The organism is Pseudomonas sp. TE12234 (assembly GCF_054061835.1).
In genome coordinates this window covers 1-57,671 of sequence record NZ_JBSSEP010000022.1, presented here as the reverse complement: position 1 = coordinate 57,671, position 57,671 = coordinate 1, and the positions used below count along the sequence as shown (strand labels likewise).

46 protein-coding genes and 1 pseudogene (1 of these 47 running past the window's edge) are annotated in these 57,671 nt (G+C 62.9%); 38 read left to right on the top strand and 9 right to left on the bottom strand.

The features are described from left to right. The 9 genes from ACVWYU_RS26510 to ACVWYU_RS26470 all read left to right on the top strand — a co-directional run. Nucleotides 1-2,760, top strand: the 3' portion of a protein-coding gene (locus ACVWYU_RS26510) for a LuxR C-terminal-related transcriptional regulator (RefSeq protein WP_457374085.1). Its footprint begins 57 nt before the window's first position; only the last 2,760 of its 2,817 coding nucleotides appear in the window; its start codon lies off the left edge, out of view; the stop codon is at nucleotides 2,758-2,760. Nucleotides 2,761-3,054: 294 nt separating this feature from the next. After that, complete coding sequence (locus tag ACVWYU_RS26505) at nucleotides 3,055-4,155, top strand: acyl-CoA dehydrogenase family protein (protein ID WP_245706732.1); 1,101 nt, start codon at nucleotides 3,055-3,057, stop codon at nucleotides 4,153-4,155. A gap of 28 nt (nucleotides 4,156-4,183) precedes the next feature. Next, nucleotides 4,184-5,368: a lipid-transfer protein gene (locus ACVWYU_RS26500; protein ID WP_457374084.1), complete on the top strand. Its 1,185-nt coding sequence runs from the start codon at nucleotides 4,184-4,186 to the stop codon at nucleotides 5,366-5,368. A gap of 29 nt (nucleotides 5,369-5,397) precedes the next feature. Beyond that, a complete protein-coding gene (locus ACVWYU_RS26495) occupies nucleotides 5,398-5,838 on the top strand; it encodes a MaoC family dehydratase N-terminal domain-containing protein (protein ID WP_090320288.1) in 441 nt (146 codons plus the stop codon). Nucleotides 5,839-5,852: 14 nt separating this feature from the next. Further along, nucleotides 5,853-6,269, top strand: coding sequence for a MaoC family dehydratase (locus ACVWYU_RS26490; RefSeq protein ID WP_090320285.1), 417 nt, complete (start codon nucleotides 5,853-5,855; stop codon nucleotides 6,267-6,269). Nucleotides 6,270-6,299: 30 nt separating this feature from the next. Then, entirely contained in the window at nucleotides 6,300-7,124 is an 825-nt protein-coding gene (locus ACVWYU_RS26485; protein WP_090320282.1) for an SDR family NAD(P)-dependent oxidoreductase, read from the top strand. Nucleotides 7,125-7,248: 124 nt separating this feature from the next. Continuing rightward, the gene (locus ACVWYU_RS26480) at nucleotides 7,249-7,896 is read left to right on the top strand and encodes a TetR/AcrR family transcriptional regulator (protein WP_247254950.1); all 648 of its coding nucleotides are present in this window, start codon (nucleotides 7,249-7,251) and stop codon (nucleotides 7,894-7,896) included. Continuing rightward, a complete protein-coding gene (locus tag ACVWYU_RS26475) occupies nucleotides 7,893-8,525 on the top strand; it encodes an SDR family NAD(P)-dependent oxidoreductase (RefSeq protein WP_457374083.1) in 633 nt (210 codons plus the stop codon). Before ACVWYU_RS26480 ends, ACVWYU_RS26475 begins: the two co-directional genes overlap by 4 nt. Before the next feature lie 250 nt (nucleotides 8,526-8,775). Next, complete coding sequence (locus tag ACVWYU_RS26470; protein ID WP_090320275.1) at nucleotides 8,776-10,362, top strand: arylsulfatase; 1,587 nt, start codon at nucleotides 8,776-8,778, stop codon at nucleotides 10,360-10,362. 197 nt (nucleotides 10,363-10,559) lie between these two features. Here the strand turns inward: ACVWYU_RS26470 and ACVWYU_RS26465 are convergent, their stop codons facing one another. After that, the gene (locus ACVWYU_RS26465) at nucleotides 10,560-11,516 is read right to left on the bottom strand and encodes a threonine dehydratase (RefSeq protein WP_457374082.1); all 957 of its coding nucleotides are present in this window, start codon (nucleotides 11,514-11,516) and stop codon (nucleotides 10,560-10,562) included. A 96-nt stretch (nucleotides 11,517-11,612) separates the two neighbouring features. Here ACVWYU_RS26465 and ACVWYU_RS26460 point away from each other — a divergent pair, with 96 nt between their 5' ends. Continuing rightward, the gene (locus tag ACVWYU_RS26460) at nucleotides 11,613-12,419 is read left to right on the top strand and encodes a helix-turn-helix transcriptional regulator (RefSeq protein WP_457374113.1); all 807 of its coding nucleotides are present in this window, start codon (nucleotides 11,613-11,615) and stop codon (nucleotides 12,417-12,419) included. Between the two features lie 102 nt (nucleotides 12,420-12,521). On the opposite strand, the gene ACVWYU_RS26455 is transcribed toward ACVWYU_RS26460, so the two are convergent. From ACVWYU_RS26455 to ACVWYU_RS26430, 6 genes are all read right to left on the bottom strand, one after another. Beyond that, nucleotides 12,522-13,844: a purine-cytosine permease family protein gene (locus ACVWYU_RS26455; protein ID WP_457374081.1), complete on the bottom strand. Its 1,323-nt coding sequence runs from the start codon at nucleotides 13,842-13,844 to the stop codon at nucleotides 12,522-12,524. Nucleotides 13,845-13,955: 111 nt separating this feature from the next. Beyond that, nucleotides 13,956-14,930, bottom strand: coding sequence for a 5-oxoprolinase subunit C family protein (locus ACVWYU_RS26450; RefSeq protein ID WP_090320266.1), 975 nt, complete (start codon nucleotides 14,928-14,930; stop codon nucleotides 13,956-13,958). Continuing rightward, nucleotides 14,927-15,799 carry a 5-oxoprolinase subunit B family protein gene (locus tag ACVWYU_RS26445; protein ID WP_390956454.1) on the bottom strand — a complete coding sequence of 291 codons (873 nt, stop codon included), beginning with the start codon at nucleotides 15,797-15,799 and terminating at the stop codon, nucleotides 14,927-14,929. The genes ACVWYU_RS26450 and ACVWYU_RS26445 overlap by 4 nt, the downstream gene beginning before the upstream one ends. Continuing rightward, entirely contained in the window at nucleotides 15,796-17,169 is a 1,374-nt protein-coding gene (locus ACVWYU_RS26440; RefSeq protein WP_457374080.1) for an acetyl-CoA carboxylase biotin carboxylase subunit, read from the bottom strand. Before ACVWYU_RS26440 ends, ACVWYU_RS26445 begins: the two co-directional genes overlap by 4 nt. A gap of 11 nt (nucleotides 17,170-17,180) precedes the next feature. Further along, on the bottom strand, nucleotides 17,181-17,426 hold the full coding sequence (locus ACVWYU_RS26435; RefSeq protein WP_090320258.1) for an acetyl-CoA carboxylase: 246 nt from the start codon (nucleotides 17,424-17,426) through the stop codon (nucleotides 17,181-17,183). Between the two features lie 94 nt (nucleotides 17,427-17,520). Continuing rightward, a complete protein-coding gene (locus ACVWYU_RS26430; protein ID WP_090320255.1) occupies nucleotides 17,521-18,279 on the bottom strand; it encodes a 5-oxoprolinase subunit PxpA in 759 nt (252 codons plus the stop codon). 143 nt (nucleotides 18,280-18,422) lie between these two features. Here ACVWYU_RS26430 and ACVWYU_RS26425 point away from each other — a divergent pair, with 143 nt between their 5' ends. The 3 genes from ACVWYU_RS26425 (at nucleotide 18,423) to ACVWYU_RS26415 (ending at nucleotide 21,629) form a co-directional block, all read left to right on the top strand. After that, a complete protein-coding gene (locus ACVWYU_RS26425) occupies nucleotides 18,423-19,340 on the top strand; it encodes a LysR family transcriptional regulator (protein ID WP_090320252.1) in 918 nt (305 codons plus the stop codon). Nucleotides 19,341-19,454: 114 nt separating this feature from the next. Continuing rightward, nucleotides 19,455-20,033 (top strand): hypothetical protein, encoded by a 579-nt coding sequence (locus ACVWYU_RS26420; RefSeq protein WP_457374112.1) that lies wholly within the window; start codon nucleotides 19,455-19,457, stop codon nucleotides 20,031-20,033. 189 nt (nucleotides 20,034-20,222) lie between these two features. Then, entirely contained in the window at nucleotides 20,223-21,629 is a 1,407-nt protein-coding gene (locus ACVWYU_RS26415) for an aldehyde dehydrogenase family protein (RefSeq protein WP_090320246.1), read from the top strand. A 6-nt stretch (nucleotides 21,630-21,635) separates the two neighbouring features. Here ACVWYU_RS26415 and ACVWYU_RS26410 read toward each other — a convergent pair whose 3' ends face one another. After that, nucleotides 21,636-22,550, bottom strand: coding sequence for a LysR family transcriptional regulator (locus ACVWYU_RS26410; protein WP_457374079.1), 915 nt, complete (start codon nucleotides 22,548-22,550; stop codon nucleotides 21,636-21,638). Nucleotides 22,551-22,648: 98 nt separating this feature from the next. Here ACVWYU_RS26410 and ACVWYU_RS26405 point away from each other — a divergent pair, with 98 nt between their 5' ends. The 3 genes from ACVWYU_RS26405 (at nucleotide 22,649) to ACVWYU_RS26395 (ending at nucleotide 25,712) form a co-directional block, all read left to right on the top strand. Next, on the top strand, nucleotides 22,649-23,632 hold the full coding sequence (locus ACVWYU_RS26405; RefSeq protein ID WP_457374078.1) for an aldo/keto reductase: 984 nt from the start codon (nucleotides 22,649-22,651) through the stop codon (nucleotides 23,630-23,632). 68 nt (nucleotides 23,633-23,700) lie between these two features. Beyond that, on the top strand, nucleotides 23,701-24,972 hold the full coding sequence (locus ACVWYU_RS26400; RefSeq protein WP_457374077.1) for a multidrug effflux MFS transporter: 1,272 nt from the start codon (nucleotides 23,701-23,703) through the stop codon (nucleotides 24,970-24,972). Then, nucleotides 24,969-25,712, top strand: a complete 744-nt coding sequence (locus ACVWYU_RS26395) for an SDR family oxidoreductase (RefSeq protein ID WP_247256768.1) — start codon at nucleotides 24,969-24,971, stop codon at nucleotides 25,710-25,712. Before ACVWYU_RS26400 ends, ACVWYU_RS26395 begins: the two co-directional genes overlap by 4 nt. A gap of 46 nt (nucleotides 25,713-25,758) precedes the next feature. Here the strand turns inward: ACVWYU_RS26395 and ACVWYU_RS26390 are convergent. Next, nucleotides 25,759-25,881 (bottom strand): annotated as a pseudogene (locus ACVWYU_RS26390) (integrase core domain-containing protein); the annotation flags it as partial. 321 nt (nucleotides 25,882-26,202) lie between these two features. On the opposite strand from ACVWYU_RS26390, the gene ACVWYU_RS26385 reads away from it, so the two are divergent. From ACVWYU_RS26385 to ACVWYU_RS26280, 22 genes are all read left to right on the top strand, one after another. Then, nucleotides 26,203-26,985, top strand: coding sequence for an efflux RND transporter periplasmic adaptor subunit (locus tag ACVWYU_RS26385; RefSeq protein ID WP_247256767.1), 783 nt, complete (start codon nucleotides 26,203-26,205; stop codon nucleotides 26,983-26,985). Next, entirely contained in the window at nucleotides 26,982-28,301 is a 1,320-nt protein-coding gene (locus ACVWYU_RS26380; protein ID WP_247256766.1) for an efflux RND transporter periplasmic adaptor subunit, read from the top strand. Before ACVWYU_RS26385 ends, ACVWYU_RS26380 begins: the two co-directional genes overlap by 4 nt. Beyond that, complete coding sequence (locus ACVWYU_RS26375) at nucleotides 28,302-30,398, top strand: biotin/lipoyl-binding protein (RefSeq protein ID WP_457374076.1); 2,097 nt, start codon at nucleotides 28,302-28,304, stop codon at nucleotides 30,396-30,398. A 220-nt stretch (nucleotides 30,399-30,618) separates the two neighbouring features. Beyond that, entirely contained in the window at nucleotides 30,619-31,476 is an 858-nt protein-coding gene (locus tag ACVWYU_RS26370) for a sulfotransferase family protein (protein ID WP_390956463.1), read from the top strand. Nucleotides 31,477-31,530: 54 nt separating this feature from the next. Next, a complete protein-coding gene (locus ACVWYU_RS26365) occupies nucleotides 31,531-38,820 on the top strand; it encodes an Ig-like domain-containing protein (protein ID WP_457374075.1) in 7,290 nt (2,429 codons plus the stop codon). A 42-nt stretch (nucleotides 38,821-38,862) separates the two neighbouring features. Continuing rightward, nucleotides 38,863-40,377, top strand: a complete 1,515-nt coding sequence (locus ACVWYU_RS26360; RefSeq protein WP_390956465.1) for a TolC family protein — start codon at nucleotides 38,863-38,865, stop codon at nucleotides 40,375-40,377. Further along, nucleotides 40,361-40,972, top strand: coding sequence for an adenylyl-sulfate kinase (cysC, locus tag ACVWYU_RS26355; protein WP_457374074.1), 612 nt, complete (start codon nucleotides 40,361-40,363; stop codon nucleotides 40,970-40,972). Before ACVWYU_RS26360 ends, cysC begins: the two co-directional genes overlap by 17 nt. A 283-nt stretch (nucleotides 40,973-41,255) precedes the next feature. Then, nucleotides 41,256-41,927, top strand: coding sequence for a GntR family transcriptional regulator (locus tag ACVWYU_RS26350; RefSeq protein ID WP_247258289.1), 672 nt, complete (start codon nucleotides 41,256-41,258; stop codon nucleotides 41,925-41,927). A gap of 114 nt (nucleotides 41,928-42,041) precedes the next feature. Further along, on the top strand, nucleotides 42,042-42,974 hold the full coding sequence (locus ACVWYU_RS26345) for a 4-hydroxyproline epimerase (protein WP_457374073.1): 933 nt from the start codon (nucleotides 42,042-42,044) through the stop codon (nucleotides 42,972-42,974). Further along, on the top strand, nucleotides 42,971-44,086 hold the full coding sequence (locus tag ACVWYU_RS26340) for an NAD(P)/FAD-dependent oxidoreductase (protein WP_457374072.1): 1,116 nt from the start codon (nucleotides 42,971-42,973) through the stop codon (nucleotides 44,084-44,086). The genes ACVWYU_RS26345 and ACVWYU_RS26340 overlap by 4 nt, the downstream gene beginning before the upstream one ends. Continuing rightward, nucleotides 44,079-44,315 carry a (2Fe-2S)-binding protein gene (locus ACVWYU_RS26335; RefSeq protein ID WP_130207127.1) on the top strand — a complete coding sequence of 79 codons (237 nt, stop codon included), beginning with the start codon at nucleotides 44,079-44,081 and terminating at the stop codon, nucleotides 44,313-44,315. The genes ACVWYU_RS26340 and ACVWYU_RS26335 overlap by 8 nt, the downstream gene beginning before the upstream one ends. Further along, nucleotides 44,312-45,568 carry an FAD-dependent oxidoreductase gene (locus tag ACVWYU_RS26330; RefSeq protein ID WP_457374071.1) on the top strand — a complete coding sequence of 419 codons (1,257 nt, stop codon included), beginning with the start codon at nucleotides 44,312-44,314 and terminating at the stop codon, nucleotides 45,566-45,568. The genes ACVWYU_RS26335 and ACVWYU_RS26330 overlap by 4 nt, the downstream gene beginning before the upstream one ends. Before the next feature lie 71 nt (nucleotides 45,569-45,639). Then, nucleotides 45,640-46,389 (top strand): helix-turn-helix domain-containing protein, encoded by a 750-nt coding sequence (locus ACVWYU_RS26325; protein ID WP_457374070.1) that lies wholly within the window; start codon nucleotides 45,640-45,642, stop codon nucleotides 46,387-46,389. A gap of 693 nt (nucleotides 46,390-47,082) precedes the next feature. Next, nucleotides 47,083-47,901: an ABC transporter substrate-binding protein gene (locus ACVWYU_RS26320; protein WP_090320221.1), complete on the top strand. Its 819-nt coding sequence runs from the start codon at nucleotides 47,083-47,085 to the stop codon at nucleotides 47,899-47,901. A 10-nt stretch (nucleotides 47,902-47,911) separates the two neighbouring features. Further along, nucleotides 47,912-49,690 carry a cis-3-hydroxy-L-proline dehydratase gene (gene lhpI / locus ACVWYU_RS26315; protein ID WP_457374069.1) on the top strand — a complete coding sequence of 593 codons (1,779 nt, stop codon included), beginning with the start codon at nucleotides 47,912-47,914 and terminating at the stop codon, nucleotides 49,688-49,690. Then, complete coding sequence (locus ACVWYU_RS26310) at nucleotides 49,683-50,348, top strand: amino acid ABC transporter permease (protein WP_247257317.1); 666 nt, start codon at nucleotides 49,683-49,685, stop codon at nucleotides 50,346-50,348. The genes lhpI and ACVWYU_RS26310 overlap by 8 nt, the downstream gene beginning before the upstream one ends. 10 nt (nucleotides 50,349-50,358) lie before the next feature. Then, the gene (locus tag ACVWYU_RS26305) at nucleotides 50,359-51,009 is read left to right on the top strand and encodes an amino acid ABC transporter permease (protein ID WP_047530192.1); all 651 of its coding nucleotides are present in this window, start codon (nucleotides 50,359-50,361) and stop codon (nucleotides 51,007-51,009) included. After that, complete coding sequence (locus ACVWYU_RS26300) at nucleotides 51,002-51,724, top strand: amino acid ABC transporter ATP-binding protein (protein ID WP_248915141.1); 723 nt, start codon at nucleotides 51,002-51,004, stop codon at nucleotides 51,722-51,724. Before ACVWYU_RS26305 ends, ACVWYU_RS26300 begins: the two co-directional genes overlap by 8 nt. Before the next feature lie 63 nt (nucleotides 51,725-51,787). After that, on the top strand, nucleotides 51,788-52,816 hold the full coding sequence (locus tag ACVWYU_RS26295; protein WP_457374068.1) for a trans-3-hydroxy-L-proline dehydratase: 1,029 nt from the start codon (nucleotides 51,788-51,790) through the stop codon (nucleotides 52,814-52,816). 257 nt (nucleotides 52,817-53,073) lie between these two features. After that, on the top strand, nucleotides 53,074-53,991 hold the full coding sequence (locus ACVWYU_RS26290) for a dihydrodipicolinate synthase family protein (protein ID WP_034150208.1): 918 nt from the start codon (nucleotides 53,074-53,076) through the stop codon (nucleotides 53,989-53,991). 73 nt (nucleotides 53,992-54,064) lie between these two features. Further along, a complete protein-coding gene (gene abaF, locus ACVWYU_RS26285; RefSeq protein WP_457374067.1) occupies nucleotides 54,065-55,459 on the top strand; it encodes a fosfomycin efflux MFS transporter AbaF in 1,395 nt (464 codons plus the stop codon). A 65-nt stretch (nucleotides 55,460-55,524) separates the two neighbouring features. Beyond that, nucleotides 55,525-57,105 carry an aldehyde dehydrogenase (NADP(+)) gene (locus ACVWYU_RS26280; protein WP_457374066.1) on the top strand — a complete coding sequence of 527 codons (1,581 nt, stop codon included), beginning with the start codon at nucleotides 55,525-55,527 and terminating at the stop codon, nucleotides 57,103-57,105. The last annotated feature ends 566 nt before the right edge of the window (nucleotides 57,106-57,671 follow it).

Genomic DNA, 57,671 nt, shown 5'->3' with positions numbered 1-57,671 from the left:
CCGACCCAGTCGCCGATCGTCAGTACCAAACTGATCCCGCCACGCAGTGCCGGGCGTCTGATTTCCCGCGAACTGCTCCAGGAACAAATGCTCAAGGCGCGTCGCCAGCGCTGCATCGTGCTCAAGGGGCCTGCGGGATGCGGCAAGACTTCGACGCTGATTGCCTGGCGCCAGGCGCTGCTGCCGCTGGGCTTCGACGTGGCCTGGCTGACGCTGTCTGCCGATGACAACGAACTGACCCGCTTCCTGGATTACTTGCTGGCCAGCCTCGGCCAGGTCGACCCGGATCTGGTACACGAAGCCACCCAGCTGGAAGGTCGTGGTATCGACAGCGAGGCGGTAGAACGCACCGTCATCACCCTGGTGCGCAGTATTGCCAGCCGTGGCCGCGAACTGGTGCTGGTCCTCGATGACCTGCACCACCTGACCGACGTCGGGATTCATCAGGCCCTGCAATGGCTGATCGACTACGCACCGGCCAATCTGCACCTGGCACTGGTGTCACGCAGCGCCGTGCCTTTGTCCCTGGCGCGGCTGCGCAGCCAGGAACTGGTGCTGGAACTGAATCTGCGCGACTTGCGCTTCACCCCCGGCGAGTCCGAACGCTTTCTCAAGGCTCAACTGGGCGACATCAGCGCACGCGATGCCAAGCTGATGCATGAACTGACCGATGGCTGGGTGGCCGGACTGCAATTGCTGGCCGTCAGCCGCAAGAAAAATCGACCGCTCGTTGCCGCAACCGACCAGACACAGGTGCGGGACGATCAGGCGTTCGCGAAGTTTTTCGAAATCGAAGTGCTGTCCCATCTGTCGCCGACGGACCTGGACTTGATGCTGCTCATGGCCGTCTGCAACCGCTTCTGCGCCTCGCTATGCGCCGCCCTCAGCGGCAATCCGGACGCGGTCCGCGACGCCAATGCCCTGCTGGCACGCCTGGAACGGGACAACCTGTTCCTGATCCCGGTGGACAGCGCCCAGCGCGAAACCTGGTACCGCCTGCATCCTCTGCTGCGCGAGACATTGCTCAAATACTTCGATTCGCGCAGCAAGGCCGAACAACAGGCGGTGCACGCGCGGGCCTGGGCCTGGTTCCGGGACCACCAGCATCTGGATGAAGCGGTGCACCATGCCGTGATGGCGGGCGACCCGGATGCCGCTGCCGACCTGGTGCAGCAAAACGCCGAGACGCTGTATGCCCACGGCGACTTGCGCATGTTGATCGAGTTGGTCCGGCTGCTGCCGGTCGAGCAAGTGCAGGCGCGGGTCAAGCTGCGCATCCTCAAGGCCAGGATGCAGCTCTATGCCCGGGATTTCGCGGCTTGCGCCAACAGCCTCGATCAACTGTTCCAGGACGTCCCTGAAAGCGACGTCCATGATCGCTTCATGATTGCGATACTGCGTGCCTCTCTGGCGCTGCAGCGTGACGACACCGACGCGGCGATGACGGTGCTGCCGCAATTGCTCAATCCGCCGCCGGACAGCAACAGTGTGGCCATCGGTTCATGCGCCAACATCCTTTCGTGGCTCTACATGCACCGGGGCGAATACGAAAAGGCGCGCCAGATACAACTCGACCGCCCCCTGCTGCTGATCAATGGCGAACCCCTTGTGGGGACCACCGCCGGCAGTCTGCAGGGGCGCTGCATGATTGGCTTGAGCCACGCCCTCGAAGGCCAGATGAAGCAGGCGGAACGGGTCTATCGGGATGTGATGCATGAAGCCGCCCAGTGCGGCAAGGCCGGTGCCGACGCCACCTACCTCTCCGCCGCGCTGCTGGGCGAGGTGCTCTACGAAACCAATGACGTCGATGCGGCATTCAAACTGCTTTCGGGCTGGATCGATATCCTGGAACGCATCTCGATTCCGGATTCGGTGCTGCGCGTGATGCAGGTGCTGTGGAATGTGCAATGGCTGGCGGGCAATCATCAGGAAGCCCTGGCCTATGTCGAGCGGCTCGACGAGTACGCGATCAAACTCGGTCTGGAGCGCCTGCAAGCCTACTGCCTGACCTGGCAGGTGCGCTGGCTGATGATTCTCGGTGAGCATGGGCAGGCCCAGGCCAAACTGGCGCGCCTGGAAGCCATCGACGCGCGCCACCCGGATGCCGGGCAAAGCGCGCTCAAGGAAATCCATATCCTGGCCGAGAACGCGCGGGCACGCTGGCAGATTCAACAAGGCGACCTGGACGGCGCCTTGAAGCGGATCGAACAGTTGATCGAAACCTGTGAACGGCACCGCCGCCAGCTCGGTTCAGTACGGCTGCTGGTGCTCAGCGGTGTGATCGAATCCCAGCGCGGCAATCCCGATGCCGCACGGGATCACGTCATGGAGGCGCTGCGGCGCGGGCAGCGCTTCGGCTTGTTGCGCAGCCTGCTCGACGCCCACCCGGACGCACTGAAACTGATCTCTGCCATCGCGAACGAGAAAACCCTGGACCCGGTGCTGGCGTTCTACGTCGAGCGCCTGCAAGCAGCCGATGTGACGGTGCCCGCCGCGCCAACCGGCAAACCCTCCCCGACCTCGGCAGGCAAGCCCCTCGCCGCCGGCATGGAGCCGTTGAGTGAGCGGGAAATCGAAGTCGTGCGCCTGCTGGCCCAGGCCCTGCCCAACAAAAAAATCGCCCGCGCCCTGGGGCTGTCCCCGGAAACCGTGAAATGGCACCTGAGCCATATCTACAGCAAGCTCGGCGTCAACAGCCGCGATGAGGCGGTCGCGCGGGTGCGTGACCTGGAGTCGCAGGGTGATCCCGCCCCGCAATAACAGACCTGCAAGACTCTGTGGGAGCGAGCCTGCTCGCGAAGAGGACGGCACCTATAACATCAAAGTTGACTGACACACCGCCATCGCGAGCAGGCTCGCTCCCACAGTTGATTGATTTTTGTCTCGCCACCCGCCTCGGGTGGCGTTCACACCAGCCCCCACCCCTATCGTAACCCTCAGTTCAAAGGCGCACGTCGCGCCTTGCATCAGCGCCTGGCCCAAGCAAGCCGGCCCGTGATCATTGAGGAGTCTTGCGTGCATATCGCCCGAACCGTTTTCCGCGACGACCATGAGATGTTCCGCACCACCGCGCGCCGTTTTTTCGAGCGCGAATGCGTACCGCGTCAGGCTGCCTGGGACAAAGCCGGCCAAGTCGACCGCGAGACCTGGCTCAAGGCCGGCCGCGAAGGCTTGCTCGGCATCACCCTGCCCACCGAATACGGTGGTGGTGGCGGCGACTTCGGTCACAGCGCGGTGTTCAACGAGGAGTTCGCCCGGGCCGGCGTGAGTGGCGCCTACTTCGGCATGCACTCCGACGTCATCGCCCCGTACATCAATCGCTGCGGCAGCGAAGAACAGAAACAGAAGTGGCTGCCGGGCATCTGCTCCGGCGAGACCATCCTGGCCATCGCCATGACCGAGCCCGGCACCGGCAGCGACCTCAAGGCCGTGCGCACCACCGCCGTGCGCGATGGCGACGAATACGTGATCAACGGCAGCAAGACCTTCATCAGCAACGGCCTGACCGCCGACCTGGTCATCGTCGTGTGCAAGACCGACCCGGCCGCCGGCGCCAAAGGCATCAGCCTGATCGCCGTGGAAGCCACCCGTGCCGGCTTCAAGCGCGGACGCAAGCTGGAGAAAGTCGGCCAGGCCGCCGCCGACACCGCCGAGCTGTTCTTCGACAACGTGCGCGTACCGGTCGGCAACCGCCTCGGCGAGGAAGGTCTGGGCTTTGCCTACCTGATGGGCGAACTGCCCCAGGAGCGCTTCTCGATCGCGGTGTCCGCCGCCGCGAAACTGGAGCGCCTGCTCGAGCAGACCCTGGAATACGTGAAGGACCGCAAAGCCTTCAACCAGACCGTCTGGGACTTCCAGAACAGCAAATTCAAGCTCGCCGACATCAAGGCCCAGGCCACGGCCATGCGGGTGATGGTCGACTACTACCTGGGCGAGCACATGCGCCGCCGCCTGACCCTGGAAGAAGCGGCGATCGCCAAGCTCTACACCACCGAAACCCTGTGGAAATGCATCGACGACATGGTCCAGCTGCACGGTGGCTACGGCTACATGATGGAGTACCCGATCGCCCGCGCGTTCGTCGACTCGCGCGTCAATCGCATCTACGGCGGCACCAGTGAAGTCATGCGCGAAATGATCGCGCGCAAGCTCTGACCCTCAAAAACAAAAAAGGAAACACACGATGAGCAATAAGGTATTCGTTGCTGGCGTCGGCATGATCCAGTTCAAGAAACCGGGGACCAACGAGCCCTACGACGTCATGGGCGAACAAGCGATCCGCCAGGCCCTGGCCGATTCGGGTGTGGATTTCAATGCCATCCAGCAGGCCTACGCCGGTTACGTCTACGGCGATTCGACCTGCGGCCAGAAAGCCCTGTACCGCGTGGGCATGACCGGCATCCCGCTGATCAACGTCAACAACAACTGCGCCACCGGTTCCAGCGCCCTGTTCCTCGCTCGCCAGGCCGTACAAAGCGGCGCGGTGGACTGCGCCCTGGCGTTTGGCTTCGAGCACATGAACCCGGGTGCCCTGAAATCCGCCTGGACCGATCGCGCACCGGCCACCGAACGCGCCCTGGTGCTGGCCAACGAACTGATCGGCATGCCTGACCTGCCCAACGCCATCCGCCAGTTCGGCGGTGCCGGCTACGCGCACATGCAGAAATACGGCACCCCACTGGAAACCTTCGCCAGGATCCGCGCCAAGGCCAGCCGTCACGCGGCCAATAACCCGCTGGCGGTGTTCCGCAACGTGGTCAGCACCGAAGAAGTCATGGCCGCCCCGATGCTGTGGGAAGGCGTGATGACGCGTCTGATGGCCTGCCCGCCGACCTGTGGCGCTGCCGCGGCCATCGTGGTGTCCGAGGCGTTCGCGAAGAAGCACGGTCTGCGCACCGACGTGCTGATGGCCGGCCAGGCGCTGACCACCGACCTGCCAAGTACTTATGACGCCAGGGACATGATCCGCGTGGCCGGTTTCGACATGACGCGCATGGCCGCGGACATTGCCTACAACCAGGCCGGTATCGGCCCGAAAGATGTCGACGTCATCGAGCTGCACGACTGCTTCGCCCAGAACGAACTGCTGACCTACGAAGGCCTCGGCCTGTGTGCCGAGGGCGAAGGCGCGCGACTGGTCAACGACGGCGACAACACCTATGGCGGCCAATGGGTCACCAACCCGTCCGGCGGCCTGCTCTCCAAGGGCCACCCGCTGGGCGCCACCGGCCTGGCCCAGTGCTATGAGCTGACCCACCAATTGCGCGGCACCGCCGAACAACGCCAGGTACAGGATGCGCGCATTGCCGTGCAGCACAACCTCGGCCTGGGCGGTGCCTGCGTGGTGACCGTGTACCAGAAAAACTGACGCGCCCGCTCAGCAAAGGAGCCATTCAGATGATCGACAAGAAACACATCGGCAGACAACTGCCCACGTTCCTCGTGACCGCCGAAGCCGGGCAACTGCGCTTTTTCGCCAAGGCCACCGGGGAAACCAACCCGATTTACTTTGACGAACAAGCCGCGCGCGATGCCGGGCATCCCAACCTGCCGCTGCCGCCGACCTTCCTGTTCTCGCTGGAATTCCAGATCCCTTCGAACGCCTGGCGCGACGAACTGGGCATCGTCACCGCGCGCATTTTGCACGGCGAAGAATCCTTCCGTTATCACCGCATGGCCTATGCCGGCGACACCTTGCGCTTCGATGTGCGCATCGCCGACATCTACGACAAGAAAGGCGGCGCCCTGGAATTCGTGGTGCGCGAAACCCGAGTCACCAATCAGCACGGTGAGCATGTTGCGGACCTGCGCAGCGTGCTTGTGCAGCGCAACAGCTGAAGCGGAGAACACAGATGAACGCGATAAGCCTGGAAAAAATCAACATCGGCGACACCCTGCCGCCATTGGCCCTGCCGCCGATCAACCGCACCACCCTGGCCTTGTTCGCCGGTGCGTCGGGGGATCACAACGCCATCCACATCGACACCGATTACGCCCGCCGGGCCGGCATGCCCGATGTGTTTGCCCACGGCATGCTGTCGATGGCGTACCTCGGTCGCCTGCTGACGCAGTGGGTCGATCAGCGCCAATTGCGCGAGTTCGGCGTGCGTTTTCTCGGCATCACCCACCTGGGCCACCAGATCACCTGCACCGGTGCCGTCGTCGACCGCTTTGAAGTCGACGGCGAGCAACGCATCAAGGTTGAAGTGCGCACCACCAATCAATACGGCGAGACCAAGATCGTTGGTGACGCCGTGATCGCTCTGTAAACAACACTGATCACTGAGGAGCAACACCCCATGGCAAAACTCGAAGGCAAAGTCGCACTGGTCACCGGTTCCGGTCGCGGCATCGGTCAGCAGATCGCCCTGAAACTGGCGAGCGAAGGCGCGCGCATCGTGATCAACGACCTGGACGCCGATCCGGCCCACGAGACCGCTGAAATGATCCGCAAGCTGGGTGGCGAAGCCGCTGTCTGCCACGGCAACGTCAGCGCCCCTGACTTCGGCGACCGCTACATCAAGACCGCGATGGACAACTTCGGCAGCATTGACGTCATCGTCAACAACGCCGGCTACACCTGGGACGACGTGATCCAGAAGATGAGCGACGAGCAGTGGTACGCGATTCTCGACTGCCACATGACCGCGCCTTTCCGCATCCTGCGTGCGGCCTACCCGATCATCAAGGCCCAGGCCCAGGCCGATGCGGCGGCAGAGCGCGAAGTGTTCCGCAAAGTGGTGAACATTTCTTCGGTGTCGGCCCTGAACGGCAACGCCGGGCAAATGAACTATTCCTCGGCCAAGGCCGGCGTGATCGGCATGACCCGTGCGCTGGCGCGTGAATGGGGTCGTTTCAAGGTCAACGTCAACGCCGTGGCTTTCGGTTTCATCGAAACCCGCATGACCAAGGCCGACGCCCACGCAGGCGCCACGGTGAACATCGAAGGCCGTGACATTCGTGTCGGCATCAGCCCGGAAGCGGCCAAGTCGTTCGCCCAGCGCAACCCGCTGGGCCGTCCGGGCACCGTGCAGGAAGCGGCGGACGCGGTGTATCTGTTCTGCTCGCCGGAGTCGAACTACATCACCGCCCAGACCATCGCTGTCGCCGGCAATCTGCAATAAATAAAACCGTAGGAGCGAGCTTGCTCGCGATGGACGCCAACGATGACGCGGGCTGTCTGACTGATCGCGTCGTTCTGGCGCTTATCGCGAGCAAGCTCGCTCCCACAGGCCGCAGGATCACACCATGAACATGACTGAAAACAACATCCGCCTGGCCGCCATCAAACTGATCTCGCGTAACGGCTACGGCTCGATGAGCCTGCGTCAGCTCGCCACTGAAGCAGGCATCAACGCCTCGACGCTGTATCTGTACTACAAAGGCAAAAACGAACTGCTGCTGGAGCTGATCCTCGAGTACTTCCAGGGATTGTCCCGGGAGTGGACGCGTCGCCGGCCGAAAAAGGCTGTCACCGCCGATGTAAAACTGCTCGCCTTTATCGCCTGCCACGTGCGCTATCACCTCGAACACCAGGACGAGGCGATGCTCGGCAACCTGGAATTCAGAAGCCTCGCCGAAGAGGATCTGGAGCAGGTCCGCCAGGCGCGGCGCCTGTACCTCAAAGCGTTGCAGGAAGTTCTGGAGCAAGGGGTCAAGGAAGGTTCGCTCAGTTGCGCCGAACCGAAACTGATGGCCCGCACCCTGTTCAACATGCTCACCCACGCCTGCGTCTGGTACCAGGACAATGGTCGCTGGGGGATCGATGACGTTATTCGGCATTACTCGGAACTGGTGCTGAAGATGCTCGGTGCCACGCCCATCACTTCACCGCGGGTCGCTGTGCCGCGAGCCGTACTGACCCGGCGCGCCGTGCCAATGGAGGTACGCCCGTGAGCAATTTCATGCAACCGTTTTCCATGGCCGGCAAGACCGTTCTGGTGGCCGATGCCACCACCCGGCTGGGCGCGCATTTCGCCCGTCTGACCAGCCTTGCCGGAGCCCGGGTGGCCCTCGGCGCAAAGCATCCTTCGCAACTGGAGCAATTGGCCGCCGACCTGCGCTGGGAAGGTGGCGAAGTGTTGATCGTCAGCCTCGACAGCGCCCGCCGCCCCAGTATCGAAGCCGCGCTGGACGCCGTGCAGGAGCGTTTCGGCAGTGTCGACGTGCTGATCAATAACAGCGCCGAATGCGAACACGTTGCCCTGAACAATCACGTCGTTCACTGCACCAGCCTGCATATGATCAGGGCCGAACGCGGTGGCAGCATCGTCAATATCGAGCCGCCACCGCGCCCCATCAGCGAGCCGAACCCCTGCCTGCGCACCGACAGCAGCCTCATTCGGATGAGCCGCGCCATGGCCCAGTCGCTGACGCCACACCGCATACGCGTCAACGTCATCGCTGCCGGTCAAAGCAAGAACGCCGGCCTGCAAGAACTGAATGGTCCGCTGCTGTTGCTGGCCAGCGGTGCCGGTGCCAGCGTCACCGGTGCCGTGCTGCATATCGACAATGCAGGCCTCTGACGGCCTGCCCGGTTTCCGGCACCACCCGCGCCAGGTATGTAGCGGGAGCTCCCGTTCGATCAACGGCCACTGCAGGAGCGAGCTTGCTCGCAATGGCGCCGGCTCTGCCGGCATTGATGCTGGATGGGCTGACGCCTTCGCTGGCCAGCCCCCTGCAACCACCTGATTCGGGTGGCGTGTCGTCCCTGATGACGCTTGAACATGCTGCCTGGTCGCCCTGCGCGACGCCCGTCAACAAGGAGCCAGTCAGATGACTCGCATAAAAAAGTGGCTGCCGAAACTCGCCCTGATGGCGACTACGGTGATGGCGCTGTCGGCAACGGCCGGCGCCGCGGAAAAACCCAACATTCTGGTGATCTTCGGTGATGACATCGGCCAGACCAACATCAGCGCCTATTCCATGGGCGTGGTCGGCTACAAGACCCCCAACATCGACCGCATTGCCCACGAAGGCATGCTGTTCACCGACTACTACGCGGAGAACAGCTGCACCGCCGGGCGCTCGTCGTTCATCACCGGGCAATCACCGCTGCGTACCGGCCTGACCAAAGTCGGTGTACCGGGTGCGCCGATCGGTATTCAGAAACGCGACATCACCATCGCCCAGGCGCTCAAGGGCCTCGGCTATGCCACCGGTCAGTTCGGCAAGAACCACCTGGGTGACAAGGACGAATTCCTGCCGACCAACCACGGCTTCGACGAGTTCTTCGGCAATCTCTATCACCTCAACGCCGAGGAAGAGCCCGAGCGCCCCTACTGGCCCAAGGATGACCCGGACTTCGTCAAGTCCCGCACGCCACGCGGGGTGATCCACAGCTTCGCCGACGGCAAGATCGAAGACACCGGCGCGCTGACCACCAAGCGCATGGAAACCATCGACGACGAAACCACCGCCGCCGCCCAGGCGTTCATGGAAAAGCAGGCCAAGGCGGACAAACCGTTCTTCGTCTGGATGAACACCACGCGCATGCACGTGTTCACCCATGTACGCGATTCGATGAAGGGCCAGAGCGGCATGCCCGGCAACGAATATGCCGATGGCATGCTCGAACACGACGGCGACGTCGGCAAACTGCTGAAGACCCTCGATGACCTGAAAATCGCCGACAACACCATCGTCGTCTACACCACCGACAACGGCCCGAACCAGTTCTCCTGGCCGGACGCGGCGACCACGCCGTTCCGCAACGAGAAAAACTCCAACTGGGAAGGCGCGTATCGCGTGCCGGCGATCGTTCGCTGGCCGGGCAAGATCAAAGCCGGTGAAGTGTCCAACGAGATGTTCTCGGGCATGGACTGGTTCCCTACGCTGCTTGCAGCGGCGGGTGAAACGGACGTTAAAAACAAGCTGCTCAAAGGCTGGGCACCCACCTCGGGCGGCACCAGCTTCAAGGTGCACCTGGACGGCTACAACCAGTTGCCCTACCTGACCGGCCAGCAGCCCAAGGGCGAACGTCGCGAGTTCTACTACTTCAACGATGACGGCGTGCTGGTGTCGATGCGCTACGACAACTGGAAAGTGGTCTTCGCCGAGCAACGCGAACCCGGCGGTTTCGCGGTATGGAGCAGCCCGTTCGTGCCGTTGCGCGTGCCCAAGCTGTTCAACTTGCGGATGGACCCTTATGAGCGGGCAGATGTTGTGTCTGACCAGTACAACGACTGGATGGTGAAAAACTCTTACCTGCTGGCAGCGGGCGTGGCCAAAGCCGCGAGATTCCTGCAGACCTTCATCGAGTACCCACCCAGCCAGAAACCGGCCAGCTTCAGCATCGACCAGATTCGTGCGGCGGTAGACGCGAAGATCGAAGAGAAAAGCAAGGCACCGGCCAAGCCTTGATGTCAGGCCGCTGTCCACAGGCGAGTGGATGACGGCCTTTTTTTTGCGGCTGTAACTGGTTTGTGAAACACAGTCCCTTGTAGGAGCTGGCTTGCCAGCGATGGTCTCAATTGCCCCGCGTTTAACCCGCTTATACGCGTTACCGTTAACGATCATCGCCAGCAGGCTGGCTACAGGTATTGCGTAAGATCCCTTTTTCACCCAATCACTCTGGCATACACCGCACGATCCACATTCCCGCCCGACAACACCACGCCGACCTTTTTCCCCGCCATCGCCTCACGCTCCTGCATCAGCGCCGCCAGGGCCGCCGCACCGGCGCCTTCTGCGAGGTTGTGGGTATCGGTGTAATACACGCGCATGGCCTCGGCGATCTCATCCTCGCTGACCGATACGATTCGCGCCGCGGCCGCCCCGTAGATATCAAAGGCGGCGGGCACCGGTTTGCGCACGGCCAGGCCGTCGGCGAAGGTATTGGCGGTGGCGGTTTCGAGGATTTCGCCCGCTTCAAAGGATAATTTGGCCGCCGCTGCCTCGGTGGACACCACGCCCACTACCCGGGTGTTCAGGCCCAGTGCGTCACGGGCGGCGATCACCCCGCAGATCCCCGAGCCACAGCCAATCGGCACGTAGACGGTATCCAGGTCCGGCGCGGTCTTGAACAGTTCCAGCGCATAGGTGGCCACGCCCTTGACCAACTCGGCATGGAACGGCGGCACCAGATACAGGCCATGCGCTTGCGCCAGGCGCGCGGCCTCTTCGCGAGCCTCGTCAAAATCGCGGCCATACTCGACCACTTCGCCGCCAAAGCCGCGCATGGCGTTGTTCTTCTCCAGCGAATTCCCCTCTGGCACGACAATCAACGCCCGCAAACCCAGGGCGCTGGCCGCCAGTGCCAGGCTCTGGCCGTGGTTGCCGCGAGTGGCGCTGACAATCCCCCGGACGTCAGGGTGCGTAGCCTTGAGCCAGTGCATGAAGGTGATGCCGCCACGCACCTTGAACGCCCCGGTCGGCGTGTGATTTTCGTGCTTGACCCACACCGTGCAGCCCAGGCGCTCGGCCAGCAAGGGCCAGGCGTATTGGGCGGTGGCCGGCATGACCTGGTACACGTGGCGTGCGGCCTGTTCGATGTCGTCGCGAGTCAGTCTGTGCATGAGGGGTCTCCCTGAGGTTTTGCCCAGTCTAGACAGGGCTCGATCACCCCGGCTTTCAGAAAACTGACCTGACTTTTGCGCGGCCTGTTCATTACTATGGTGGGCATGAGCCATCGAAACCGCCCACCATCCCCGCTCCCATCTGAACCGGCCCGTCGTGTCGAGGCCGGGCCCTGGGCGATCGAGTTGCTACCCGGCGCCGCTTATGCGACCCGATATGTGGCCACCCAATCGGCGATCGGCTTTGCCTTCGACAGCCAGCGAGGCCTGCACGCCATCGGCAGCGACCGGGTCCTGCCCTTCGACGCCATGCCCAATGGCCTGGCCTTCGTCCCCGCCGGGTGCGATGTGCTGTCCGAGTCGCCCAAGGGCGGTGAATACCTGCGGGTCATGCGCACCGATGGTGTGCCATTGGTGGGGGACCGCGCGTTCAACAATCGCATCGATCAGCAGGCCATAACCCTGGCACTGCGAATGCGCGCGGCGTTGTTACTGGCTTCTGCCCTGGACGATTGGGAAGCCTGGGCACTCGCCCTGGCTGAACGGACCAACGACCATCAGGCAAAGTCCGCGCCCGCCCTGGGCGCCATCACCGCCAGCCGGATGCGGCTGCTCGACGAGTTCATCGACGCAGGCCTCGACGGTCCGCTTGGTGTACAGGCGATGGCGGACTTGCTGGGATTGTCCGAGGGCTATTTCATTCGCGCCTTCAAGCACGCAACGGGCCAAAGCCCGCACAGTTACCTGATCGACCGCCGTGTGGCCAAGGCCCGTGCACTGATGCGCGACTCAACCGCCACCCTGGCGCAGATCGCCCACACCTGTGGTTTCAACTCCCAGGCGCACATGGCGACCACGTTCAGGCAACGCCTTGGTGTGAGTCCGGTGCAGTTGCGCAGGTAGACGAGGTCTCTGCATCCTCTGCAACGTTGCGTCGCACGCTCATCCCGACGCCCGCTCCCTTTTACCGGAGCAGGCTATCGCAGGCCGAATCCCAGCCCCCCCCTACTCCGCCAATTGCAACCGCAACCGGCTACGACGGGACAACCCCGCCTGCAAGGCGAACGCCACCATCACGGTCGCGGGTGCGGAAAAGCTGCTCAAGCCAGGGCCGGAAAACATCAGTGCCAGTCCCAATCCCGTGGCGCCAAACCAGGCACTCAAGCCCGCCGAATTGAACGCTGTCACCCGTTCGAGCGCGGCCACGTCACTGCGGCCGCAGAGAATCTGCGCCAACGCCACGCCGACCCAGGCCACAACGAAAATGCCTTGGTAAGCCAGGGCCTTGAGCAGGTAGGCAAACACGTCGGCGAGCATCAGGCCGTAGACGATCACCCCGACCGCCAGCGCCCACGCCAGGTACGAACCGCGCACGCCAAAACGCGCAAAGAACGCCTGCATGTTCATCGTCGCCAGGTAGTAGTTGGCGGTGTTGATCCGGGTTTGCGTGGCCCAGACGAACAACAATCCCCATAGCCCCATCATTTGCAGGATCGCCATGACCACCGACACTTCGTTCAGTGCGCCTTCATGGGGAATGCTGCTGACCAGATAGATGCCCGCCGCGCCGTTGAGCACAAAGGTCACCGCGTAGAACGGCATGCCGAAGTTCCAGCGGCCGTGGTACTCGGCGTCCTCGGGCTTGCCGAAACGGGCGTAGTCGAAGGTGAACAGCATCAGCACCCAAACGCCCATGTAGGCGACGAAGCAGTCCCACCACCCGAAGGCACTGGGGGTTGCCGGGCCGAAATCCAGCCATTGCGGCTGGTAGCCATAACGACTGATCGACAGCCCCACCGCCACCAGCAAACCACCCAGGTACACCGGCAGCAACACGCCGTTGAGCTTGTCCAGCCAGTGCTGCACGCTGCCCAGGATCATCGGCACGCTGTACAGCACCACCAGCAACGCCGCCAGCGGGAAGATCAGCTGCGGGTACAGGTGGTTGAGCGCCACGGCGATCACCGAGCCTTCGAAAACCGCGTAATAGATGGCCGTCGAGAAGAAGATCAAAGTCGCCAGGCAGGCCCCGGTGCTGCCGAACAGCAACCGTGAAAACAACGCCACCGACAACCCGCTGCGGATGGCAAAACGACTGAGCACCGTGTTGACCAGGCCGTAGCTGATCACTGACAGCAGCATGCCGATCAGGGCATTGCGGGCGCCGTACGACAACGCCAGCGATGCGCCGACCACGATGTAGAACATCGCACTGCAGACCGCCCACCAAGCCATGGTCAGGGACAGTCGGCCCATGCGCGCGTCGGCGGGAACGGGGTGATTGGCCGGGTCTTGCCCGGTTTGACTCGATTGCGATAAAGCAGGCATATGCGTGAACTCCAGAACCAGTCAAAGGTTGAAGCGCGGGCAGCCGTCACCGCACCGAAGTGCGGCGTTGGCTTACCGTTTGGCATGACCCGCGCCGTGCGGCGGGCAGAATCAGGAAGGGAACAGCTTGCTCAGGCAGCTGAGTTTTTTCTTATGGGAGCGTCGTGCTTCCAGTGCTTCTTCCAGGGTGACCGCTTTGAAACGGGCCTTCTGGTTGGGCTGCATCTGGCCGATCAAATCGAGGTCGGCACTGATCACGGTGCCGATCATCGCGTAGCCGCCACCGGACACCGCATCGCGGTGCAACACGATCGGTTCGAGCCCGGCGGGCACCTGGATCGAGCCGATCGGGTAGCAACTGTCGACGATGTTCGAGGGATCGGAACCGGCGCCGAAGGGTTGCTCACGCGGCTGGAAGGTCAGCGCGCTGCCGCCCTTGAAGCGATAGCCGATGCGGTCCGCTTCGGAACCGACGGTCCAGGCTTCGGCGAAAAAGCTGTCCGCCGCCGCTGGCGTCAAGCGCTCGTAGTACAGCCCCGGCACGACGCGCAGGGTGATTTCGCCTCCCAGCGACTGCCGCAATGCCATGGGCAGACTGGCCCCGGCGCGGCCCTTGCCACTGGCAATCCCCACCGGCAAGACGTCCCCGGCCACCAGGCGCCGCCCCTGGAAACCGCCGAGCGCACCCAGGGCATACGTTGAACGGCTGCCGAGCACCAGCGGTACGTCGATGCCGCCGGCCACCGCCAGATAGGCACGCGCGCCGGCCTTGGGAAAATCGAAACGCAACACTTGCCCGGCCTTCACCGGGAACGCCGTGTCGTGATGCATCTCCACGCCATCGACCCTCGGCGTCATGTGCGCCCCGCACACCGCCACCAGTGCGTCCTGCTGGAATTCCAGCTCCGGACCCAGCAACGTGCATTCAAGCGCCGCCGCCCCGGCCGGGTTGCCGACCAACTGGTTGGCGGCGCTCAAGGCGTATTGGTCGAGCGCGCCGGAAGGCGGAATGCCCAGGTGGTAGTAACCTTCGCGCCCCAGGTCCTGTACCGACGTGGCGAGGCCGGGTTTGAGTACCTTGATCATGCCAGCACCTCCTGCAGCGACTTGGGATAGCCGACGGGATCGGCCAGAAAGGCATCCAGTGAAAACTCCACCGAGCGGATCCGCAGATCGAAGCGCCCGGCTTCCACGTCGGCCACCGCCCGGTCATAGGCCTCACGGTCCATCGGCTTGAATTGCACGATGTCACCCGGCCGGAAGAACACCATGTGCTCCTTGAGGTACGCCAGGTTCTGCTGCGGGTCATAGATCGGTGCCGGGGTGACGCCGAACATCTGGTAGCCGCCGGCACCGCGCACCGAGTAGATGCAGCCGAAGCAACCGCCATGCCCCAGGGTCAACTTCGGCGTGTCGGTGCGTGGTCTCAGGTATTTGGGCACCTGCAACTGACGCTCGCGCTCGACCATCTGGAACATGAACGGCAAGCCGGCGACGAAGCCGACCATCGAGACAAACCACGGCGCACCACTGTGGGCGGCGATGAACGCCTCGACGTCCGCCAGGCCGTTGATCCGCGCGGCGTACTCCAGGTCCGTGGCGCTCGGGTCCTGGTGACGGTCGCGAAAGCGCATCAGGGTTTCGTGGGTCCAGGGATCGTTATAGAGCACCGGGATCTCGATGATCCGGGTCTGCAAGGTGCGTTCGGCGACCGCCTCGGCCTCGGCCCCCTGCACGGCTTCGAGCAAGGTGTGCGGTGCGATGCGGTCCGGGTCGAAGCGAATCTGGAACGAAGCGTTGGCCAGGCACACATCGAGCACGCCATCCAGCGCCAGGCGCTCCACCGCTCGGGTGACCGCCATGCCCTTGAAGAATGCTTCAAGGGACATGCTGTCGCTGACTTCGGCAAATAAATGCTCGTCGGCACCAAAACTGTAGCGGATGGGAGTGCTCATGCTTGACCTCCAGTGCGGCGCTCGGCCAGCCAGGTTTCCAGGGTGCCGGTATGGAAGTCGGCGCTGTGCAGCCAGGGTTGCTGCAACAATTGGCCGTGCAGCGACAAGGTGCTGGCCATGCCGGTGAGCGTGGTTTGCTCCACGGCAATACGGGCACGGGCCAGGGCTTCGGCACGGTCGCGACCATGGACGATCAGCTTGGCCAACAGCGAGTCATAGTAAGGCGGCACGCGATAGCCTTGATAGAGATGGCTGTCGACCCGAACGCCCTCGCCTTGCGGCCAGACCAGGGACTCGACCAGGCCCGGGCTGGGGAAGAAATCCCGTGCCGGGTCTTCGGCGTTCAGGCGCATTTGCAGCGCCGCGCCATTGAGCCGGATATCGCTTTGCCTGAGGCCCAGCGGTTCGCCGCCGGCAATGCGCAACATGGCCTGAACCAGGTCGATGCCGGTGATCAACTCGCTGACCGGATGTTCCACCTGAATCCGCGTGTTCATCTCGATAAAGAAAAACTCGCCGGTAGCGTCGTCATACAGGTATTCCAGGGTCCCCGCGCCCTTGTAGCCCAGGGACTCGGTGAGGCGTACGGCGCTGGCGCAGAGCGTCTCGCGCTGCTGCGGGTTGAGCGCCGGCGATGGCGCTTCCTCGAAAATCTTCTGCCGCCGACGTTGCAGCGAGCACTCGCGCTCGAACAAATGCACCGCGTGCTGACCGTCGCCCAACACCTGCACTTCAATGTGCCGCGCCCGGCTGATAAAGCGTTCCAGGTACACCGCGCCATTGCCGAACGCAGCCTGGGCTTCGCGCTGGGAACGGGGGAACTCTTCAGCCAGTTGTTCGGCGTTTTCCGCCAGGCGAATACCCCGCCCGCCACCGCCGGCCGAGGCTTTGATCAACAGTGGGAAGCCAACGGCTTCGGCAGCCTTGAGCGCCGATTCGACATCGAACAGTTCACCGGGCGAACCGGGCACCACGGGTACGCCCGCTTCCTGCGCGGTGCGCCGGGCTTCGGCCTTGTCGCCCATGCGCCGGATCGTCTCCGGGCTCGGGCCGACAAAAATGGCCCCGGCCGCCAGCACCGCCTCGGCGAAGTCGGCGTTTTCCGAGAGGAAGCCATAACCGGGATGGACCGCATTGGCGCCCGTGGCGTTCAAGGCACCGAGCAATGCCTCGACGTTCAGGTAACTCTTGTCAGCGCGAGCCGGGCCGAGAAGGTGCACCTCGTCGGCCATGCGCGCCGCCTGGGAATCGACGTCCGCTTCGCTGCACGCGGCAACGGTGGGAATCCCCAGTGCCTGGGCGGCGCGGATAATCCGCACCGCGATTTCGCCACGGTTGGCGATCAGTAATTTACGAATGCCTTGAGTCATGATCGTGCCCCTCACTCGTCGTCGAGTGTTGCGACAACCTGACCCGGTTCCACCGGATCACCGTCTTCGACCAGGAATGCGCTGAGGCGACCGGCCGTCCCGGCGGTCAGTTCGGAAAACTGCTTCATGACCTCGATCAGGCCAATCACCGTGTCGGCGCTGACCTGCGCGCCGACCTCGACGTAGTTCGCCGATTCAGGCGTGGCTTTGCGATAGAAGGTCCCTGGCAATGGGGTGATGACAGTGTGTTCGGCCATGTCTGTTCCTCTTGGAATAGTTGTAGAAAGGCAGGCAAAAAAATGAATCGTTATTCAATCCCGGGCGTCTGTGTGCCCGGTGACTCGTGCTGATTCAGCGCGGAGCGCGAACCGTGATGCCGGCGTTATCGAGCGCGCTGCGGGTGGCTTCGACCAACGCCAGGGCACCGGGGGTGTCGCTGTGCAGGCAGATCGAATCGAATTCGATCGCCAGGTCTTCACCCTCGACCGTGCGCACCACGCCTTCCTGGCAGGCCCGCAGCACCCGCGCGGCCACCTGGGTCGGGTCGTAGGCACGTACGTTGCGGGTAAAGACGATGGAGCCGCTGAGGTCGTACTCACGGTCGGCGTAGAACTCGCGAATCACCGGCTGGCCGAGCTCTTTGGCGACGCGCCAGATCACCGAATCGGGCATGCAATACAGCAGCAAATCGGGCTCCAGGCGCTGGAGGTTTTCCACCAGCAAACGCGCGGCTTGCTCGTCCCGGGCCAGGTGCATGTACAGCGCGCCGTGGGGCTTGATGTGTTGCAAGGCCACGCCCTGGACCCGGGCGAGTTCACGCAGGGCACCCAACTGGTAAAGCATGTCGTCGACCAGTTCCTGGGCCGGGGCATTGATGTGCCGGCGGCCAAACCCGACCAGATCGCGAAAGCCCGGGTGCGCACCCACAGCCACACCCAGGGCCTTGGCCCGTTCGACCGTGCGGCGCATGGTGCCGGGGTCGCCGGCATGGAAACCGGTGGCGACGTTGGCCGAGCTGATGAACGCCATCAGTTCGTTGTCGACGCCATCGCCGATGGTCCACGGGCCGAAGCCTTCGCCCATGTCCGAGTTGAAATCTACTGCTTGCATGACGCTTGCTCCTGACGCTTGTGACTTCATGCAGGCCAAGTTAAATTCCCGCCACCCCCTTGGGAAGATCTATTATCAGAGGGGGCATGTTCTGAAAAACAGATATCTCTGAAAATCAGATACCCCCGTCACCCGGAGTGCCCATGTCACTGACCCTGCGCCAGGTCCGCTACTTCGTCGCCACCGCCGAGATCGGGCAGATCTCCCAGGCGGCGATTCATTTGAATATTTCCCAGTCGGCGGTGACCACCGCGATCAAGGAACTGGAGGGAATGCTCGGCACGCTGTTGTTCCAGCGCTCGGCCCAGGGCATGAGCCTGACCGATGCCGGGCGACACTTTCTCAATCGCGCCTACGTGATTTTGCGCAGCGTCGATGACGCATTGAACAGCCCGCTGCCGGACGTCCGCGCCAGCGGCCTGTTGCGGTTGGCGGCGAGCTACACGGTGATCGGCTACTTCCTGCCGCATCACCTGCAACGGCTTGAGCACTGGCATCCGGACGTGGCCATCGAAGTTCACGAACAAGAGCGCACGGCCATCGAACAAGGCTTGCTGGAGGGCCGCTTCGACATGGCGGTGGTGCTCACGGCGAACCTGACTCACCCGGACATCGTTTCGGAGATTCTCTTCAACTCCGAACGCCGACTCTGGCTGCCCAGCCACCATCCACTGTGTGAACGCTCGGCCGTCAGCCTTGCCGACGTGGCGAAGGAACCCTACATCCTGTTGACCGTCGACGAGGCCGAACAAAGCGCCATGCGTTACTGGGAACATGCGCACCAGCAGCCGAACGTGCGGGTGCGGACCAGCTCGGTGGAAGCGGTACGCAGCATGGTCGCCAATGGCAGCGGCGTGGCGATCCTCTCGGACCTGGTGCACCGCCCCTGGTCGCTGGAAGGCAAACGCATCGAAACCCTGACCGTCACCGACAAGGTCACGCCCATGAGCGTGGGCCTGGCCTGGCACCGTGAACGGGAATTCAGCCCGGCGATGCAGGCCTTTCGTAACTACTTCCACGACGCTTTTCTGGCGCCACAACAGCTCTCCGCACGCCGCTAAAAAGCCGCCGGCATCGAGAAGTTAGCGTCTAGACTTGATCGAAGGCAGTTTGCAGCCAGGCTCCGCACCTATAACAAAAAGCCACCCGTCTTCCAGGGAGCGCCGACTTTGAAAATGTCATCCATCTGCGCCATGGGTTGCCTGTTGGTGGCGTTCGGGGCCTCTGCCACCGGGGTGATGCCGATCCTCGACCTGGACTTTACCCGGTCAGCGAACGAGACCCTGAAAAAACTGGGCATCAATGACGCCTGCATTATCAGAGCGCAGAACCCTGTCGCTTTCACCTATTGCCGTGAAGGATCGTCAACGCTGTGGAAGTATCAGGACCTGGACCTGGCGCAACTGGCGGCAGTCAAAAATGACGGAAAACTGCCTTTGACGGCCTATCAGCGCATCAGCGTCGTGGAATTCAATAGCGCGATCTGCCAACAGGAGACCGCTGTACCCGTTGCCCAATCCACTGTGGCGCGTTCGCTGGTCTTCGGCCTGCTGGCCCTCTCCGTGCTGCTGGGCTTGCGCTACACCTGGCAGGTGATCCTGCCCCATCGCCGCGATCTCAACGCCTTGTCGATGCCCGGTTTGCCGCCGATGAGCCAGACCCCGCCCCGGGTCAACTCATCGAAAAAGGCCGCGGCCGCGTTTGGCATCGCCGTTGCGGTGGCCTTCGTCTGCTTCGGCTGCCTGGGGTTCTGAAGATTCGGCAGGAAGCGCCGCCTGCAACGATTCACCAGGGGGTTTCTCTAAAAGTGAACAACACCCTTTCAATTATTCATTTTTGAAAACCGGCATTGCGCACTACCGTGGTGCCCGCAGGTCGATGACCCTGGATCCTGCCTGCAACCACCCCCATCGAATATTCTTTTGTCCCCTGAGGTAAGCCCCATGTCCGAACAAACCCTGACGGTGCACGCCCCCTACAACGGTGCCGTGATCGGCCAGGTGGCGGTGTCCACCGAGGCGGATGTCGAGCAGGCGCTGAGCGTCGCCCACGGCATTTTTCGCGACCGGACCCAGTGGCTGTCCAAGCCGCAACGCATTGAAATCCTGCAGCGCGCGGCGGAGCTGATCGCCGCGCGCAAGGTCGAGATCGCGACCCAGGCGGCCAGCGAAGGCGGCAAGCCGCTGAAGGACTCGATCACCGAAGTCGAGCGCGGCATCGATGGCATCCTGAACTGCATCGAGGTGCTGCGTACCGAGGGCGGGCACGTGATCCCGATGGGACTCAACGCCACTTCGCAGAACCGCGTGGCCTTTACCCAATACGAGCCGATCGGTGTGGTCGCGGCCGTCTCGGCGTTCAACCATCCCTTCAATCTGATCGTGCATCAGGTGGTGCCGGCCATTGCCGTCAGCGCCCCGGTGATCGTCAAGCCGGCAGCCAATACCCCACTCAGTTGCCGCACGCTCCTGCACATCCTGGCCGAAGCCGGCCTGCCGACAGGCTGGGCGCAGATGGTGCTGCCTACCGATAATGCCGTCACCGGCAAGCTGGTCGCGGACCCGCGCGTGGGCTTCTTCAGCTTCATCGGTTCGGCGCCAGTCGGCTGGATGCTGCGCTCGACCCTGGCACCGGGCACTCGCTGCGCGCTGGAACATGGCGGCGTGGCGCCGGTGATCGTTGCTGCGGATGCCGACCTTGACGACGCCCTGCCGCGCATCGCCCGTGGCGGTTTCTGGCATGCCGGCCAGGCCTGCGTCAGCGTGCAACGGATTTTCTGCGAGCGCAGCATTGCTGAACAAGTCGCCCTGCGCCTGGGCCAATTGGGCGATGCCATGGTGGTCGGGGATCCGACCGATATCCGTACCGATGTCGGCCCGCTGATTTCCGCCCGTGAAGTGCATCGCGTCGACCAATGGGTCAATGAAGCCGTCGCCGGCGGTGCCCGTTTGATCTCGGGTGGCCGCGTGTTGGACCACAACGGCTATGCCCCCACCGTGCTGCTCAACCCGCCCATCGATTCGAATGTGATGCAAAAGGAAGTGTTCGGCCCGGTGGTGGCGGTTTACGCCTATGACGATCTGGCCGAAGCGATCCAACTGGCCAACGCCCTGCCCTACGCTTTCCAGGCCGCGGTGTTCACCCGCGATCTGGACACCGCGATGCAGTGCTACCAGGAGCTGGATGCCACGGCGGTGATGGTCAACGAGAACACGCTGTTCCGCGTCGACTGGATGCCGTTCGCCGGCGCGCGCCTGTCCGGGCATGGTGTGGGCGGCATTCCACACACCATGAAAGAGATGCAGATCGAAAAGATGATGGTCTGGCGCTCCCGGGCGGTTCGCGGCTGATTGAGCCTAGCCAGCCCAGGATTGAGCCTGGCTCGCCCACTCCCGGACGGCCTGGGCAAACAGCCGTAGCGCCATCGGTGGATGACGGTTGGCCGGGTAATACAGGCAGAGCCCGGCGTAATTCGGGCTCCATTGTGGCAGCAGGTGGATCAGCCGGCCGTTCTGCAAGTGATCGGCAACCTGCGCTTCGGGCACCCAGGCCACCCCGATCCCGGCCAGGGCGGCTTCGATCATCAGGTTCACATTGTCCATGGTGATCTGCCCTTCCACATCAAGGCTGGCGCTTTGCTCGTCGAGCTTGAAATCCCAGCGGAACAGCCCACCGCTGGTAAAGCGAAACCGAATGCAGCGGTGCGTTTTCAAGTCCTGGGGTGCCTGCGGCGCCGGGTGGTGCTCAAGGTACCCGGGCGAGGCTACTGCCGCGAAACGCAGATCCGGCCCGAAGCGGATGGCAATCATGTCTCGCGGTACGTCATCGAACAGCCGGATGCCGGCGTCGAAACCATCACCCACGATGTCCTGCAGCTTGCTGTCGGCCACGAACTCGATGTGGATGTGCGGATAACGGGCCACGAAATCCGGAACGACATGGCGAATCAGCGGCCGGATCGACGACTCCGAGGCGCTGATGCGGATCGAGCCTGAAGGCGAGATCCGGGTGGACGTGACTTCATTGACCACGTTCGCCAAATCGTTCATGAGCGGCCGCACCCCCTTGAGCAACTGCTCCCCCGCCTCCGTCAACGCCACCGAGCGCGTGGTGCGATTGAACAGGCGCATTTCCAGGCGCGCCTCCAGATTACGCATCGAGTGACTGAGCGCGGAAGACGACACCCCCAGCACCCGAGCCGCCGCACTGAAACTGCGGTGTTCAGCGATCGCAATGAACGCGGTGAGCCCCGGTAAATCTGCACGCAACATTGATGAATTTTCCTCACTAACCCATGTACGCGAGCCTATATTGTTGAGGTCTCCACAGCAATATAAGGTAACGGGACACCTTGAGCGGAGACGAAAACATGCACACCCGAATGTTGGGCAAAAGCGGCCTTGAAGTTTCAGCCATCGGCATGGGCTGCATGGGCATCAGTTACGGCTATGGCCCGGCGATGGACAAAGCCGAGGCCATCAAGTTGATACGTGGTGCTTTCGAGCGCGGCGTGACGTTCTTCGACACCGCCGAAGCCTACGGCCCTTTCACCAACGAATCGTTACTGGGTGAAGCCCTGGCGCCGTTTCGTGAGCAAATCGTGATTGCCACCAAGTTCGGCTTCAAGAACGGCGAGGTGGCCCAAGGCCTGGACAGCCGCCCGGAACACATCCGTGCCGTGGCCGAGGCTTCGCTCAAGCGCTTGAAGACCGATTGCATCGATCTGTTCTACCAGCATCGCGTCGATCCGGATGTGCCCATCGAAGACGTTGCCGGCACCGTGAAACAGCTGATCGTCGAAGGCAAAGTCAAACACTTCGGTTTGTCCGAAGCCGGCGCGCAGACGATTCGTCGGGCCCACGCCGTGCAACCTGTCGCGGCCCTGCAAAGCGAGTATTCGCTGTGGTGGCGGGAGCCGGAAAAGGAAATCCTGCCGCTGCTTGAGGAACTGGGCATCGGTTTTGTGCCGTTCAGCCCCCTGGGCAAGGGGTTCCTCACGGGCGCCATCGATGCCGCAACAACATTCGCGGCCGATGACTTTCGCAATGTCGTGCCGCGCTTCAACGAAGAAAGCCGTCGGGCCAATGCCCAACTGGTCGAGGCCCTCGGCCACATCGCCGACAGCAAGGGCGCGACCCGGGCACAGATCGCCATCGCCTGGCTGCTGGCGCGCCAACCGTGGATCGTGCCGATTCCGGGGACGACCAAACTGCACCGTCTCGAGGAAAACCTCGGTGCGGCGCTCATCGAGCTGAGCCTGCAGGACCTGGCCACCATCGAAGCCGCCCTGCAGCAGATTCAAATCGTCGGCGACCGTTACCCGGCCCACCTGCAGCAACGGGTCGGTCGTTGATACCACGCATCACCCGGGCCGCCGTCCTCGCCGGATCAGCGGCCCCTTTCCAGAGACTTCCAGTTCAAATGCCACGACCCGACTCCACCCTGCACCAACGCCCGGTGTCTGATCGCCAATCGCTGTGGACCCTGGCAATCCTCAGCGCCTTGATGGCGTTCGCATCGATTTCCACTGACCTGTACCTGCCAGCGTTACCGGCCATGGCGGATGCCTTGCACGCAGACTCCGGGCAGGTCGAGCTGACCATTTCCGGCTATCTGATCGGCTTCAGCCTGGGCCAGTTGCTGTGGGGGCCGATCGGTGACCGCTATGGCCGCCGCTTGCCCATCGCCCTCGGCCTGGTGCTGTTCATCATCGGCTCCGCAGGTTGCGCAATGTCGGGCACCGCCGATGCGATGATTGTCTGGCGCGCGGTACAGGCCGTAGGCGCCTGCTCCAGTGTGGTGTTGGCGAGGGCCATGGTCCGTGACCTGTACGCCGGTCATCGTGCGGCACAAATGCTCTCGACCCTGATGACCGTCATGGCCATCGCGCCGCTGCTCGGCCCAAGCGTGGGCGGCCTGATTTTGCAGGTCGCCTCCTGGCGGGCGATTTTCTGGACGCTGGTACTGCTCGGCCTGGGCACGCTGGCATTGTTGCGCATCCTGCCGGAAACACTCCCGACCCACCGACGCAATCCGGAGCCCGTTCATCGGGCATTGCATCGTTACGGCCTGCTGCTGCGCAATCGGCGCGTACTGGGTTACATCGGTACCGGCGGCTTTTTCTATGGCGGGATGTACGCCTACATTGCCGGGACACCGTTCGCCTATATCAGCTATCACCATGTCTCGCCGCAGCAATACGGCGTGCTGTTTGCCGTCGGAATCGTCGGCATCATGCTGACCAATCAACTTAACTCTCGTTGGGTCGCGCGGCAGGGCAGCGATCGACTGATGGGGCTGGGCACCGGCGCGGCAGCCCTGGCCGCATTGTGGCTGGCGGTGGATGCCTGGGCCGATTGGGGCGGCCTTGCCGGTCTGGTGATTCCGCTGTTCCTGTTCGTTTCGGCAACAGGCTTCATCGTCGCCAACTCCATCGTCGGCGCACTGGGTGAAGTCCCCGAATTTGCCGGTGCGATGTCGGCGCTTGTCGGCTCGCTGCAATACGGCACGGGCATTCTCGGTTCCGGATTGGTGGCCGCGTTCGCCGATGGCACACCTCGCCCCATGGCCGGTGTCATTGCGGTGTTCGGGATCGCCAGCGCGCTCTGTGCGCGATGGTTGGTACCGGTACAAAACAGCAACCTGGCGCTTGGCCAGGCGGGTGAAGACCTCATTCCAAGGGAAAACGCATGAACGAGAACATTCAGGGCAAAGTCATCGTCATTACCGGTGCCAGCAGTGGACTGGGCGAAGCGTCTGCCCGCCTGCTGTGCGCCCAGGGTGCCAAAGTGGTGCTGGGAGCCCGCAGGCTGGACCGTATTCAGGCGCTCGCCGATGAGTTGAACGCCAACGGCCCCCAAGCGCTCGCGGTGCAGACTGACGTCACCCAATGCCATCAGGTCAAGGCGCTGGTTGATGCGGCCATTCAGGCCCATGGGCGTATCGACGTGATGATCAACAACGCCGGGCTGATGCCCCACTCTCCCCTGGAACGCCTCAAGGTCGAGGACTGGGACCGGATGATCGACGTCAACATCAAGGGTGTGCTGTACGGAATCGCCGCGGCGCTGCCGCACATGCAACGGCAAAAGTCCGGTCAGTTCATCAACGTGTCGTCGGTGGCCGGGCACAAGGTTCGGCCTGGCAGCGCAGTGTATGCAGCGACCAAGCATGCGGTGCTGGCTTTGTCGGAGGGTCTGCGCCAGGAGGTCAAGCCCTACAACATCCGGACGACGGTCATTTCTCCCGGCGCTGTCGCCACCGAGCTGCCAAACAGCATCACCGAAGCCGACATCGCCGACAGCGTGCGCAAGATGTACGAAATCGCCCTGCCGGCAGACGCGTTCGCCCGCGCCGTGGCCTTCGCCATCAGCCAGCCGGAAGACATGGACATCAATGAAATCCTGTTCCGGCCGACGCGTCAGGAAGTCTGATCCGACGTTCAGCCCTGTCTAGTCCTGAAACAGGTTTACACCTGTTTCACCCTAACGCCCGATGCACCGCATCGGGCGTTTTGTATTTCAAGGACAGGTGCGGGCGCTCCTGGTTGTAGATCAAGATCGCCTCCCGCACCATCCGCTCCGCCTGTGCCAGGTCTATAGGTCAGTGAAGTCTCGGCAATTGGGTCAATTCGGCGTCGGCGCCAACAAACAGGCGAGTGAAATCGGGCAATTGGCGCCGCATAAGCGGGCGCCCCGTCTATCAATCCAACCAGAAAAATCGGTATTTTCCCTGATGTACGCGTCTCAAGGTTTATCCGGGATAGCTTTGAAAGCTTCGTCCGTTTCAACCTTGTAGTCAGCGGAGTCGCAGAACGACAGGAAGACTTGGCTTCGAATGTGTTTAGCAATGAATTCCGGGTTATAGGGTTGACGGTTATTACTGCTGTCGTAGACTGCCGCGCATCCGTCAGGAGACACCGATATGCAACGCTTTCGTGGTTTGGCTTTAGGTTTGATCGGGCTGGCAAGCGTGGCACAGGCGCAAACGCCCGCGCCAGATGATCCGCTGCTGGAAAACCCGGCTTCGGCAAGTCAGGCGGTAACCAGCAGCGAGGCCCGTGGCGTGTTGCGTGCCCGTGATCAAGCAGTGCTCGCCAGTGAGCTGCCCGGCAGAATTGTCGAGTTGCCATTCAGTGAAGGCGAGTCCTTCAAGAAGGGGGACACCCTGGCGCGTTTCGACTGCTCGGCTTTTCAGGCTCAGCTCAATGCGTCACAGGCTGCCAGCCGGGGTGCGAGTGAAGAGTTGGCCCACAACAAACAACTCGCTGCGCTGAACTCGGTCGGACGTTTTGAAGTGGCGCGAGCCGAAGCCAAACTCAGCGAAACCCAGGCGCAATCTCAGGTTTATCAGGTTCAGGTCAAACGCTGCAGCGTGGTCGCGCCGTTTGACGGGCAGGTCGTCGAACGCAAGGTTCAGCGTTATGAAAGCGTCGCCGCCGGAGCGCCACTGCTGGACATCGTCGACAACCGCAGCCTGGAAATCCACCTGTTGGTGCCCTCGCGCTGGATGAGCAAACTCAAGGCCGGGAATACCTTCAGCTTCGTTCCCGATGAAACCGGCCAGCCACTCGATGCCACGATCAAACGCCTCGGTGCGCGGATCGATGAGGGCAGCCAGACCCTGCTGCTGGTCGCAACGCTGCCCAACGCCAATGGTTTGCTGGCCGGGATGAGCGGTACGGCGCGCTTCGCGGAGCTCAAGTGAACGCTCCCCTTGCTGGCGGTGCCGAGCAGGTCTTCGCGCGCTTTCTGGAACTGGAGCGCCAGACTCGCGCCGCGCGCACGACCGAACAATTGGCCTTCAGCCTGACTAACGACGGTCAGGCCTTGTTCGGTTTTCGTCATGCAGCTTTGTTGATCGCCGGTAAGGTGCGCGCGGTCACGGGCGTCAGTGTCGTGGAACCGAATGCGCCGTTTGTGGCGTTCGTCGAGCAAGCGGTGGCGCAGTTGTTCAAGCTCGACCTGTTGAAACAGGCGCGGGTCATTCCGGCCACGTCTTTGAGCGGCTCGACTCAAACCGACTGGCAAAGTCTGTCGGCAGCGCAGGTGTTTTGGTTACCGCTGATTGATCGACAGGGCCAGGTATTTGGCGGTTTGTGGTTGGCTCGCGATGTACCCTGGAATCCCTCCGAGCAAGTGCTGTTGTCGCAACTGGGTGACACGTTCAGCCATGCTTGGCTGGCGCTGCAACCACGTCAACCGTGGCGCCTGCGTTGGACTCGCAAACGCCAGGTCGCTCTAGTGACGCTGTTGGTGCTGGGTTTGTTGATTCCGGTACGCCAATCGGTGCTGGCTCCGGCCGAAGTCGTGCCACTCGGCGGTCGGGTGGTAGCGGCGCCGTTGGACGGGGTGATCGCCGAGTTCCTGGTCAAACCCAACCAGAACGTGAAGACCGGCGACCTGTTGCTGCGTTTCGAAGGCACCACGCTCAAAGCCCAGGCCGATGTCGCCGACCGTGCCTTGGGGGTGGCGGAAGCCGAGCTCAAGGCGAACGCCCAGCGAGCCTTTGCCGACGCCGAATCGAGCTCGAAAATCGATTTGTTGGCTGCACGGGTCGAGCAGAAACGAGCCGAACGCGATTACGCCCGTGAACTGCTCAAACGCAGTGAAGTACGTGCCGAGCGCGACGGTATTGCGGTGTTCGCCGACGCTGAACGCTGGACCGGAAAACCGGTGCAGACCGGCGAGCGTCTGATGGAAATCGCCGATCCGCGCCAAGCGGAGTTGCGCATCGAGCTGGGGGTTGGCGATGCCATTGCACTGGAGCCCGACGCGCAGGTGGTGCTGTTTCTGGACAGCGACCCACTGCAACGCCATCAGGCCAAACTCGAACGTTCGGCTTACGAAGCGCAACCGATGGCCGGCGGACAGCTGGCTTATCGACTCGACGCCAGTTTCGACGCAGCTCCGCCGCGTATCGGTTTGCGCGGTACGGCGAAAATCTACGGTGATCGCGCGCCGCTGGCGTTGTACCTGTTGCGCAAGCCTCTGGCTGGTTTGCGTCAAAGCGTGGGCCTCTAAATGACATTGCCCAGCCTGCGTGCCGATTTACAGTTGCAGATAGCCGCTCCGGCGCTGGACGGGTCGCCGCGCTGGACCTTGGCCGACCCGTTGCGCGGGCGTTACTTCAAGCTCGGTTCTGCGGCCATGCGCTTGCTGCGACATTGGTCATTGGGCGATCCCGAGCAAGTGCTGCGCGCCGCCAATCGCGAACCGGGCTTGCCGCTGGACGTCACGGAGCTTGAGCAGTTGCTGAGCTTTTTGCGGGCCCACGACCTGATCTCCTCCCTCGACCCGCAACAGCGCGCCAGTTATGGCCTCAAGGCGGCCGCGCAGCGTCAGACTGTGTGGCAGATCTTGCTGCATCAATACCTTTTCTTCCGGATTCCACTGTGGCGCCCGGACGCTTTCCTCAATCGTGCCTGGCCATGGCTCGCGCGTTTTGGTCCTGGAGCGCTGCGCTATGGTTTGCCGCTGACTCTGGGGCTGGGGGGGTTTCTGGTCTCGAGGGACTGGCAGCGTTTTATCGCGACGTTCCCACACTTGTTCAGTCTTGGCGGTGCGTTGGCGTTCGGGCTGGCGTTGTTCTTCGCCAAGCTCTGTCACGAATTCGGTCATGCCTTCATGGCCAAGCGCGCCGGCTGCCGGGTGCAAAGCATGGGCGTGGCCTTCATGGTGCTGCTGCCGATGTTTTACACCGACGTCAGCGATGCCTGGCGGGTCAATGATCGGCGCACGCGTCTACTGATCGGTGCGGGCGGGGTGCTCGCCGAGTTGCTGCTGGCATGTATCGCCTTGCTCGCCTGGTCACTGTTGCCGGACGGGCCGGCGCGTACGGCGGCGTTCATGCTTGCCAGCGCGACCTGGCTCACTACGCTGGCGGTCAACCTGAACCCGTTCATGCGTTTTGATGGTTACTTTTTGCTCAGCGACTTCTGGGAGGTGGACAACCTTCAGGGCCGGGCATTTGCCTTGTGTCGTTGGCGTTTGCGTGAGGTGCTGTTCGGTTACGGCGCACCTGCACCGGAGCCTTGGTCGCCGGCGATGCAGAGACGGTTACTGTGGTGGGGATACGGCTCGTGGCTGTGGCGCGCGGTGCTGTTTTTCGGGATTGCTCTGGCTGTGTATCACCTGTTCTTCAAGTTGTTGGGGATCATCCTGATGATGGTTGAGATGGTGTGGTTCATCTTCTTGCCGATTGCGCGCGAGTGGCGGGAATGGTGGAGCCGTCGCGAACAGGCCCATGCACCGCAGGCATTGCTCAGCGGTCTGGGCTTGTTGGCGGTGATTGTCGTGCTGGTGCTGCCGTGGCGCAGCGCGGTAGAACTGCCGAGCATGCTGGAAGCGGGTCGGGTCAATGCCTTGCATGCGCCGGTGGCGGCTCGGGTCAAACAGCTGAATGTCAGCGACGGACAGATCGTTGCCCAGGGCGATGTGTTAATTGAGCTGGATTCACCGGACCTGGACTCGCGTCAGGCCATCGTGCGCCGGGAAATCGAGATCCAGCAATTGCAGATGCGCCGTCAGGCCGGGCGCAGCGAAACCGCTGCCGATGCGAGCATCGTAGAACAGCGGTTGGCAGAGGCGGTGGCCGAGTATCGCGGTTTAGCGGCACAGCGCGAGCGCCTGTTGCTGCGGGCACCCCAGGCCGGTCAGGTGCGCGATCTGTTGCCGCAGCTGGCCGTCGGCCGTTGGTTATCACCCAAAGATACCCTGGCTCGGGTCGTCGAAGAAGGAGCACGACTGCGCGGTTATCTGGCCGAGAACGAGCTGTGGCGGGTTGCACCCGGTGCCACGGGTCGGTTTATCGCCGAAGACCCGATGCGCCCGGCGGTGGCGGTCGAGCTGACGGAAGTCGACACCAATGGCGCAGCATTTGTCGATCAGGAAGCGCTGACTTCCGATCACCACGGACCGATCGCCGTGCGCCGCGATCAGAGCCAGCGCGCAGAGCCTGTGCAGGCGCAATACGCGGTACGGCTCAAGGTACTCGATAGCATTGCCACTCCGGTGCAGCCGTTGCGTGGCGTGGTGATGGTGCAAGGACGCAGCGAGTCATTACTCGGTACGGCATGGCGGCGGCTGGCGGCCTTGGCTGTGCGGGAAAGCGGCTTCTGAGTCATTCAATGAAAGCTTCTCATTGAGAACAACAGTTAAGTGTTGTCTGAAGACCAGATGCAGGTTGACGTTGTGTCTTTTCCGTTACAAAGGGCCCCGCCATAAAAATGCTGGGCCATCCTGCATTTACTGGAACTTTAAGCCTGAAACGTGCTGTGCCGATATCAAAATACCACTATGCGGAAGTCCTTGCATGGACTAAGCTTTGCCCCAAAAAAGGATGATCATGACGGTGAAGGGATTGCAACGTTTCCACTTTATCTCCGGCTTGCCGCGCTCAGGCTCCACCCTGCTTTCCGCAATCCTGTTGCAGAACCCGCGTTTCCATGCCGGTATGACCAGCCCCGTCGGATCGCTGTTCTCCAGCATCCTGGAGCAATGCAGTGCCGGCAGCGAATTTGGCGCGGTGATCGACACCCCGCTGCGCCGTCGTCTATTGCGCGGTCTGTTCGACTCCTTCTATGCCGATCAGGCAGATACACCCGTTATCTTCGATACCAATCGCCAATGGTGCTCGCGTCAGCCTGCGTTACGGGAACTGTTTCCGAAGGCCAAAACCATTGCCTGTGTGCGCAATGTCGCCTGGGTGATGGACAGCCTCGAACGACTGTACCGCGCCAATCCGTTCGAGAACACCAAGCTGTTCAATGACGAAATCGAGCGCAATACCGTTTACAGCCGTTGCGAAACCCTGGCCCAGCGCAATCGTCTGGTGGGCTTTGCCTGGACTGCGCTGAAAGAGGCCTATTACGGCGAAAACGCCGACTCGCTGCTGATCGTCGATTACGACCTGCTGAGCCAGGCCCCTGACCGGGTCATGCGGTTGATCTACGATTTCATCGGCGAACCCTGGTTCGAGCACGATTTCAACAACCTCGCCTATGACGCGCCGGAATTCGACCAGGCGCTCGGGGTATCGGGGCTGCACAAGGTCAAACGCTCGGTGGCACTGGAGCCTCGGCGCACGATCCTGCCACCGGACCTGTTCGACAAATATGCAGAGCTGTCCTTTTGGCACGATGGCTCAGCCAGCGCTGCCAATGTCATTCGTATGAAAGCCGACGCCGCGATCAGTTGATCACGGCGTTTTTTTATTCGCGCAGTCATAAAAGTTCGAGTCCGGGTGAGCAGCATGTGGTGGAGCAAAGGCAAGTCGCAGATCACGGAGGGCGCGCGCGTCCTGGCATCGCCAATGATCATGTCCCTGGAACCGCGAATGCTGTTCGACGGCGCAGTGGCGGCCACGGTTGCCGATACCGCCGCCCAAGCTGACAGCCACGCCACGGCGGACGCTGCCAAGGCTCCGGTTGCCGACCACCCGGTGGCCAGCAAGGACACCCACGGCCAGACGGACAACACGTCAGCGGCTACACCCGCGCCTGCCGCGACACCCACCGCCGTACCCGGCCAGAGCGTGGTGTTCGTCGACTCGCGCATCAAGGACGCCGATAGCCTGCTCAAAGGCGTGGCACCTGGCACCCAGGTGGTCCAGCTCGACCCGACCAAGGATGGCTTGCAGCAGATCGCCGATTATCTGGATACCCACCACGGCGTGAGTACCGTGGAAATCATCGCCCACGGCAATAGCGGCGACTTGTGGCTGGGCGACACTTACCTGTCGGCCGATAACGTGGCGGCTCGCAGCGCGGTGCTGGCGCGTATCGGCAATGACATGAACGTCGGCGGCGACATTCTGATCTACGCCTGTAACACCGCCGCAGGTGACAAGGGCGTCAGCTTTGTCGACTCGCTGGCGCAACTTACCGGGCGCGATATCGCCGCGTCGAACAACCGTACCGGTGCGAGCGGTGACTGGGATCTGGAAATCGCCACCGGCACCATCGAGAGCCATAACGTGCTGTCGGCCCAGTCAATGGCCGCGTATCAATACAGTCTGGCGACCCTGACGGTCACCAACAACGGTGACAGTGGGGTTGGCTCATTGCGTCAGACGCTGAGCGATGCCGTGGCGGGGGACACGGTGACGTTCAGCACCACCATGACGGTCAATCTGAACACGCAACTGACCATTACCAAGAACGTCACGCTGGAAGGTGACCTGAACCACGACGGCATTGCCGATGTGACCCTCAACGGTCAGTACAAGACCCGGGTGGTTCAGGTCGCTTCCGGGATCACTGCGACTTTCGACGGGCTGATCATCAAGCAAGGCCTGGTGGCCGGCAATGGTGCTGCCGCCGGTACGGACGGCACGGCGTCCATGGGCGGCGGTATTTTCAATGCCGGCAACCTGACCCTCAAGAACGTCACCGTGACCAGCAACGCCGCCTCGGGCGGCGGTGGCGGTGGCGGGGTTACCTCACCTTACGTCGGTGGCGCGGTCGGTGGCGGCGGCGGCGGTGGCGGTGCATTGGGCGGGCAAGCCGGCGGTCATGGTGGCACCTCCGGTTTCGGCACGGGTGTGTACAGCGGGACGAGTGGTAGTGCCAACACGGGCGGTAACGGTGGCGGCTATAACCCCAACTACATGGGCGGTCGCGGCGGCAGCAGCAGCGGTGGCGCGGGTGGCTTGGGGGCTGCCAACTACAGCAACGGTGGCGCGGGCGGTACGGCGAACAATGGCACGATTTCCATCGGCGGTGGCGGTGGCGGCTCCGGTTGGGACAAGCCCGGCAGGGCCGGGGCATCGGCTGCCGGTGGTATTTACAACGCCAGTAGCGGCACCCTGACGGTCATTGGCACCTCGGTGATTTCCGGCAACATTGCCGCCGGTGGTGGCGGTGGTGGTGGTGGTGGCCTGGGCGGTTCCGCCGACGCCGGTGGTGCGGCCGGTAAAGGCGTCGGTGCGATCTGGAACAAAGGCACGGTATTGATGACCGCCGCCAACTTCGCGGCGCTGTCCGGTAACGTCGGCGGCAGTGGCTCCGGCGGTCCGGCACTGGGCGGCGGTAGTACCGGTGCCAGCGTGGCAGCCGTGAACAATATCTTCAACGACGGCGGCACCGTGAACACCGCCTATGCACCGGCACCGAGCGCTACCATCGTGGTGGCGAACAGCGCCCTGCACATTGGCCAGACTTCGCTGGTGACCATTACCTTCACTGAGGCGGTGACCGGTTTCACCAACGCCGACCTGACGATTGCCAACGGCACGCTGAGCGCGGTGAGCAGCAGCGATGGCGGCGTGACCTGGACGGCGACGCTCACCCCGACCAACGCCATTACCGACACCACTAACCTGATCACCCTGGATAACACCGGGGTCCAGAGTGTGTCGATGGGCACAGCCGGGGTTGGCACCAGCACGTCCAACAATTACGCCATCGACACCGTACGGCCGACGGCGACCATTGCGTTCACCGACACCGCACTGAAAATCGGCGACACCTCACTGGTCACCTTCACGTTCTCTGAAGCGGTGACCGGTTTCACCAACGCCGACCTGACGATTGCTAACGGTACGCTGACCGCCGTCAGCAGCAGCGATGGCGGCATCACCTGGACGGCGACGTTTACCCCGAGCGCCAGCATCACCGACACGACCAACCTGATCACCCTGGACAACACCGGGATCGCCGATCTGGCGGGAAATGCGGGCACAGGTACGACAGATTCGAATAACTATGCCATCGATACCGTGCGCCCGACCGCGTCCATCGTGGTCGCGGACAGCACGTTGAAAATCGGCGACACCTCGCTGGTGACCATCACCTTTTCCGAGGCGGTGACTGGTTTCACCAATGCCGACCTGACGATTCCCAACGGCACGCTGACGGCGGTCAGCAGCAGCGATGGCGGCATCACCTGGACCGCGACCTTTACGCCGAGCGCCAGCACCACCGACGCGACCAACCTGATCACCCTGGCCAATACCGGAATCGCCGATCTGTCGGGTAATGCGGGCACAGGTACGACAGATTCGAACAACTATGCCATCGACACCGCGCGCCCGACCGCGACCATCGTGGTGGCCGACAACGCGCTGAAGATTGGCGACACCTCACTGGTGACCATCACCTTCAGCGAGGCGGTGACCGGCTTCACCAACGCTGACCTGACCATTAGCAACGGCACGCTGACCGCCGTGAGCAGCAGCGATGGTGGTATCACCTGGACGGCGACCTTTACCCCGAACACCAGCACCACCGACGCGACCAACCTGATCAGTCTGGACAACACAGGGATCGCCGATCTGGCCGGTAATGCGGGTAGCGGCACCACCGACTCGAACAACTACGCCATCGACACCGTGCGGCCAACGGCGACCATCGTGGTGACGGACACTGCGCTGGGAATCGGTCAAACCTCGTTGGTGACCATCACCTTCTCCGAAGCGGTGACCGGTTTCACCAACGCCGACCTGACGATCGACAACGGTACGCTGAGTGCGGTGAGCAGCAGCGATGGCGGCGTGACCTGGACCGCCACCCTGACGCCGGTGAACGGCGTCACCCACAGCGGCAACGTGATCACCCTGGACAACACCGGGATTGCCGACCTGGCCGGCAACGCCGGTACCGCGACCACCGATTCCAATACTTACGCGATCGACAGCCAGCGCCCGACCGCGACCATTGTGATCGCCTCGCCAACGCTGGCAGCCGGGCAGACGTCGCTGGTGACCATCACCTTCTCCGAGGCCGTGACCGGTTTCACCAACGCCGACCTGACGATTCCCAACGGCACGCTGACGGCGGTCAGCAGCAGCGATGGCGGCATCACCTGGACGGCCACCTTCACCCCGACCGCCGGCATAAAAGACACGACCAACCTGATCACCCTGGCGAACACCGGCGTCGCCGACCTGGCCGGTAACGCCGGTAGCGGCACCACCAATTCCGCCAACTTCACCATCGACACCGTGCGTCCGACGGCGACTATCGTGGTGGCCGACAACGCGCTGAAGATTGGCGACACCTCTCTGGTGACCATCACTTTCAGCGAGGCGGTGACCGGCTTCACCAACGCTGACCTGACCATTGCCAACGGCACGCTGACCGCGGTCAGCAGCAGCGATGGCGGGATGACCTGGACGGCGACCTTCACCCCGACCAGCGCCATTACCGATGTCACCAACCTGATCACCCTGGACAACACCGGCGTGCAGAACGGTTCCGGCAACGTCGGCGCAGGCACCACCGATTCCAACAACTACGCCATCGACACCGTGCGGCCAACGGCGACCATCGTGGTGACAGACTCCGCGCTGGGAATCGGTCAAACCTCGTTGGTGACCATCACCTTCTCCGAAGCGGTGACCGGTTTTACCAACGCCGACCTGACGATCGACAACGGTACGCTGAGCGCGGTGAGCAGCAGCGATGGCGGCGTGACCTGGACCGCCACCCTGACGCCGGTGAACGGCGTCACCCACAGCGGCAACGTGATCACCCTGGACAACACCGGGATTACCGACCTGGCCGGCAACGCCGGTACCGCGACCACCGATTCCAATACTTACACAATCGACAGCCAGCGCCCAACCGCGACCATCGTGCTGGCCGACCCGACGCTGGCCGCCGGTGAAACCTCGCTGGTGACCATCACCTTCAGCGAGGCCGTGACCGGTTTCACCAACGCCGATCTGACGATTCCCAACGGCACGCTGACGGCGGTCAGCAGCAGCGATGGCGGCATCACCTGGACGGCCACCTTCACCCCGACCGCCGGCATAAAAGACACGACCAACCTGATCACCCTGGCGAACACCGGCGTCGCCGACCTGGCCGGTAACGCCGGTAGCGGCACCACCAATTCCGCCAACTTCACCATCGACACCGTGCGTCCGACGGCGACCATCGTGGTGGCCGACAACGCGCTGAAGATTGGCGACACCTCTCTGGTGACCATCACTTTCAGCGAGGCGGTGACTGGCTTCACCAACGCTGACCTGACCATTGCCAACGGCACGCTGACCGCGGTCAGCAGCAGCGATGGCGGGATGACCTGGACGGCGACCTTCACCCCGACCAGCGCCATTACCGATGCCACCAACCTGATCACCCTGGACAACACCGGCGTGCAGAACGGTTCCGGCAACGTCGGCGCGGGCACCACCTATTCCAACAACTTCGCCATCGACACCGTGCGGCCAACGGCGACCATCGTGGTGACGGACACTGCGCTGGGAATCGGCCAGACTTCGTTGGTGACCATCACCTTCAGTGAAGCGGTGACCGGTTTCACCAACGCCGACCTGACGATCGACAACGGTACGCTGAGCGCGGTGAGCAGCAGCGATGGCGGCGTGACCTGGACCGCCACCCTGACGCCGCTGAACGGCGTCACCCACAGCGGCAACGTGATCACCCTGGACAACACCGGGATTGCCGACCTGGCCGGCAACGCCGGTACCGCGACCACCGATTCCAATACTTACGCGATCGACAGCCAGCGCCCGACCGCGACCATTGTGATCGCCGACCCGACGCTGGCCGCCGGTGAAACCTCGCTGGTGACCATCACCTTCTCCGAGGCCGTGACCGGTTTCACCAACGCCGACCTGACGATTCCCAACGGCACGCTGACGGCGGTCAGCAGCAGCGATGGCGGCATCACCTGGACGGCCACCTTCACCCCGACTGCCGGCATAAAAGACACGACCAACCTGATCACCCTGGCGAACACCGGCGTCGCCGACCTGGCCGGTAACGCCGGTAGCGGCACCACCGATTCCGCCAACTTCACCATCGACACCGTGCGTCCGACGGCGACCATCGTGGTGGCCGACAATGCACTCAAGGTGGGCGAAACCTCATTGGTGACCATCACCTTCTCCGAGGCGGTCAGCGGTTTTACCAACGCCGACCTGACCATCGCCAACGGTACGTTGAGCGCGGTCAGTTCAAGCGATGGCGGTATTACCTGGACGGCGACCTTCACCCCGGTCGCGAATATCACCGACACCACCAACCTGATCACCCTGGACAACACCGGCGTGCAGAACGGTTCCGGCAACGTTGGGGTGGGCACCACCGACTCGAACAACTACGCAATCGACACGCAACGTCCAACGGCAAGCATTGTGGTGGCCAATCCGCTGCTGGGCATTGGCCAGACCTCACAGGTGACCATCACTTTCAGTGAGGCGGTCAGTGGTTTCGATCTGTCCGACCTCAGCGTGGCCAATGGCACGCTGTCCAATTTGCTGAGCAGCGACGGCGGCAAGACCTGGACGGCGACCCTGACGCCGACCGCGAATATCAACGATGCCACCAACCAGATCGTGCTCGACACTGCCAATGTGCAGGACAGCGCCGGTAATGCGGGCAGTACCGTAACGCTGTCCAACAACTACGTGCTCGATGCCGACCGGCCCACCGGGACCATCGTCGTCGCCAAACCGTTGCTGGGCATCGGCGAGACCTCGCTGGTGACCATCACCTTCAGCGAAGCGGTCACCGGTTTTGACCTGTCCGATCTGAGCGTGACCAACGGCACGTTGTCCAACCTGGCCAGCAGTGACGGCGGCAAGACCTGGACCGCGACGTTCACGCCGACGGCGAACGTGACCGCCCCCACCAACCTGATTGTGCTCGACAACAGTCATGTCAACGACACTGCAGGCAATGCCGGGACAGGGCTGGCCATCTCCAACAACTACGCCCTGGACAGTGATCGCCCCACCGCGACCATCGTCATCGACAACCCGAACCTGGGCGTTGGCCAGACCTCGCAGGTGACCTTCACCTTCAGCGAGGCGGTGAAGCATTTCGATTTGTCCGACATCAGCGTGGCCAATGGCACCCTCACCAACCTGAGCAGCAGCAACGGCGGCAAGACCTGGACCGCCACCCTGACCCCGGCGGCCAACATCAACGATGCAACCAATTTCATCGGGCTGGACACCCGCAACGTGACCGACCTCGCCGGGAACGCGGGCGCCAGTGGCGCGATCTCCAACAATTTCACCATCAACACGGTGCCGGCCGTCGTGGTCTCGGTCAGCGACCCGGCACTGCCGCAAAGTCCTCCGAACGTGCCGTTGCAGCCGATTATCTTCACGCCGCCAACCGGTAATCTCGGCTCACTGCTGACCTTTGCACCGTTGTTCGAACAGCGGGTATTGGGCGATGGCATCCGCCCACTGGGGGATATTTTCATCAATCGTGGCGCACTGAGCCCCAGCTATATCGCTCAGGTGTTCACTAGCAGCGACAACGGCGGGAAGGGTTCCGCTCACGGTTTCCTGGGTTTTGGCGGGGGTGATGGCGGGGTGTTTGGCAGCAGCACGCTGTCGAGTCTGTTCAATCATGAGTCGGGCGATGGCGACAGTTCGCTCAATGCGTTCGGTGACAAGTCGATCCAGCACAGTGGCAATGCCGCTCAAGGCCTGCACGGTGGCTATGGTGCACTGACTTTGGGCGAGCAACTTCAACAACTTGAAAACGCCGAGAAGCAGCAGGTCCAGGCGTTGGCTGCAGCGTTGCAACAGGTCGGCATCAGCGAAATGCAAGCCTGATTAAAAACCTAATTTTGTGCGGTACCCAGGGGCGGTCCAAGGATGAAGAAAAGTCAGAAATTATTCGGCGCCAGCTTGCTGGCGCTTGCAATCAGCGGATGTGCGGTGACCAGTGAGCCGATCGAACGCAGTGTCAGCGAGCAGCGCGCCAGAAGCGATTTGGCGAGCATGTACAAAGATCAGGAGCCCCTTAGTGGCCCACTGACGCTGCATCAAGCCATGGCCCGTGCGGTGAAATACAACCTTGAAGGCCGGTTGAAAATCATGGAAGAGGCGTTGGCCAAGCGCCAACTCGACCTCGCCAGCTTCGACATGCTGCCGCGCATGGCCCTGGACGCCGGTTACGTGGGGCGCAACAACACCAGCGGCTCCAGCAGCCAGAGTGTGCGCACCGGCACCCAATCCCTCGAACCCTCGACCTCCCAGGACCGCGACCGCAGGGTCGCCGACCTGACCATGGTCTGGAACGTCCTCGACTTCGGCGTCAGCTACATCAACGCCAAGCAGCAGGGCGATCAACGGCTGATCGTTCAGGAACGTCGGCGCAAGGTCATCAACACCATCGTTCAGGACGTGCGCTCGGCTTATTGGCGAGCTGTGGCTGCTGAACGCCTGCTCAAGCAGATCGACAGCCTCATGGCGCGGGTCGATGCCGCGCGCAACAACAGCCAGAGCATGAGCGAGCAGCGTATCGGCGACCCGGTGCAGGCCTTGGGGTATCAGCGTTCGCTGATCGAAGCCACGCGCCAGCTCGAAGAACAGCGGCGGGCACTATCGCTGGCGAAAACCGAACTGGCGACCCTGATCAACCTGCCGATGGGCACTGAGTTGACGTTGGCGACGCCGGAGGATTATCCGGTTCCGGAGCTCAAGGTTGACATGGCGAGCCTTGAGCAAGAGGCTCTGGCCAGTCGTCCGGAACTGCGCGAGCAGGATTATCAGACGCGCATCAGCACCGCCGAAACCCGCAAAGCCATGCTGCGGCTGCTGCCGGGGCTGGAACTCTCGGCTGGCGGGCATTACGACAGCAACTCGTTTCTGGTCAACGACAAGTGGGCCGACTACGGGGTAAAAATCACCTGGAACCTGTTCAACGTGATTTCCGCCCCGGCGGCCATCGACGTGGCCAAGGCCGGTGAAGAAGTGGCCAAGGCACGCCGCCAGGCGATGTCAATCGCGGTGCTGGCGCAGCTCTACGTGGCCAACGCCAACTACCGCGAAGCGCTGCGCCAGTTCGAGACCAACCAGCAGCTGTCGAACATCGACGGGCAGATTCTTGGCCAGTTGCGTAACCGTCATCAGGCCGCGGGCATCGGCGAACTGGAGCTGATCCAGGGCGAACTGAACACCCTGCAAGCCGACCTGCGCCGCGACCTGTCGTACGCGGATTTGCGCAACGCTTACGGGCAGATCTTCGCCAGCGCCGGGCTCGACCCACTGCCGGATCAGGTGCAATCGACGCAGGTGCAGTCGATCGCCACCGCGCTGGCCAGCCGCGAGGATGCATGGGCCGCCGGCAACATCACGGTGCCGCCAGCGCATGTCCAGGGACGGTAATGTGATGGCGCCTGCTGGCAGCATCAGCCGGGCACAACGCGAAGACCGCCACGGTCATCGTGGGGCAGCCATTCTGCTGACCGGTTTACCGGCCGCTGGCAAGTCGACCCTGGCCCAGGCGCTGCACGCCGCGTTGTTCGAGCGCGGCGTGCAAAGTCTGGTACTTGATGGCGATGGACTACGGGTTGGGCTTAATCGCGACCTGGGGTTCACCGACAAGGATCGCCAGGAAAACATCCGCCGCGCCAGCGAGGTCGCAGCGTTGCTGGTGGAGAACGGACAGATCGTGATTCTGGCGATGATTGCGCCGTTGGTTAAACTGCGAGAGGTCTTTGCCCGACGATTGGGTGATGACTATCGCGAAGTCTGGTGCAGTGCTGCGCTCGACGTCTGTGAGCAGCGTGACCTGAAAGGTCATTACGCCCGTGCGCGCAGTGGTGAACTGCCGGGCTTCACCGGTGTTTCCGCACCCTATGAGCCACCTGCCTCGGCCGCGTTAGTGCTCGACACCGGTACCTTGTCCATCGATGTCTGCGTGCAAAAGCTGCTGGCCTGGCTAGCGGAGTGCGAAGTGTTGATGCCGGCGCGGGATTGACCCGATAGTCAAAAATGCATGGGAAGTAACACCACTCGGCCTCACTTGTTCGACCGATGTTTTCCGGTGACAACGAAGTAAATGAAACCCTCGTCGCCGGTGCGAGCCGCTTCGCGCACCACCGTAACTGAGTCGCGGTTACCTTTCTTGACGCGTGGTTTCGGTTTAGCGGTTTGGGCGGAGTGAGGGTTTTAAAGGCTGGCGACGCGTCGCCGCCAGGCAAGATCAGCGAACGAATTTCGTATACCCTGTCGCTATCTCTTTTCTCCGAACGACCGCCGCCGTGAACCTACCCAAATTCAACGCTCCCGACCTTGGTAACACGCCTTCGACGTCGGAAATCATCACCCGTCATCTGCGAGACGCGATCGTCGCCGGGCATTTTGCCGAGGATGAGCCGATTCGCCAGGACGACATTGCCCGCCAGTTCAACGTCAGCAAGATCCCGGTGCGCGAGGCGCTCAAGCGGCTGGAGGCCGAAGGGCTGGTGATGTTCCAGCGCAATCGCGGGGCGATGGTCACGCGCATTTCCGATGCGGAACTGGCGCAGATGTTCGAAGTGCGCATGTTGCTTGAGGACAAGGTGTTGCGCCTGGCGATTCCCAACATGACAGAAGAAACCTTCGCCCGTGCCGAGCGTATCTGCCAGGAGTTCGTCGGCGAGGACGATGTGGGGCGCTGGGCCGAACTCAATTGGGAACTGCACGCCTGCCTCTATGAACCGGCGCAACGGCCGTTCCTGGTCAGCCTGATCCGTTCGGTCAACGACAAACTGGAGCGTTACCTGCGCATGCAGATGAGCCTGTCGGCCGGCAAGGAACGCGCCGATCACGAGCACCGCGAGATCCTCGCGGCGTGCCGTGCGGGGGACGTCGACCTGGCGGTGAAGCTGCTGGACGAACACATCGCCGGGGTCTGCGAGACCCTGTTCAAGCACCTGCCCCACGCTCACTGACTGCGGCAATGACTGTGCTGATTTCGTCATCGGCATCGGTTAAATCCATCAAGCCGGCACCCCGCTGTACGGGCCACTCTTTCGGTCACTCAACCGAATGGACGTGGCCCTCCGATGAAACGCATCTCCGTGATCGACTCCCACACCGGCGGCGAGCCGACCCGCCTGGTGACCGCCGGTTTTCCTGATCTGGGCACCGGCAGCATGGCCGAACGACGCCAACGCCTGGCCGAGCAGCACGACCAGTGGCGTGCGGCCTGTGTGCTGGAACCACGGGGCAGCGACGTGCTGGTAGGCGCCCTGCTCTGCGAACCCGTGGACCCGAGCGCCTGTGCCGGCGTGATTTTCTTCAACAACAGCGGCTACCTGGGCATGTGCGGCCACGGCACCATCGGCCTCGTCGCCTCGCTGGCGCACCTGGGCAAAATCGGCCCTGGCGTGCACAGCATCGAGACGCCGGTCGGCACCGTGCAGGCCACCCTGCACGATGACCATTCGGTGAGTGTGCGCAACGTGCCGGCGTACCGTTATCGCAAGGCGCTGCAAGTGCAGGTGCCGGGCATCGGCCAGGTAACCGGCGACATCGCCTGGGGCGGTAACTGGTTTTTCCTCATTGCCGATCACGGGCTGCGGGTGGCGGGCGACAACCTTGAGGCCCTGACCGCTTACACCTACGCCGTTCAACAAGCGCTGCAAGACCAGGGTATTCGTGGCGAAGACGGCTGCCTGATCGACCATGTCGAACTGTTCGCCGATGACGATCATGCAGACAGCCGCAACTTCGTGCTCTGCCCCGGCAAGGCCTACGACCGTTCACCCTGTGGCACCGGCACCAGCGCCAAACTGGCGTGCCTGGCGGCCGACGACAAGTTGCAGCCCGGACAGATCTGGCGCCAGGCGAGTGTGATTGGCAGCGAGTTCGAAGGCTCTTTCGAATGGCAAGGCGAGCGCATCGTGCCGACCATTCGAGGCCGCGCCTTCATCAGTGCCGAAGCCAGCCTGATCATCGAACAGGACGACCCGTTCGCCTGGGGCATCCGTCCGTGAATCGCAGCCATGCGGCCGATGTGATCGTGATCGGTGCGGGCATCATCGGCGCGGCCTGCGCCCAGGCACTGGCGCGGCGTGGCTTGCAGGTACTGGTGCTCGACGCCGGGCTGCATGGCGCGACGGCGGCGGGCATGGGCCACCTGCTGGTGCTCGACGACAACCCGGCGGAACTGGCACTGAGCAATCATTCCTTGCAGCGCTGGCGCGAGCAGGCAGCGGACCTGCCCGAGGCCTGCGCGTACCGCAGCAACGGCACCCTGTGGCTGGCGGCCAATGCCGAAGAAATGGCGGTGGCCCACAGTAAATTCCAGAACCTGCAAGCCCAGGGCGTGGCCTGTGAACTGGTCGGCGCCAGTGCCTTGCGCCAGCGTGAGCCGGAGCTGTCCGAGGGCCTTGAAGGGGGTCTGCTGATCAATGGCGACGGCATTCTGTACGCGCCCGCGACGGCCAGCTGGATGCTCGACACGCCGAACATCCGTCAGCGCCGGGCGCGGGTCATCGAGGTCGATGGCAACCGGGTGCGACTCGATGACGGTCAGTGGCTGAGCGCCGAAGCGGTGGTGCTGGCCAACGGCATCCAGGCCAATGAGCTGTGCCCGGAGCTGCCCATCGAGCCGAAAAAAGGCCACTTGCTGATCACTGATCGCTACCCCGCCACCGTCACCCATACCCTGGTGGAGCTCGGTTACGTCACCAGCGCCCATAACGCCAAGGGGCCCTCGACGGCCTGCAATATTCAGCCGCGTCCCACCGGGCAATTGTTCATCGGCGCCTCGCGGCAATTCGGCACCACCGATCCGCAGGTCGAAGGCTGGATGCTGGCGAAAATGCTCAAGCGCGCGGCCCAATACATGCCGGGGTTGGCGCAACTCAATGGCATCCGCGCCTGGACCGGCTTTCGCGCCGCCAGCCCCGATGGCCTGCCCCTGGTGGGTCAGCACCCGCAACGCCAGGGCTTGTGGCTGGCGGTCGGTCACGAAGGTTTGGGGGTTACCACCGCTCCCGGCACCGCTGATTTGCTGGTCGCGCAACTGTTCAACGAAACCCCGCCATTGGCCGCACTACCCTACCTGCCCCAGCGTTTTCTCGGAGAACCCGCCTATGCCTGAATTGATGCTCGACGGCCATGCCCTGAGAGTCGCCGAGGGCACCAGCGTCGCCGCGGCCCTGGCGTTGGGCGGCGACGGCTGCACACGCACCTCGGTCAGTGGCCAGCGCCGCGCACCGCTGTGCGGCATGGGCATCTGCCAGGAATGCCGGGTGACCATCGACGGTCGACGGCGCCTGGCCTGCCAGACCCTTTGCCGTGACGGCATGCAGGTGGAGACGCGCCCATGAGTGAATATGCCGATCTGTTGATCGTCGGCGCCGGTCCCGCCGGCATGGCCGCCGCATTGGCCGCCGCGTCCAGTGGCGCCCGCATTGTCATGCTCGACGACAATCCGCTGGCGGGCGGGCAAATCTGGCGCGACGGTCCGCAGGCCAGCGTGCCGGTCCAGGCCCGTCAGTTGCGCGAGCGCTTGCAGTCGCACCGCAACATCCGCCATCACCCCGGCACCCGGGTGATCGCCAATCCCGGCCCGAAACAACTGCTGGTCGAAGACGACGAGCACGGCTGGCTGATCAGCTACGACAAACTGATTCTGTGCACCGGCGCCCGTGAATTGCTGCTGCCCTTCCCCGGCTGGACGCTGCCGGGGGTCACCGGCGCCGGTGGTTTGCAGGCGCTGATCAAGGCCGGGCTGCCGGTGCAGGACCAGCGCGTGGTCATCGCCGGCAGCGGGCCGCTGTTACTGGCCAGTGCCGCCACCGCGAAAAAACACGGGGCCACCATGCAATGCATCGCCGAACAAGCCTCGCTCAAGGCGGTGGCTGGCTTCGCGACGCAACTGCCTCGCTGGCCGAACAAACTGCTGCAATCGTTCACGCTGTTCGACCGCCACTACCGAGCCGGCACTCATGTGCTGGTGGCCCTTGGCAGCGACCGACTCGAAGCTGTGCGCCTGCACCAGCAAGGCAAGATCGTCGAACTGGCGTGTGATCGGTTGGCCTGTGGTTTTGGTCTGATCCCCAACGTTCAATTGGGTCAGGCACTGGGTTACGCCCTCGAAGGCCAGGCGTTGGCAGTGGATGCCTGGCAAGCCAGCCGCGTCGATCACTACGCGGCCGGTGAATGCACCGGGTTCGGCGGCAGTGAACTGGCCCTGGTCGAAGGCGCGATTGCCGGCCACGCCGCCATGGGTGATGTCGAAGCGGCCCGGCAATTGTGGCCACGCCGGGCACGCTGGCAGGGGTTCGCCAAAGCACTGAATCAGGCATTCGCCCTCGACCCGCGACTCAAGTCGCTGGCCCGTCCCGACACCCTGGTCTGCCGCTGTGAAGACGTGCCCCATGGTGCATTGGCCGGGCACACCGATTGGCGCACGGCCAAGCTGACCAGCCGCTGCGGCATGGGCGCCTGCCAGGGGCGCGTGTGTGGCGGCGCGGTACAGCATCTGTTTGGCTGGCAACCCTCGGCGCCACGCCCTCCGTTTAGCCCGGCGCGCATCGAGACCTTGATGTCCCTGGACGATACCCCGCCAGCGCCATGACCGCGCCAGGGGTTTCGGCCACGCGGCCGAGCCACTATGATCCCGGGGGTCGCCATCAGGCCCCCAACGCCATGTACCCCTCGCTCACCAGCTTCAAGCCCTGCGATTTGCCGACGCTGCTCAACAGCCTCCAGCCGATCGCGCCGCTCCTCGATACCCTTTCCGATGTGGTGTTTTTCATCAAGGATCGCGAGGCCCGCTACGCCTTCGTCAACCAGACCCTGGCCCGGCGCTGTGGGTTCAAGCACCGCGAGGATCTGCTGGGACGCACCGCCGACATGGTCTTCCCGGAGCACTTCGGCCCGCTGTACACCGAACAGGATCGACGCGTGCTCTCCAGCGGCCGGGTACTGGCCGATCAACTGGAACTGCACCTGTATTTCGGCAATCAGCCGATCTGGTGCCTGACCCACAAACTCGCCCTGTACGATGAACACGGGCACATCGTCGGCCTGGCCGGCATTTCCCGCGACCTGCAATCGCCGCAGTCCAATCATCCGGCCTATCAGAAGCTTGCCGCGGTGGATTTGCACATCCGCAATCACTTCGCCCAGCCCATCAGCCTCGCCGAATTGACCGCCATTGCCGGCTATTCCGTGGCGCAACTGGAGCGTCACTGCAAGCGAGTGTTCCAGCTCACGCCACGGCAGATGATCCACAAGGCGCGCCTGGAAGAGGGATCGCGGTTGTTGCTGCACACCGACCTGCCGATTACCGACATTGCCTTGCGCTGCGGGTATACCGACCACAGTGCGTTCAGCCGGCAGTTTCGGGCGTTGACCAGTTTGTCGCCGAGTCAGTATCGGGGGGATCGGGGTTAGGGATGTTTGGGCTGGTTTTGGTCGTGTACATATCCATTTTTTGGTAACGGCTGCTGGCGGTTCCGCCCTGACGGCGGGTCACTTTCGAAGAGCGCGAAAGTAACCAAAGCGCTCTGCCCCTTTCGTTCGGTGCCTCACTGTGGCCCGGCATGCCAACCCTGCAATCAGGTCGGCTGTCAGGCCGCCTCGCTTTTGCTTTTGATCTTCTTGCCCCCTCGAGAGGCTGAGCGCAGGTTTTGCGCAGTGGGCAACCCGGCATGGATGCCGGGTTAGCCGCCCCCGGCCATGGATGGCCGATGGCGGCGGGCCCACGGAGCAGGACCGGAGCGAAGGCATGCCGAGCCTGGGCGAGGCACCGAACGAAAGGGGCAAGAGCCCTTGGTTACTTGGGGCTTTTCCAAGTGACTCGCCGTCAGGGCGAAACCGCCAGCAGCCGTTACCGCAGAAACGGATATGTACTCCCATGTTTCTTAACGGGGCATCAGCGCAACCGCTGCTCCCATATGTAACACCACCCCTTGGGTCAACGGCGCAACCCTCCCCGCCGTCACCCCCCTGAAACGCCTCTAACCCAAGGCCCAAAAACAATTTCACGGCCAAAACTGGAAACAGGCACATTGATTGCTATTGTTAATATCGTATACGAAATCCTCGATACGATATTCAACAGCACATCACACTCACGAGGCCTCTATGAAAAACCCCGCATTTGCCGTAGCCCTCAGCGCTGTTCTCAGTACCTCTTTCATCGCCACCGCACAGGCCGACAAGCTCGACGACATCATCGGCTCGGGCAAGCTGCGCTGTGCCGTCACCCTGGACTTCCCGCCCATGGGGTTCCGCGATGCGGGCAACAACCCGGCCGGGTTCGACGTGGACTACTGCCATGACCTGGCGAAGATCCTCGGGGTCGAGGCCGAAGTGGTCGAGACACCGTTTCCGGACCGTATCCCGGCGCTGGTCTCGGGGCGAGCCGATGTGATCGTCGCCTCCACGTCCGACACCCTCGAACGCGCCAAGACCGTCGGCCTCACCGTGCCGTACTTCGCCTTCCAGATGGTGGTGCTGACCCGCGACGATACCGGCATCAACGGCTTTGACGACCTCAAGGGCAAAGCGGTGGGCAATACCAGCGGCACCTATGAGGCCATCGCCCTGGAGAAAGACGTGAAGAACTGGGGCACCGGCAGTTTCCGTGCTTACCAGTCGCAGAACGACACCTTGCTGGCCGTCGCCCAAGGCCACATCGACGCGACCGTGGTCACCAACACCGTCGCCGCTGCCACGCTCAAGTCGGGCAAATACAAAAACCTCAAAGTCGCCGGTAACGCCCCCTACGTGATCGACTACGTGTCCCTCGGCGCCAAGCGCAACGAGTATGGCCTGATCAACTACCTCAACCTGTTCGTCAACCAGCAAGTGCGCACCGGGCGTTACAAGGAGCTGTTCGTCAAATGGGTCGGCACCGATATCGCGCCGACCAATCTGACCGTGCCACAGGTCTACTACTAAGGTGTCCGGTATGCCCAGGTCCACTTTTCTGACCGGTCGCAGCCTGGTCGCGGGCGCTGCTCAAGGCGCCCTGTTGTTCGCCGATGTCGGCCTGAGTTTCTGGGGCGGGGTCGATTCCGCCACTGGCGAGGTCATCGATCGCCACCACCCCCTCAGTGGCGAATACCTGGCCGGTCGTGTGCTGGCGATTCCCAGCGGCCGTGGCTCGTGCACCGGCAGCAGCGTGTTGATGGAACTGATCAGCAACGGCCATGCACCGGCGGCATTGGTGCTGGCCGAACCCGACGAGATCCTGACCCTGGGTGTGCTGGTGGCTCAGACCATTTTCGAGCGTTCCCTGCCGGTGCTGTGCATCGGCCAGGAGGCCTTCGTCGCCTTGCGCGGCGGGGCTTTTGCCCGGGTCGAAAACACCACTGTGAGCCTGTTCGATCAGCCGCCGGGCGATGCCTGGCAGGCCATCGACAGCCCGTTGCGGACAGACGCAACACACACCTCAATCGAACTGACCGAACACGACCAGGCCCTGCTCGGCGGCGAGCAGGGCAAAGCCGCCCAGGTGGCCATGCAGATCGTCCTGCGCATGGCCGAGCTGCAAGGTGCCCGTAGCCTGGTGGATGTCACCCAGGCGCACATTGACGGCTGCATTTACACCGGACCGGCGAGCCTGCGCTTTGCCCGACAGTTAGTGCAATGGGGCGCGAAAGTCCGGGTGCCCACCACCCTCAATTCGATCTCCGTGGATCAGCGCCGTTGGCGCGAACTGGGCGTCGACCCGGCCCTCGGCGAGCCGGCCAGTGCCCTGGGCGATGCCTACATGGCGATGGGCGCACAGCTCAGCTACACCTGTGCGCCCTACTTGCTCGACACGGCGCCCAAGGCGGGCGAGCAGATTGTCTGGGCCGAATCCAACGCCGTGGTCTATGCCAACAGCGTGTTGGGCGCGCGCACCCTGAAGTATCCGGACTACCTCGACATCTGCATCGCCCTGACCGGCCGCGCCCCGCTGATTGGCTGCCATCTGGATGCGCAACGCAAGGCGCGGTTGCAGATCGAGTTGCCGGCCCTTGGTGAACTGGACGATGCCTTTTACCCGCTGCTCGGTTATCACATCGGCGCACTGGCCGGCAGCCGTGTGCCCCTCGTACTCGGCCTGGAAAAGCGCAAGCCGAGCCTGGACGACCTGAAAGCCTTCGGTGCGGCTTTCGCCACCACCTCGGCAGCGCCGCTGTTTCATATCGCCGGGATCACCCCGGAGGCCATCGACCCGGCACAGGTGCTGGAAGCCGGCACACACATTGCCGTGGAAAAAATCCGCCTGCAGGACCTGATGCTCAGTTGGCGCGAGCTCAACAGCGCCCGTGACCCACGGGTGGATGTGGTGTCGCTGGGCAACCCGCATTTTTCCCTCGGCGAATTCGCTCACCTGGCGCGGCTGTGCCGGGGTCGGCACAAGCACCCGGACGTGGTGCTCGCCATCACCTGCGGGCGCGCGGTACTGGAACAGGCGCGCGAGGCCGGGCATCTCGCGGTGATCGAGGCCTTCGGTGCCACCCTGGTCACCGACACCTGCTGGTGCATGCTCGGTGAGCCGGTGATTCCGCCGGCCGCGACCACTCTGATGACCAACTCCGGCAAGTACGCCCATTACGCCCCAGGCCTGGTGGGGCGCAAGGTGCATTTCGCCAGCCTGGCCGAATGCGTCGATGCCGCGTGCAGTGCCACGGCCAGCGGGCGACTGCCGGCCTGGCTGCAACCCGCTGCCCAACTGGAGAGCCCCGCGCATGTTTGATTACACCTTCCAATGGCGCTCGGCCCTGCGCGCCCTGCCCGATATGCTCACCGGCGCCCTGGTCACCTTCGAGACCGCTGCCCTGTCGATGATCTTCGGCGTGCTGATCGCCCTGGCCCTGACGGTCATGCGTGAAGCCAGAAATCCACTGTTGCGCGGCATTGGCAATGGCTGGGTATCGATTGCCCGCAACACCCCGTCGCTGTTCCAGATCTACGTCCTGTACTTCGGCCTCGGCTCCCTGGGCTTGCATGTCAGTTCGTGGCTCGCGCTGCTGGCCGGGATCACCTTCAACAATGCCGGCTACCTGGCGGAAAACTTTCGCGGCGGGCTCAAGGCCGTGCCCCACACCCAGGTACGCGCCGCACGTTCGCTGGGCATGAGCGCCTTCCAGACCTACCGCATGATCATCGTTCCGCAGTTGCTGCGCATCGTCTTCTACCCGCTGACCAATCAAATGGTCTGGGCGGTGCTGATGACGTCGCTGGGGGTGATCGTCGGGCTGAACAATGACCTGACCGGCGTGACCCAGGAATACAACGTCAAAACCTTCCGCACCTTCGAGTACTTCGCCATCGCGGCGGTGCTGTATTACGCGATTGCCAAGGCGATCGTCGCGACAGCCCGGCTGATGGCCTGGCGGTTGTTCCGTTACTGAGGAGCTGTCCATGTTTGCCACCGATTTTTCCTCAAATGACCTGCTGTTCCTGCTCAACGGGGCCTGGGTCACGCTGCAGCTGACGTTCTGGTCGATCATCCTCGGTTCCCTGGCGGGCCTGCTGTTTGGTCTGCTGCGGGCGCTGTTGCCACGGGCCAGCCTGCCGCTGGCCTGGGTGCTGGATGTGTTCCGCAGCGTGCCGCTGCTCATCCAGTTCGTGCTGTTCAACTCACTCAAAAGCATCGTCGGCCTGAACATCAGTGCCTTCAGCGTCGGGTGCATCGTGCTGGGGGTCTACACCGCCGCGTACTTCACCGAAATCGTACGCGGTGGCGTGTTGGCCGTGCCGTTCACGGTGCGCCGGGCCAGTCGTTCATTGGGCCTGAGTTTTCTCCAGGACCTGCGCTGGATCGTCCTGCCGATGGCCACGCGGGTGGCCTTCCCCGGCTGGCTGAACCTGGTGCTCGGGGTGATGAAAGACACCGCGCTGGTGATGTGGATCGGCATCGTCGAACTGCTGCGCGCCTCGCAAACCATCGTCACCCGCATCCAGGAACCGCTGCTGGTGCTGTGCATCGCGGGCCTTATCTACTACGTCATGAGCCTGGTGGTCGCCCGCCTCGGCGCTCGTCTGGAAAGAAGGTGGCAAGAAAATGATTGAGATCGACAACGTACATAAATCCTTCGGCAACCTCGAAGTGGTCAAGGGCGTGAACCTGACGGTGAACAAGGGCGAGGTGGTGTCGATCATCGGCGGTTCCGGCTCCGGCAAATCGACCCTGCTGATGTGCATCAACGGCCTGGAACCGATCCAGAAAGGCAACATCCGCGTCGACGGTGTCGAGGTTCATCACAGCGCCACCGACCTCAACCGCCTGCGGCAGAAAATCGGCATCGTGTTCCAGCAGTGGAACGCCTTCCCGCATTTGACGGTGCTGGAAAACGTCATGCTGGCGCCGCGCAAGGTGCTGGGCAAAAGCAAGGCCGAAGCGGAAGAACTGGCGGTCAGGCAGCTGACCCATGTGGGCCTGGGCGACAAGCTCAAGACCTTCCCCGGCAAGCTGTCCGGCGGTCAGCAACAACGCATGGCCATCGCCCGGGCCCTGGCGATGTCGCCGGACTACATGCTGTTCGACGAAGCCACCTCGGCCCTCGACCCGCAATTGGTGGGCGAGGTACTGGACACCATGCGCATGCTCGCCGAAGACGGCATGACCATGGTTCTGGTGACCCACGAGATCCGCTTCGCCCGCGACGTGTCCGACCGCGTGGCGTTCTTTCGCAACGGCCTGGTGCACGAGATCGGCTCGCCGGACCAGGTCATCGGTAATCCGGTGCATGCGGAGACGGCGGCGTTTCTCAAATCAGTGAAGTAATTGATGACCGCATCGCGGGCACGCCCGCGATGAGGCCTGACAGGCGAAACAAGGAGCAAAGCAATGCGTTCATCAAAAGTCATCCATGTCGTCAGTTGCCACGCCGAAGGCGAGGTCGGCGATGTGATTGTCGGCGGTGTCGCGCCGCCGACCGGCGCCACCGTGTGGGAGCAGTCGCGCTGGATCGCCAGGGATGAAACCCTGCGCAACTTCGTGCTCAACGAGCCGCGCGGCGGGGTATTCCGTCACGTCAACCTGCTGGTGCCGGCCAAGGACCCGCGGGCGCAGATGGCCTGGATCATCATGGAACCGGCCGACACGCCACCGATGTCCGGCTCGAACTCATTGTGCGTGGCCACGGTGTTGCTCGACAGCGGCATCCTGCCGATGACCGAGCCGCAAACCCGCCTGGTGCTGGAAGCCCCCGGTGGATTGATCGAGGCCGTGGCCGACTGCCGAGACGGCAAGGTCGAACGGGTGGAAATCAAGAATGTACCCTCCTTCGCCGATCGCCTGGATGCCTGGGTTGAAGTCGAGGGCATCGGTTCGCTGCAGGTCGATACGGCTTACGGCGGCGACAGTTTCGTGATCGCCGACGCCAAGGGCCTGGGTTTTTCCATCCGCCCGGACGAGGCCGCCGATCTGGTGGCGGTCGGGCTGAAGATCACCCGGGCAGCCAACGAACAACTGGGCTTCGTCCATCCGCTGAACCCCGATTGGTCGCACATCTCGTTCTGCCAGATTGCCGCGCCCGTCGTCCATGAAAACGGCATCGCCACCGGCGCCAATGCGGTGGTGATTCAACCGGGCAAAATCGACCGCTCGCCCACCGGCACCGGTTGCTCGGCACGCATGGCGGTGTTGCAGGCCAAGGGTTTGATGCAAGTGGGCGAGCGTTTTATCGGACGCTCGATCATCGGCTCCGAGTTCCACTGCCGCATTGATTCGCTGACCGAAGTGGCCGGCCGCGCCGCCATCTACCCGTGCATTTCCGGACGAGCCTGGATCACCGGCACCCATCAACTGCTGCTCGATCCGAGCGATCCATGGCCACAGGGCTATCGCCTTTCGGATACCTGGCCGGGTGCTTGATATCAATGCACAGCCATTGTGGCGAGGGAGCTTGCTCCCGCTGGGCTGCGTAGCGGCCCCCATTGCTGTGTGTCTGATTTAGCGAGCTGTCTGAATTTACGACTGCTGCGCAGTTGAGCGGGAGCGAGCTCCCTCGCCACAGAGCCATCACCAGACCAACGGCCGGATAAACCCGAAAAAACCTGAAAAAAGCACTAGCCGAACGCTTTCACTTTAAATATCGTATACGAAATACTTTTAACGAACCGGAGGCAACAATGAGCAAGCGAATCAACTGGAGTGGCGTCTTCCCCGCGGTGACCACGCAATTCAACGATGACTTCACCATCAACCTGGACAAAACCCACCAAGTGATTTCCAACGTCATCCGTGATGGCGTGTCGGGCCTGGTGGTCTGTGGTTCGGTCGGCGAAAACACCTCGCTGACCGCCGAAGAGAAAATCGCCGTGACTGAAGTGGCCGTGGACGCTTCTCGCGGTCGCGTACCGGTGATCTGCGGCGTCGCCGAATTCACCAGCGTGCAAGCGGCCAAGGTCGCCAACGCTGTGCGCAAGGTCGGGGTCGATGGTGTGATGCTGATGCCGGCGCTGGTCTACGGTTCCAAGCCGTTCGAGACCGCCGAGCACTACCGCTACGTGGCGAAAAACGCCGACGTGCCCTTGATGGTCTACAACAACCCGCCGATCTACAAAAACGACGTCACCCCGGACATCCTGATTTCCCTGGCCGACTGCGACAACGTGGTGTGCTTCAAGGATTCCTCGGGCGATACCCGTCGTTTCATCGACGTGCGCAATGAGGTCGGTGATCGTTTCGTGCTGTTCGCCGGTCTCGATGACGTGGTGCTGGAAAGCATCGCCGTCGGTGCCGAGGGTTGGGTGTCGGGCATGTCCAACGTGTTCCCGAAAGAAGGTGAAACCATCTTCCGCCTGGCCAAGGCCGGACGCTTCGCCGAAGCCATGCCGATCTACGAATGGCTGATGCCGATCCTGCACCTCGATGCCCGCGCCGACCTGGTGCAGTGCATCAAGCTGTGTGAAGCCATCGCCGGTCGCGGCAGCGCCCTGACCCGTCCACCGCGCCTGGCTTTGCCGGAAGCCGACCGGGTTTTCGTCGAGCAGATCATGGCCAAGGCCCTGGCCAACCGTCCGCAGCTGCCGGACGTCGGTCTCTGAGTGATTGCCGGGCGGGCCCTGGCGGGTCCGGCCCGGCTGCCTGTTTTTTTGCGCCTCTACAGGGAACGTCAGCATGTCCAACGCTCAACACATTCAAAGCGCAACCACACCCTCGGGACTCAAGCGCGTCGTGGCCGCGGCCATGGCCGGCACAGTCGCCGAGTGGTATGAATTCTTTCTCTACGGTACGGCGTCGGCACTGGTGTTCGGCCAGTTGTTCTTTCGCCAGACCGACAGCCCCATCGACGGCATCATTGCCGCCTTCGCCCTCTATGCCGTGGGTTTTCTCGCCCGACCGCTGGGTGGCCTGGTGTTCGGTCACTACGGTGACAAGTTCGGCCGCAAACGCCTGCTGCAACTGAGCCTGGTGGTGGTCGGCATCACCACGTTCCTGATGGGCTGCCTGCCCGGTTTCGACCAGATCGGCTACGCCGCGCCGGTATTGCTGGTGCTATTGCGCCTGATCCAGGGCTTCGCCTTTGGCGGCGAATGGGGCGGTGCGATTCTGCTGGTATCGGAACACTGCCCGGACAATCGCCGAGGCTTCTGGGCCAGTTGGCCGCAAGCCGGCGTACCTGCCGGCAACCTGGTGGCGACGGTGGCCCTGCTGCTGTTGTCGTCGAACCTGTCGGAGCAGCAATTCCTCGCCTGGGGCTGGCGCGTGGCGTTCTGGTTTTCGGCGGTGGTGGTACTGATCGGTTACTGGATTCGCACCAGTGTCGATGACGCGCCGATCTTCAAGGAAGCCCAGGCCCGCCAGGCACAGACCCGCCAGCAACAACTGGGGGTGGTGGAAGTGCTGCGCCACCACTGGCGTTCGGTGCTGGTGGGCATCGGCGCGCGTTTCGCCGAAAACATCCTCTACTACACCGTCGTGACGTTCTCGATCACCTACCTGAAGCTGGTGGTGCACAAGGACACCTCGCAGATCCTGCTGCTGATGTTCGGCGCTCACCTTTTGCACTTTTTCCTGATTCCGCTGATGGGCTACCTGTCGGACCTGGTCGGGCGCAAACCGGTGTACCTGGTCGGCGCGGTGCTCACCGCTTTCTGGGGCTTCGTCGGTTTCCCGATGATGGACACGGGCAACAACTGGCTGATCATGGCGGCCATCACCCTGGGCCTGGCCATCGAGTCGATGACCTACGCACCCTACTCGGCGCTGATGGCCGAAATGTTCCCGACTCACGTGCGCTACACCGCGTTGTCGCTGTGCTACCAGGTGGCGCCGATCTTCGCCGGCTCCCTGGCCCCGCTGATCGCCATCACCCTGCTCAACAAGTACCACAGCTCGACGCCGATCGCCTGGTACCTGGTCGGCGCCGCGCTGATCTCCATCGTCGCCGTCGGCCTGACCCGCGAGACCCGTGGCAAGTCGCTGCGCTCAGTGGATGACGAGTCGGCGGCGCGCATTGCCGCGCTGGACCCGGCCTCGACCAGCACGCGTCGGGCTGATTCGCTGGCGTGAGCTCTTTACCTGCAGGAGCTCGCTCCTGCAGGGGTTCCATTCCTCATTTGCGACAGGAGTACTCAATGTCCGGGATCCTCGGCCACAACTACATCGGCGGTGCGCGCAGTGCCGCTGGCAGCATCACCTTGCAAAGCCGTGACGCCAGCACCGGCGAAGCACTGCCCTACTCGTTCATGCAAGCCACGGTGGAGGAAGTGGACGCCGCCGCCCGGGCCGCGGCAGCCGCTTACCCGGCCTTTCGCAACCTGCCAGCCGCACGTCGGGCGGATTTCCTCGACGCCATTGCCGCGCAACTGGATGCACTGGATGACCGGTTCGTCGCCCTGGTCACTCGCGAAACCGCGTTGCCGGGCGCACGCATTCAGGGTGAGCGCGCACGCACCAGTGGCCAGATGCGCCTGTTCGCCCAGGTCCTGCGTCGCGGCGACTTCTACGGTGCGCGCATCGACCGCGCCCTGCCCGACCGTCAACCGTTGCCACGGGTCGACCTGCGCCAGTACCGGATCGGTGTCGGCCCGGTCGCGGTGTTCGGCGCGAGCAATTTCCCGCTGGCCTTCTCCACGGCCGGCGGCGATACCGCCGCAGCCCTGGCCGCCGGGTGCCCGGTGGTGTTCAAGGCCCACAGCGGCCACATGGCGACCGCCGACATCGTCGCCGACGCAATCATTCGCGCCGCCGAACAGACCGGCATGCCCAAAGGCGTGTTCAACATGATCTACGGGGCCGGCGTTGGCGAAGCGCTGGTCAAGCATCCGGCGATTCAAGCGGTCGGCTTCACCGGTTCGCTCAAGGGCGGCCGTGCACTATGCGACATGGCCGCTGCACGCCCACAGCCGATTCCGGTGTTCGCCGAAATGAGCAGCATCAACCCAGTGGTGGTACTACCCGAAGCCCTGCGGCTACGTGGTGAAAGCATTGCCGGCGCACTGGTCGCCTCGGTGGTCCAGGGCTGCGGTCAGTTCTGTACCAATCCGGGGTTGGTGATCGGCATCCGTTCCCCACAGTTCAGCGCGTTCAGCGCACGGCTCGCGACCCTGATGGCCGAGCAACCCGCGCAAACCATGCTCAATGCCGGCACCCTCGCCAGCTATGAGAAAGGCGTGCAGGCGTTGCTCTGCCATTCAGGGGTGACGCACCTGGCCGGTCATGAGCAACAGGGCAATCAGGCGCGGCCGCAACTGTTCAAGGCCGATGTCAGCCTGTTACTGCGGGGTGATCCACTGCTGCAAGAGGAGGTGTTCGGCCCGACCACCCTGCTGGTCGAAGTGGCCGACGAGGCTGAACTGCAACAGGCCCTGAACAGCCTGCACGGACAACTCACCGCGACCCTGATCGGCGAAGCACAGGATCTGCAGGCGCACGGGCAATTGCTTGGGCTGCTGGAGCAAAAGGTTGGCCGGGTGTTGTTCAACGGCTACCCCACCGGGGTCGAAGTCTGTGATGCGATGGTGCATGGCGGTCCATACCCGGCCACCTCCGATGCCCGTGGCACCTCGGTCGGCAGCCTGGCCATCGAGCGGTTCCTGCGCCCGGTCTGCTACCAGAACTGCCCGGATTCGCTGCTGCCCGACGCCCTGAAAAACGCCAACCCGCTGGGCATTGCCCGACTGGTCGACGGCAACAGCCACCGCGACCCGATCTGAAAAACCCCACCACCCCTGTAGAAGCCAGTCTGCTCCTGCAGGGCTCACACTGATTTTGGATCGTTCACACAATCAAGAAATGCCTTCGGACTTGTGGGAGCTGGCTTGCCAGCGATGACGGCCTGACAGACGCCTTTGATGTCACTGCCAATCCGCTATCGCGGGCAAGCCCACAGGTTTTTGGATCGTTCACACAATCAAGAAATGCCTTCGGACTTGTAGGAGCTGGCTTGCCAGCGATGACGGCCTGACAGGCGCCTTTGAAGTGCCTGCCAATCCGCTATCGCGGGCAAGCCGCTCCCACAGGTTTTTGCATCGTTCACAAAATCAAGCAATACCATCGGACTTGTGGGAGCTGGCTTGCCAGCGATGACGGCCTGACAGGCGCCTTTGAGGTGCCTGCCAATGCGCTATCGCGGGCAAGCCCGCTCCCACAGGTTTTTGGATCGTTCACAAAATCAAGCAATACCATCGGACTTGTGGGAGCTGGCTTGCCAGCGATGACGGCCTGACTGACACCTTTGATGTGACTGGCAGACCGCTATCGCGGGCAAGCCCGCTCCCAC

What these genes read in the sequence shown, in the direction of transcription:
- ACVWYU_RS26480 (WP_247254950.1), top strand. Translation starts at nt 7,249, where the DNA reads ATGAACATGACTGAAAACAACATCCGCCTGGCCGCCATCAAACTGATC.
- ACVWYU_RS26460 (WP_457374113.1), top strand. Translation starts at nt 11,613, where the DNA reads ATGGTGGGCATGAGCCATCGAAACCGCCCACCATCCCCGCTCCCATCT.
- ACVWYU_RS26375 (WP_457374076.1), top strand. Translation starts at nt 28,302, where the DNA reads ATGACATTGCCCAGCCTGCGTGCCGATTTACAGTTGCAGATAGCCGCT.
- cysC (WP_457374074.1), top strand. Translation starts at nt 40,361, where the DNA reads ATGTCCAGGGACGGTAATGTGATGGCGCCTGCTGGCAGCATCAGCCGG.
- ACVWYU_RS26490 (WP_090320285.1), top strand. Translation starts at nt 5,853, where the DNA reads ATGAACGCGATAAGCCTGGAAAAAATCAACATCGGCGACACCCTGCCG.
- ACVWYU_RS26465 (WP_457374082.1), bottom strand. Translation starts at nt 11,516, where the DNA reads ATGCACAGACTGACTCGCGACGACATCGAACAGGCCGCACGCCACGTG.
- ACVWYU_RS26445 (WP_390956454.1), bottom strand. Translation starts at nt 15,799, where the DNA reads ATGAGCACTCCCATCCGCTACAGTTTTGGTGCCGACGAGCATTTATTT.
- ACVWYU_RS26455 (WP_457374081.1), bottom strand. Translation starts at nt 13,844, where the DNA reads ATGCCTGCTTTATCGCAATCGAGTCAAACCGGGCAAGACCCGGCCAAT.
- ACVWYU_RS26325 (WP_457374070.1), top strand. Translation starts at nt 45,640, where the DNA reads ATGTACCCCTCGCTCACCAGCTTCAAGCCCTGCGATTTGCCGACGCTG.
- ACVWYU_RS26345 (WP_457374073.1), top strand. Translation starts at nt 42,042, where the DNA reads ATGAAACGCATCTCCGTGATCGACTCCCACACCGGCGGCGAGCCGACC.
- ACVWYU_RS26420 (WP_457374112.1), top strand. Translation starts at nt 19,455, where the DNA reads ATGTCATCCATCTGCGCCATGGGTTGCCTGTTGGTGGCGTTCGGGGCC.
- ACVWYU_RS26360 (WP_390956465.1), top strand. Translation starts at nt 38,863, where the DNA reads ATGAAGAAAAGTCAGAAATTATTCGGCGCCAGCTTGCTGGCGCTTGCA.
- ACVWYU_RS26470 (WP_090320275.1), top strand. Translation starts at nt 8,776, where the DNA reads ATGACTCGCATAAAAAAGTGGCTGCCGAAACTCGCCCTGATGGCGACT.
- ACVWYU_RS26500 (WP_457374084.1), top strand. Translation starts at nt 4,184, where the DNA reads ATGAGCAATAAGGTATTCGTTGCTGGCGTCGGCATGATCCAGTTCAAG.
- ACVWYU_RS26300 (WP_248915141.1), top strand. Translation starts at nt 51,002, where the DNA reads ATGATTGAGATCGACAACGTACATAAATCCTTCGGCAACCTCGAAGTG.
- ACVWYU_RS26440 (WP_457374080.1), bottom strand. Translation starts at nt 17,169, where the DNA reads ATGACTCAAGGCATTCGTAAATTACTGATCGCCAACCGTGGCGAAATC.
- ACVWYU_RS26430 (WP_090320255.1), bottom strand. Translation starts at nt 18,279, where the DNA reads ATGCAAGCAGTAGATTTCAACTCGGACATGGGCGAAGGCTTCGGCCCG.
- ACVWYU_RS26295 (WP_457374068.1), top strand. Translation starts at nt 51,788, where the DNA reads ATGCGTTCATCAAAAGTCATCCATGTCGTCAGTTGCCACGCCGAAGGC.
- ACVWYU_RS26400 (WP_457374077.1), top strand. Translation starts at nt 23,701, where the DNA reads ATGCCACGACCCGACTCCACCCTGCACCAACGCCCGGTGTCTGATCGC.
- ACVWYU_RS26425 (WP_090320252.1), top strand. Translation starts at nt 18,423, where the DNA reads ATGTCACTGACCCTGCGCCAGGTCCGCTACTTCGTCGCCACCGCCGAG.
- ACVWYU_RS26395 (WP_247256768.1), top strand. Translation starts at nt 24,969, where the DNA reads ATGAACGAGAACATTCAGGGCAAAGTCATCGTCATTACCGGTGCCAGC.
- ACVWYU_RS26290 (WP_034150208.1), top strand. Translation starts at nt 53,074, where the DNA reads ATGAGCAAGCGAATCAACTGGAGTGGCGTCTTCCCCGCGGTGACCACG.
- ACVWYU_RS26495 (WP_090320288.1), top strand. Translation starts at nt 5,398, where the DNA reads ATGATCGACAAGAAACACATCGGCAGACAACTGCCCACGTTCCTCGTG.
- ACVWYU_RS26405 (WP_457374078.1), top strand. Translation starts at nt 22,649, where the DNA reads ATGCACACCCGAATGTTGGGCAAAAGCGGCCTTGAAGTTTCAGCCATC.
- ACVWYU_RS26305 (WP_047530192.1), top strand. Translation starts at nt 50,359, where the DNA reads ATGTTTGCCACCGATTTTTCCTCAAATGACCTGCTGTTCCTGCTCAAC.
- ACVWYU_RS26320 (WP_090320221.1), top strand. Translation starts at nt 47,083, where the DNA reads ATGAAAAACCCCGCATTTGCCGTAGCCCTCAGCGCTGTTCTCAGTACC.
- ACVWYU_RS26410 (WP_457374079.1), bottom strand. Translation starts at nt 22,550, where the DNA reads ATGTTGCGTGCAGATTTACCGGGGCTCACCGCGTTCATTGCGATCGCT.
- ACVWYU_RS26415 (WP_090320246.1), top strand. Translation starts at nt 20,223, where the DNA reads ATGTCCGAACAAACCCTGACGGTGCACGCCCCCTACAACGGTGCCGTG.
- ACVWYU_RS26485 (WP_090320282.1), top strand. Translation starts at nt 6,300, where the DNA reads ATGGCAAAACTCGAAGGCAAAGTCGCACTGGTCACCGGTTCCGGTCGC.
- ACVWYU_RS26330 (WP_457374071.1), top strand. Translation starts at nt 44,312, where the DNA reads ATGAGTGAATATGCCGATCTGTTGATCGTCGGCGCCGGTCCCGCCGGC.
- ACVWYU_RS26335 (WP_130207127.1), top strand. Translation starts at nt 44,079, where the DNA reads ATGCCTGAATTGATGCTCGACGGCCATGCCCTGAGAGTCGCCGAGGGC.
- ACVWYU_RS26310 (WP_247257317.1), top strand. Translation starts at nt 49,683, where the DNA reads ATGTTTGATTACACCTTCCAATGGCGCTCGGCCCTGCGCGCCCTGCCC.
- ACVWYU_RS26505 (WP_245706732.1), top strand. Translation starts at nt 3,055, where the DNA reads ATGTTCCGCACCACCGCGCGCCGTTTTTTCGAGCGCGAATGCGTACCG.
- lhpI (WP_457374069.1), top strand. Translation starts at nt 47,912, where the DNA reads ATGCCCAGGTCCACTTTTCTGACCGGTCGCAGCCTGGTCGCGGGCGCT.
- ACVWYU_RS26450 (WP_090320266.1), bottom strand. Translation starts at nt 14,930, where the DNA reads ATGATCAAGGTACTCAAACCCGGCCTCGCCACGTCGGTACAGGACCTG.
- ACVWYU_RS26280 (WP_457374066.1), top strand. Translation starts at nt 55,525, where the DNA reads ATGTCCGGGATCCTCGGCCACAACTACATCGGCGGTGCGCGCAGTGCC.
- ACVWYU_RS26365 (WP_457374075.1), top strand. Translation starts at nt 31,531, where the DNA reads ATGTGGTGGAGCAAAGGCAAGTCGCAGATCACGGAGGGCGCGCGCGTC.
- ACVWYU_RS26370 (WP_390956463.1), top strand. Translation starts at nt 30,619, where the DNA reads ATGATCATGACGGTGAAGGGATTGCAACGTTTCCACTTTATCTCCGGC.
- ACVWYU_RS26385 (WP_247256767.1), top strand. Translation starts at nt 26,203, where the DNA reads ATGCAACGCTTTCGTGGTTTGGCTTTAGGTTTGATCGGGCTGGCAAGC.
- abaF (WP_457374067.1), top strand. Translation starts at nt 54,065, where the DNA reads ATGTCCAACGCTCAACACATTCAAAGCGCAACCACACCCTCGGGACTC.
- ACVWYU_RS26435 (WP_090320258.1), bottom strand. Translation starts at nt 17,426, where the DNA reads ATGGCCGAACACACTGTCATCACCCCATTGCCAGGGACCTTCTATCGC.